We start from the raw sequence: 57,671 nt of genomic DNA, 5'->3' as shown, positions 1-57,671 counted from the left end.
TGACGGTGGCTTTTCCGTGGGCCTTAGGTGAGCGCTCGATTCAGCCGTATCCGTTTATTTGGTGGTTCGCGGTGGACCCGGATTTCAAGCGACAAGGGGTTGGGACGGCGCTTCTGGATTATGTCGAGGAACAGGTTTTAGTGGCGCAGATTAAGGCGCCGGCGGTTTACTTGGCGACGGCGACGCGGCATCCTTGGCTCGTTTCGATTTATGAACATCGCGGGTATGTTGGGTTTTATGAGCATGAATATGAAGGGGACAATATTATCTTTTTACGCAAGGTTTTGGATGAATCGCTGTTTGCAGAACTTGGAAATCTGGACGTGCTAGTAAATTCGAATTAAGGGGAGATTGGATGAAAAAATGGATTTTTGGGACGTTGTTGGTAGTGGCAAGTAGTGTTTTGCTCGCGGGTTGTGGGCTTGGAACGGATACGGGGGCGTCTAGTGATGCGCTTACGAAAGACGGCAAGGATGTTAAGACGATTGTAGTTGGGACTGGTACGCAATTTCCAAATATCTGCTTTATCGATGATAAGGGAAATTTGACGGGATATGATGTGGAGCTTGTAAAGGCGCTGGATAAGAAATTACCGCAGTATAAGTTTGAGTTTAAAACGATGGACTTTTCGAATTTATTACTGAGTTTGCAAACTAATAAAATCGACTTCGTGGCGCATCAAATGGAAGTGAACGATGAGCGTAAGGAGAAGTTTTTATTTAATAAGGAGCCATATAATGTTTTTCCGTTGCAGGTGGCGGTGAACAAGGCCAATACGGATATTAAGTCGGTCGCGGATCTCGCTGGCAAAACGGCAATCGTGAGTGCGACGAGTAATTCGGCGGTGTATTTGGAGAAATATAATAAAGAGCATGGAAACAAAATTAATATCGTGTATTCGGGAACGGGAAATAATGATGCGACCAATCAAATCAGGACGGGACGCGCGGACGCTACGATTACAACGCCTTTCGCGGTAAAATTACTAAACGAGCAGGCGGATGCACAGCAAAAAGTTGTCGGAGATCCTGTGTTGAACTCAAAGGTTTTCTTCTTGTTACGCAAAAATGAGTCGCAGTTATCGGATGACTTGGACGGGGCGCTCAAAGAATTGAAAGAAGAAGGTGTGGTCAGTAAATTGAGTAAAAAATGGCTTGGCGCGGATTACACGGTTGATTTCTAAAAAAATAGGGGTGAAACGCGAATGGGGAAGGCATTTGATTGGCATTTGATTTTTGACTTTATTCCGACGTTGCTGGAATATTTGATGATAACGTTACAGGTTTTGTTGTACGCAACGATAATTGGGCTTGTTTTGGGCTTACTTTTGGCGGTGATTCGGTTGTTCCGAGTCCCAGTTTTGAGTCAGTTGGTAGTCGTGTTTCTTTCCTTTATTCGCGGGACGCCGATGTTGATTCAGTTGTTCTTGGTGTTTTACGGAATGCCTGCGCTATTGCTTGTGTTTGGCGTCGATATTTCGCGGATGGCACCGGCGTATTTTGTGATTGTGACTTACGCGCTACGTGATGGGGCGATTTTCTCGGAAATTTTCCGAAGTGCGATCAAGGGTGTCGATTATGGGCAAACAGAAGCGGCGATGTCGGTCGGCATGAGCCCGTCGCAGAGTTTTTTCAGAATCGTGTTGCCGCAGAGCGCGAGCATCGCATTTCCAAACGTGGCGAATTCGGTCATTAGTTCGCTGAAAGATACATCGCTTGCCTTCACGATTGGGCTGATGGACATGATGGGGCGCGGTGAAACACTCATTGCAGCAACGGCTCACGCGCTGGAAGTTTATATCGCGATGTCGATCATTTATTATGCGGTCGTCCTAGTCCTAGAACAACTCGCAAAAGCATTTGAAAAACGTGCGAATCGGCATAAAAAGCCAATCATGGCATTAGACTAAGAAAAGGAGGCGAAACAAACGATGCAACTGGATTATCCGTTTATCTGGGAGGCTTTTAAAGAAATTTTAACGGCGCTTCCTTTGACATTGCTGCTTACATTTGTACCCCTGATTATTGGTTTTTTAATCGGGCTTGGCGTCGCGCTAGCACGTATTTATCACGTCAAGGGCGTGTATCATTTGGCAAATGGTTATGTATCCTTCGTTCGTGGAACACCAATCGTGATGCACATCATGCTGATTTATTTTGGCTTGCCACTCTTACTTGACAGTTTAGCGAAGCGCTACGACTGGTCCTTCCATATCAACAGCGTCCCCATCACGGTTTTCGTACTTATCGCGCTGTCACTTAGCGCAGGAGCCTATCTTTCTGAAATTATCCGTTCAGGCATCGTCGCCGTTCCAAGCGGTCAAATGGAGGCCGGTTACTCCGTTGGAATGACGAAGTTTCAAGTGATGACGCGCATCATTTTACCACAAGCACTCGCGCAATCGATTCCTAATTTGACGAACATTGCGGTTGGTTTTTTGCAAGCATCCTCAATCGCCTTTCTCGTCTCTGTTAAAGAAATCACGGGCACGGCTCAAATCGTGGCCTCAAGCAACCTCAAGTTTCTCGAAGCATTTATCGCAGCAGGTCTGCTCTATTGGGGCGTCACGATTGTGATGGAGCTGATCGCGTCCATCGTTGACCGCAAAGCCACGGCCTATAATAAAGGAGGGATTGGATGATTCGTTTACAAGGAATAAAAAAACAATTCGGCGACCAAGAAGTCTTAAAAGGCATTGATTTAACGATTAATAAAGGCGAAGTAATCACGATTTTAGGCCCCAGCGGCTCCGGAAAAACGACCTTACTACGCTGCCTGAATTACTTAGAAAAACCAAATGGCGGTCATATCGACATTGGTCATGTGAGCGTCGCAACCGAAAAAGCAACGAAAAAAGATATCATCGCTTTGCGTAAACAAACCGCGATGGTTTTCCAACATTACAACCTGTTCGCCCATAAAACCGTGATCGAAAACGTGATGGAAGGTCTTATCATCGCCCAAAAAGTAAAGAAATCCGAAGCCCGCATGCGCAGTGAAGCCATCCTCGCAAAAGTCGGACTCGGAGATAAGCTCGATTTTTATCCAAGTCAGCTTTCAGGTGGACAGCAGCAACGCGTTGGAATTGCTCGAGCTCTCGTCTTGAACCCTGAAGTCATCCTATTTGACGAGCCGACCTCCGCGCTTGATCCGGAACTAGTTGGGGAAGTTTTGGCAGTGATCAAAGCCATTGCCGAAGAAGGCATGACGATGGTTGTTGTGACACATGAGATGCAGTTTGCTAAAGAAGTATCCGATCATGTCCTGTTCATGGCAGATGGCGTTGTTGTTGAAGAAGGGAGTCCCGCAGAACTGTTCGGCGCACCAAAACAAGAACGAACTCGCCAGTTTTTGAAGCGGATATCAGGCGATGTAATAGTTCCGCCAGTTGTTGTACCGCTTAAAGAAGAGTGGCAAAGAGATGCGTCGAGGGCGTATTGATGGAGAAATTTTCTAGAGCAAGAAAGAATGTCTAGAAGAATCCTCTTGAACGGAGGTTCTAAAATCAGTATTTATTGCATTAGTTAAATATTATGGCAGACTCATTCTTCTTTATCAATGGATGAGTCTTTTCCATGTTGTGTAATTAAACGTATCAAAATCTTTATCGATGAATAGGGTGTATTTCGGATAGAGTTTGTTTATAATGAGAAGATAAGGAGTGAAAAAATGCCACCAGTTGGAATTGGCGATGGTAATGAGCAACCCGGCATGGCTTGACACGATTCGGGATAGCGTACATAGTTTCATTCTTTTAGAAATGAGGAACCTTAATGGATAAACAAAAACAACAACTCAGCATTGAAGTTGCGCGACTTTACTATCAATCGGACTACAGTCAGCAAGAAATTGCTAGTCAACTTGGGATTTCACGCCCCACAGTATCTAGGCTTTTGCAATTTGCGAAAGAGAGCGGGTATGTGGAAATCAAAGTCACGGACCCATTCGCCGATTTAGACGCACTCGAAACCGCGCTCAAAGAAAAATATAACTTGAGAGAAGCGCACGTCGTATTCTCCCCAACTACGGAATATACAACGATAACGGATTTCCTTAGCAAAAAGGGCGCTGAATACCTTGAAGAAACCGTCACAAATGGCGATATTTTAGGTGTCAGCTGGGGAACGACGATGTATGAAGTCGCCAAAAAAATTCGCCCACAAGATGTGCGAGGCGTCGAAGTGATTCAACTAAAAGGCGGGATTAGCCATTCTAACGTCAATACGTATGCATCAGAAACAATCTCTTTGTTCGCTGAAAATTTCCAGACGATGCCGCGTCACTTGCCACTTCCTGTCATTTTTGACAACGCAACCGTGAAGGAAATGGTAGAACAAGATCGCCATATTCATCATATTATTGAAATGGGGAAACAAGCCAATATCGCTGTATTCACAGTAGGAACTGTTCGCGACGAGGCACTCCTTTTCCGATTAGGTTATTTCAATGATGCCCAGAAAAAATTACTACAAACGATTGGCGTCGGCGATATCTGTTCTCGTTTTTACGATAAAGACGGTCAGATTTGCAGTGCGGAAATTGACGCTCGCACAATCGGCATCGAGTTGGAGTCACTTAAACAAAAAGAACGTTCTATCCTTATTGCAGGTGGCGCAAGGAAAGTTGACGCAATTCATGGCGCGCTTCAAGGCGAGTATGCCAATGTATTAATCACGGATCAGTTCACGGCGAAAGAACTACTTCTTTGAACATAATTTCATATATAACTTTACAAACGTTCATGCATGTATTATGATAAAGACAAATAAACGAAAAGCGAGGAGATTAATCATGACGAATATCGCCAAAATGATCGACCACACAGCTTTAAAACCAGATACAACAAAGGAAATGATTTTAAAATTAACCGCTGAGGCTAAACAATATAATTTTGCATCTGTCTGTGTTAATCCAACTTGGATCGAGTTAGCACACGAACAATTAGCGGGGACAGGTGTAGATGTTTGTACCGTTATTGGTTTCCCACTCGGCGCCAACACAAGCGTGACAAAAGCATTCGAAGCAGCAGACGCTATCCAAAAAGGTGCAACAGAAGTCGATATGGTCATCAATATCGGTGCTCTGAAAGATAAGAACGACGCATTAGTCGAGTCTGATATCAAAGCCGTTGTCGATGCCGCGAAAGGCAAAGCATTGGTTAAAGTTATCATCGAAACATGCCTACTAACCGACGAAGAAAAAGAACGCGCATGCCGTTTAGCGGTAGCAGCAGGAACTGATTTCGTCAAAACATCGACAGGGTTTTCCACGGGCGGTGCAACAGCAGAAGATATCGCATTGATGCGCAAAACAGTTGGGCCAGATATTGGCGTGAAAGCATCCGGTGGAATCCGTACGAAAGAAGACGTGGACAAAATGATCGAAGCAGGCGCATCTCGTATCGGAGCAAGCGCAGGCGTATCGATTGTTTCAGGAAATGACGCAAATCCAAAAGATAACTATTAACAAAATCATCAAAATGTGGCATGATGGAGGAGAAGTAATTTTTCCTGTGAAAGAGGCGAGCCACATTGGGTGTAACGATTCGAGATATTGCAGAAAAAACGGGCGTTTCGATAACGACGATTTCCCAGATTCTAAATGGAAAAGGGAGTCGTTTTAGTGAAGCGACACGAAATAAAGTGTTTCAAACCGCGAAAGATTTAGCTTATAAACCGAACTTTTTTGCGAAAAATATGGTGACGAATCAGACGAATACGATCGGCATGATTGTACCGGAAGTGACGGACCCATTTTTTTCGCAGATGGTGAAGGGCGCGGAAGACTATTTGAATGCGCATGATTATATGATTTTATTGTGTAACTCTTCGCAGGACAGCACGCGCGAGGATTTGTACGTCGAGGAACTTTTGCATCGGGCTGTGGATGGGTTGATTATTGCGAGCCCGAATATTCTGGCGTCGAATGTGTTTACGCAATTGGAGACACTGCATAAACCGTATATTTTGCTCGATCGTAAACGGCATCACCGGGAAGAAGGCAATATTTTTATCGATGATTATGAAGGCGGATACATGGCGACGGAACATCTCGTTGCGCTAGGGCACACGAAGATTGGTATCATTACATCGGATGACTCGTTTTACTCTGTGGAGGAGCGATTGCAAGGCTATCAAGGTTGCCTTAGGAAACATGGAATCTCGGCTTCAGCCACGTGGATTATGGAAGGCGATCAAACCATGTCTGGCGGCTACATCGCAACGAAAAAATTACTCGAAACGACAGATATCACGGCGCTGTTCGTAACGAATGATCAAATGGTGGTCGGAGCTTACCGCGCGGCGCTGGAGCTAGGTATCACGATTCCAGAAGATCTCTCGATTGTGGGGTTTGACGACATTGAACTCGCCGAATACATGGCGCCAACGCTAACCACCGTTCGCCAACCGATCTACGACATCGGCAAAACCGCGGCAGAATACTTGCTCAGAGCGATTCAAAACCCGACTGAAAAAATGGCAAACAAAAAAATGCCGCTCAAACTTATTGTCCGCGAAAGCGCTAAGAGACTTGAGGCAGAATAGAAATCAAAACGAGAGAGGGATATCATTTCCCATCTCTTGTTAATGATGATATACTTACTTTTGGTAAACAGGTTTACTTTTTGATAATGAATGTAAACGTTTGCGGAATAGGTATACAAACGATCAGTAAACCGTTTTACCAAAATAATATTACTCATTCTATAATTTGATTAATTGGGGGATTCATAATGAAGTATCTAATTGGTATTATTGGTTTGTTTGTTGTTCTAGGCATTGCTTGGATCGCGAGTAACGACCGCAGGAAAGTGAAATTTAGACCGATTATCGTCATGATTGTTTTACAGTTCATCTTAGGCTTTATCCTTCTTAACACGAGCGCAGGAAACTGGCTTATTAGTGGGATTGCAGATGGTTTTGGCAAACTGTTATCCTACGCTGCAGAAGGTGTGAACTTTGTATTCGGAGGACTTGTCAACACGGGTCAAATGTCTTTTTTCCTAAGTGTGTTACTGCCAATTGTCTTTATTTCTGCGCTTATTGGGATTTTGCAACATTGGCGCATCCTACCGTTTATCATTAAATATATCGGCCTTGCGCTGAGTAAAGTCAACGGAATGGGGAAACTAGAATCATATAACGCCGTCGCATCCGCAATTCTCGGCCAATCTGAAGTTTTCATTTCCGTGAAAAAAGAACTTGGCTTGCTGCCGAAACATCGCTTGTATACGCTTTGTGCTTCCGCGATGTCAACCGTTTCGATGAGCATCGTCGGCTCTTATATGGTACTCTTAAAGCCAGAGTATGTCGTAACTGCGCTGGTTCTTAACCTATTTGGTGGTTTCATTATCGCTTCCATGATTAATCCTTACGAAGTCACCGAGCAAGAAGATATTCTCGAAGTCAAAGAAGAAGCGAAACAGAGCTTTTTCGAAGTGTTGGGCGAATACATTATGGACGGTTTCAAAGTGGCGATTACCGTTGCTGCGATGCTGATCGGATTCGTTGCGATTATCGCGATGATCAACGCCATTTTCAGTGGTATTTTCGGACTTTCGTTCCAAGAATTACTCGGTTACGTTTTTGCACCGTTCGCATTTCTGGTCGGTGTTCCATGGGATGAAGCGGTCAAAGCCGGAAGCATCATGGCAACGAAAATGGTATCCAATGAATTCGTCGCGATGACCGATTTAAAAAATGGTGGATTCAACTTTTCAGGCAGAACAACCGCGATTGTATCCGTATTTCTAGTATCTTTCGCCAATTTTTCATCCATCGGCATTATTGCTGGGGCAGTCAAAAGCTTGAACGACAAACAAGGTATCGTTGTTGCCAGATTCGGCTTGAAACTGTTATTCGGCGCCACGTTAGTTAGTTTCTTAACAGCCACAATCGTTGGCTTAATCTATTAAGGAGGTTTTTTGAAAATGGCATTTAAAAGAATTCACGTTGTAGTTATGGACTCGGTAGGTATTGGGGAAGCGCCAGACGCGGCACAATTTGACGATTTTGACGTCGATACATTAGGACACATTGCCCGCGAAAAAGGAGGGCTAAAAATGCCGAATATGGCGTTGCTTGGTCTATCTAATATTCGCGAAATCGAAGGCGTCCCCGTTGCAGACAAGCCACAAGCTTACTTCACAAAAATGCAAGAAACGTCTGCAGGTAAAGACACGATGACAGGGCATTGGGAGATCATGGGTCTGTACATCGACACGCCATTCCGTGTATTTCCAGACGGATTCCCAGACGAGTTGATTCAAAAAATTGAAGATTTCTCTGGTCGAAAAGTAATCGGAAATAAACCGGCGAGTGGTACGGAAATCATGGAAGAGCTTGGCGAGGAACAATTGGCAACAGGCGCTTTGATCGTTTATACGTCTGCTGATTCCGTACTGCAAATCGCGGCGAACGAAGAATTAATCCCACTCGAAGAATTGTATCGCATTTGTGAGTATTGCCGCGAAATTACGCGCGATGAGCCTTACATGTTAGGTCGCATCATCGCTCGTCCTTTTGTCGGTAAAACTGCGAAAACATTCGAACGGACCTCGAACCGTCATGACTACGCGTTAAAACCATTTGATAAAACGGTGATGGATCACTTGAAAGACGGCGGCCTAGACTCGATCGCAATCGGTAAAATCTCGGATATCTTTGACGATGAAGGCGTAACAAGATCGATTCGCACGAAGTCAAACATGGACGGTATGGATAAATTTATCGATTTGTTGACGGAAGATTTCCATGGCATGAGTTTCTTAAACTTGGTTGATTTTGATGCGTTGTTCGGACATCGTCGCGATCCGATCGGTTATGGTGATGCATTGGAAGCGTTCGATGCAAGACTTCCAGAAGTGTTCGCGAACATGCAAGAAGATGATTTGCTACTTATCACCGCTGACCACGGAAACGACCCAACATACCGCGGCACCGACCACACACGCGAATACGTGCCACTTTTAGCTTATTCCAAACAATTCAAAGACGGCGGCAAAGCACTTGATTTGCGCAAAACATTCTCCGATTTAGGCGCAACCATCGCAGATAATTTTAAAGTAAAAATGCCTGAATACGGCACAAGCTTCCTAAACGATTTAAAATAAAAAAGGATTGGTGAACGAATATGAGAATGGTAGACGTAATTTCGAAAAAGCGTGATGGCAAAGAATTAACGACCGAAGAAATCGGGTTTGTAGTCGATGGTTACACGGCGGGCAAGATTCCTGATTATCAAGTCAGTGCGCTCGCTATGGCGATTTTCTTTCAAGATATGACAGACCGAGAACGCGCCGATTTGACGATGGCGATGGTGAATTCTGGTGAAACGATCGACTTGTCAGCGATTGAGGGCATCAAGGTAGATAAACACTCGACAGGCGGTGTGGGCGATACGACGACACTTGTATTGGCGCCACTTGTTGCAGCGCTTGACGTGCCAGTTGCGAAGATGTCAGGACGCGGATTAGGCCACACAGGAGGCACAATTGATAAGCTAGAAGCGATTGAAGGTTTCCACGTAGAAATCACGAAAGAGCAGTTTATCGACTTGGTAAACCGTGATAAAGTTGCAGTAATTGGTCAATCCGGCAACCTAACCCCTGCTGATAAAAAATTATACGCGTTACGCGATGTAACAGGAACGGTAAACTCGATTCCACTTATCGCAAGCTCGATTATGAGTAAGAAAATTGCAGCTGGCGCGGACGCGATTGTGTTGGATGTTAAAACGGGCGCCGGTGCGTTCATGAAAACGGACAAAGATGCGGAAAATTTGGCGCATGCGATGGTTCGGATTGGGAATAATGTCGGTCGTCAAACGATGGCGGTTATTTCAGACATGTCACAACCACTAGGTTTTGCGATTGGAAACGCTTTGGAAGTACAAGAAGCGATTGATACGCTAAAAGGTGAAGGTCCAGAAGATTTGACGGAATTGGTTTTAATTTTGGGAAGTCAAATGGTTGTGCTTGCTAAGAAAGCGAAGGATTTAGATGAGGCGCGTGCGATGTTGAAAGAGGTTATGGAAAACGGCAAGGCTCTGGCGAAATTCAAGGATTTCTTGGATAACCAAGGCGGGGATGGCTCGATTGTGGATGATCCTAGCAAGTTACCACAAGCGAAATTCAAGATCGATGTACCAGCTAAGGAAAGCGGTGTAGTTGCTGAGATTGTCGCAGATGAAATAGGTATTGCAGCGATGCTTTTAGGTGCCGGACGTGCGACGAAAGAAGACGAGATCGACTTGGCTGTTGGAATTATGTTGCGGAAGAAGGTCGGCGATAAAGTGGAAGCCGGTGAGCCACTTGTAACGATTTATGCGAATAAAGAAGACGTGGAGGCGGTTGAAGCGAAGATTTACGAAAATATTCGGGTGAGCGATAATGCAGAAGTGCCAAAGTTGATTCATACGGTGATTACGGAGTAGATTAAAATGAGAACAGCTCCGTGTATGTTACGCGAACGAAACGCTAAGTGAACAAGAAGTAGAAGAGTTCACTAGAGCTTGATTTAGACAAGTAACTACGCCATGTTTTTTAGAGTGGCGTAGTTACTTGTTTTTTTATAGGGCGATGGTTTCGTCTGGAGATCTTGTTTGCGGGAATGCGTAGTTGTTTGGCGTAGCTCTGTTTCGCGATCTAGCTTCAACGGCCAGATCCTCGAAAATTTCGGTGCCTCCAAAAAAGTCAAAAGAGGACTTTTCCTACGCCCCCTAACAATTTTTGTCGGATCTAACGGGCCGTTTCAGCTTTTCGTCAGATCTAGCTTCAAACGCCAGCCTCTCGGAAATTTCGGTGCCTCCGTAAAAACCAAAAGAGGGTTTTCACTGCGCCTCCTAACAATTTCTGTCGATGCTAAACGGGCGTTTTCAGCTTTTCATCTACACAACATAAAATATAATACAATCATCACTCTGCGATACTTTATTGAAAAAGGTCTGCAGAGCTCGGAAATTTAATAGAAGGTCTTTGTCTAATTTGTCCTTTTTCGTGCGCCAATTTATACCGTAAAGACCGCTCTTTTTTAGTTGCTTGAAATCATACATCGCGACGAATTCTTCTTCGGTAATGCTAAACAGAGCTTCTTTCGCCATACGGACTTGTTCTGGATAGATAAAATAAACAGTCGCCACAGCATCGCGGATCTCGTTTTCAATCCGAAGTGGAACAATATAACCCCACGGCGATGGCCCGTTTCTTGTCTTCTTGCAAAATATATAATGAATAACTTCCCAATATTCATCAAGTGACAGCAACATCGGCATCGTAAAAACGGATTCATCTCCTGCTTTTATTTCTCGCATACCCGGCTCGTCAATGTAATAATAATAACCGCATAATCCCATTTTTATTATTCCCCTTTCAAGTTGTTCCTAGTTGGTTTATTTTGTTTATCGAAAAAGATAAAACCAAATGCTTCACCATGATAAAGTTTATTATGCTCAATTTTAGTTGATTTGTCAACGAAATGCTAAACGGTGTAATTTTCTATATGGACGTGGTAAAATTAAGAACAAATGTTTCTACTTTTGAAAAATAGGGTAAACAGATAAACATGTTTTAATGACAAAATGGAGAGGGAAGTGACTCATGATACGCTTCGAAAATGTAACGAAACAATATCAAAATGGCGAGCATGCCGTCAAAAATATCGATTTGGACATAAAAGATGGTGAGTTTTTCGTTTTTATCGGGCCGAGTGGTTGTGGCAAAACAACGACGCTGAAGATGATTAATCGCCTTATTCCACTGACGACAGGGACTATTTATATCGACGAGAAGCGAATTAGTGATTATAACATTCACGAATTGCGCTGGAATATCGGCTACGTACTGCAACAAATCGCGCTTTTTCCGCATATGACGATCGAGGAAAATATCGCGATTGTGCCGGAACTGAAGAAATGGGAGAAGGAGAAGACGCACGATCGCATTACTGAGCTACTAAATAGTGTTGGTTTGGACGCGGAAAGCTATCGCAACCGGAAACCGGCGGAGCTTTCAGGCGGTGAGCAGCAACGTGTCGGCGTTGTTCGTGCGCTAGCCGCTGACCCCGAAATTATTTTGATGGATGAACCTTTCAGCGCGTTAGACCCGATTAGTCGCCAGAAATTGCAACAAGATATGATTGTCTTGCAACGCAAAATTAAAAAGACAATCGTGTTTGTAACACATGATATGCAGGAGGCGCTCATGCTTGGCGACCGAATTTGTATTATGAAGGATGGCGAAGTCGTACAATGCGATACGCCGAATGAAATTTTGCAAAATCCAGCGAATGAATTTGTGCAAAACTTCTTGGAGTCAGGCAATGTGAACAAGCACGTGCTATCTTCTAAATTTACCGTGCATGATATGTTGGAACAAGGCTATTTCGAGGCGCAGGTTGTTGCTGGAGAGGCTGATTTTGCGGAGTCAATTGCAGTGGAAGTTATCTTGCAACAATTAGCGAGTCAGGCGTCTGTATCTGTTGCCAAGGACGGCAAACCCGTTGGAACGATTACACAGCAACATGTCATCCAGTTCCTAGCTAAACAACTAGAGAGGGAGGCTGCGCATGTATGAGTAAATTAATCGATACGTTTCAGGTGCGTCAGGATGCGTTGTGGGCAGCGTTAGTTCAACACATCGAATTATCTTTCGTCTCCCTTTTTATTGCTGTATTTATCGCTGTGCCGCTTGGAATCTATTTAACGAACCATAAGCGTGCCGCTGAGCCGATTATTCAAGTAACGGCGGTTTTGCAAACAATTCCATCACTTGCCTTGCTAGGTTTGCTGATCCCATTAGTTGGAATTGGGACGGTACCGGCGATTATCGCGCTTGTAATCTATGCCTTGTTACCCATTTTGCGGAATACATATACTGGAATTAAAGAAATTGATCCAGTTTTAATGGAAGCTTCCGAAGCAATGGGAATGAACAGGTGGAAGAAGCTTTATAAAGTGCAACTACCGCTCGCGATGCCCGTTATTATGGCTGGTATCCGAACGGCGATGGTTCTTATTATCGGAACCGCAACGCTTGCGGCTTTAATCGGAGCTGGTGGACTGGGTGATCTCATCCTACTCGGGATTGACCGCAATGACAACAGCCTGATTCTGCTCGGTGCAATTCCAGCAGCTTTACTGGCGATCCTGTTTGATGTCATTTTGCGCTACATGGAAAAAGCGACATTCAAGCGAACACTCATCACGATTACTGGTGCACTCGTCGTGACGGCAAGTATCATCATCGTACCATATTTCACGCAACCGCAAAAAGAACTCGTGATTGCCGGAAAACTTGGTTCGGAGCCAGAAATCTTGATTAATATGTACAAACAGCTAATTGAAAATGATACCGACCTGAGCGTCAAAGTAAAGCCGAATCTCGGAAAAACGAGTTTTGTTTTCAATGCGTTAAAATCAGGCGATGTCGATATTTACCCTGAGTTCACGGGCACTGTTTTGGAAACCTTCCTCAAAGAACCAGCGAAAAATCACAACCCAGAAGCCGTTTATGAGCAAGCACGCGACGGACTTGCAAAAAATGAGAAGATGGCACTACTGAAACCGATGAAATACAATAACACGTACGCCGTCGCAGTTGCACCACAGTTCGCTAAAGCTTACAATCTGAAAACAATTTCTGATTTAAAAGCTGTGCAAGCCTCCGTTAAAGCCGGTTTTACGTTGGAATTTTCCGATCGGGAGGATGGTTATAAGGGGTTGCAGAAACAATATGGATTACAATTCGATTCATTGAAAACAATGGAGCCAAAACTGCGCTATTCCGCTCTGAAAGCTGGCGATATCAACACGCTTGATGCCTATTCAACAGATAGCGAAATCGCCCAATACAAACTCAAAGTACTAAAAGACGACAAGCAACTATTCCCGCCATATCAAGGCGCACCACTCATGCTCGAATCAACATTGAAAAAATATCCAGAGCTAAAAGCCCCGCTAGAAAAACTAGCAGGTAAAATCACCGATCAACAAATGAGCGAAATGAACTATGAAGTCAATGTAAAAGGCAAGTCTGCCGAAGAAGTCGCGAAGAACTACCTACAAAAAGAAGGCCTACTAAACTAAACTAATCAAAAAAGGAAGACGAGGAACTGGTCATAGAACACCAATTCCTGTCTTCCTTTTTGCTATAGCGTTTAGTAGCCTGTTTCGACCGATGCATTCACAATATACATCAAATCATTCTTGTCCGCTTTGTCCGCTAGAAAAATGCCACTTGTCGTAAGCATTCCACCTGACATGGTTTCTACCGTGACTGTGCCATAAGGAATAATCGCCCGAATCGCATCGGAATCAAGTAACTCCGCATCTATCGGTAACGCCAATTTCACATGGACCACCATATTATTCAGGTCTTTACTCGGCAATAAGTCTTCAATTCCCGGCATCGAATTCGTAAAAATCGCATTTCTCACTGCCCGAATCGCAGCTTTCGTAATATCTTGGCCATGTAGATCCACACCGAAACCAGTTTGGATAAACAATATTTTCTCCATCTCATCACGCTCCTATTTAAAAAATGCTAATCCTGGTCGTTCTTTTGCATATTGTTCTAAGACTTGCGTCCAAACCTTGCCATCGGGATCATCACTTGCCGATAGAGCCGCGGCCATCTGACGCCTTTGAGCCTCCCCAAGCTCTGTTTCAATCTCGGCCCCAGCTTCCGTCAAAAACAGGCAACGAATACGCTTGTCCTTAGCAGACGGCTCCATCCTGATATATCCCTTTTCCCTCAATTCTAACAACGGTTGATGCAGTGCTTGTTTCGAAACCTCGAGTAGTGTTAACAGCTCGTTCATTTTAATACCTGGCGAATGCGCTACGAAAAATAAAATTCGGTGATGCGTACGCGTAATGCCATGTTTCCCAATGAGCCTATCAGCGGTTTCAACAAACGTTTTGTAAGCAAAATAAAATAGAGCGATCTGCTGATTTAATCGATCCTCTTTGTCCATAATGTATCCCCTTTTTTAACAAAATATAAATTCAGTATAGCACAGATTGAGAAAAGTAGGAATGTGGCATTTGATCAATTTTGCAGTACCACTTAAGCATTTAGTAACTATAAATGCTAGCGAAGAAGGCGTCACAGCCAGCGTTTGAGAAAAGGAAATAATAGCCCAAATTTGAAACTCTTTCTCAAAAGTAGGTATCAAAAATAGAATATAAGGGTAAGGTCTAATAAAGGAGTTGATGATGATGGGAAATAAATATCAACGCATTTTAGTAGCTTTAGATGGATCAACACAAGCTGAAATCGCCTTTTTGAAAGCGGTAGAACTTGCCAAAGCAACGGGGGCGGAACTCGGGCTTGCAAGCATTGTGGACATCCGGTCATTCTCGCCGAATATTTCTTATGATGGAGGCTTGGAAAAAGCAGCTTATGAAGAATCGGCGGCTAGGCTGGCTGAATACAAGAAGTTGGCCGGAGAAGCAGGCATCAAACAAGTACACACGCTCCTCGAAATTGGAAATCCTAAAACCTTACTTGCTCGTGATCTCCCCGCCAAATTCGACGCAGATGTTCTGATTTGTGGTGCAACGGGCCTCAATCGTATTGAGAAAATCGTTCTAGGAAGTGTCTCCGCACATGTTTTACAACACGCGATTTGTGATGTATTAGTAGTCCGGGAGAAATAAGACAACGCATGATATTCGTAGCTCGAAAATGGGAGCTAGCTAATATCATGCGTTTTTGATTAATGTGTAATCTCTAAATCTTTCATTTTCTCAGGCTCATGTTTATAGTGGAAAGTAAACTGGAAGACAATCGCCAAGATAAGCGTGTAGGCCGCGAAAATAAGCCAGATCGTTTGCCAATCTTTGACGCCATCGATCGTATAGTAGTCGACAACCATACCGCTTAAAATCGCCCCAACATAAGCACCCACGCCATTTACCATTGTCATGAACAAGCCCTGGGCGCTTGCTCGGATGTCCTTACTAACTTCCTGTTCCACGAAAATGGCGCCGGAAATGTTGAAGAAATCAAACGCACAGCCATAAACAATCATCGAAAGCAGTAGAAGTACCGTACCAAGTGGTGACGGATCGCCGAATGCAAATAGGCCAAAACGTAGCGTCCATGCAACCATGCTGACCAACATCACCGTTTTAATGCCATAGCGTTTCAGAAAGAAAGGAATTGCTAAGATAAATACAACCTCAGCCATTTGTGACACGGACAGTAAGATCGAAGGATACTTCACCACGAGGCTGTCTGCAAACGCTGGATTTAAGCCAAAGTCATGCAGGAACGGGTTACCGAACGTATTCGTAATTTGCAACACGGCTCCAAGTAACATTGCAAAAAGGAAAAACACGGCCATTTTCGGCTTTTTAAAAAGGACGAAAGCATTTAAACCGAGCATGCTGACCCAGCCTTGCTTTTTCTTTTTGTTCGCCGTCGGAATGGCTGGCATCGTTAGCGAATAAAGCGAGAGTAAGAGCGATGCGCCCGCCGCAATGTAAAGCTGTACGTTGCTAAGTTCAAGACCTGCAAAGCTGATTGTCCACATCGCGATAATGAAACCAACTGTCCCAAACACACGAATTGGTGGGAAGTTAGATACCGTATCCAGACCAGCTTTTTCTAAGCAATAGTAGGAAACCGTATTAGATAGCGCGAGCGTGGGCATGAAGAACATCGCGTTTACCAACATCACCCAGAACATCACGGTTGGATCCGACACAGTTGCCGCATAAAACAATGCCCCAGCACAAATCAAATGACATGCGGTATACAAGTAGTTTGCCTTGATCCATTTATCTGCAACAATCCCCATCAAAGTCGGCATAATCACAGCGGCGATCCCCTTTGAGCTATAAACTATCCCAACCTCGACGCCCGAAAAACCAAGCGTGTTAATCATATAAGAACCGAGCGTAATCAGCCAGCTCCCCCAAATAAAGTACTGCAAAAATGACATAAAGCGAAGACGCGTTTTAATCCCCATGATGTTCTCCCTTCCAAATTAGCTAGACTTATTTCCGATATGATAAAAAGTATCCACGATTAGAATCTAGAAATGATTTCCGCCACAAGTTTCAAGAAAGTAGCTTTCACACGTTCTGCTGTCTCAATAACCTCATCATGGCTAAGTGGTTGGTCCAAAATGCCACATGCCATATTAGTCAGGCACGAGATACCAACCGTTTCAATCCCCGCATGGCGCGCAATCAGTGCTTCGGGAACTGTCGACATACCAACCGCGTCCGCTCCGAAACCGCGAATCATGCGAATCTCCGCTGGTGTTTCGTACGTTGGACCAGTCCACCAAGCGTAAACACCCTCACGTAGCGTCACGTTTTGGTCTGTTGCTACGTTTTTAACGATACCACGCAAGCGCTTACTATAGACTTCTGAAACATCCAAGAATCGCACACCAAGCTCCGGATTGTTCGGTCCCATTAATGGATTATTTGCTGTCAAATTAATATGATCTGTAATCAACATCAAATCACCAGGATTAAAGTCTGTATTGACAGCGCCACAAGCGTTCGTAATAATCAATTTTTCCACACCAAGCGCTTTCATAACACGGACTGGGAAGGTGACTTCATCTAGCGGAAACCCTTCATAGTAGTGGAAACGCCCCTTCATCGCAACAATGTTTTTATCGCCTATACGACCAATAACAAGCTCATTCGCATGCCCAACAGCCGAAGATTTTGCAAAATGCGGAATATCATTGTACGGAATATGAATCGCATCATCAATCGTATCCGCAAAAGGCCCAAGCCCCGATCCTAAAATAATACCAATCGTTGGTTTCACCGCTGTTAATTGCTCAATATAGCTGAGAGCCTCATTAATTTGTTCTGTTTTATGCATCGTTATTTCCTCCTCGACATCATTAGCCTTTTACAAAAAAACTGTAAAGCGCTTTCAACGTAATCTTAACATGAATGAATCGGAATGTAAATAACTTTTTTTCATTTTGATAAAAAGTGCTCGAAATTGCTTTTTAGTTTGGTATTTGATACATTTTTACTATACAAGAGGGGGGCGTTACGGTGGTTAGCAATATGTTGGAGACGTTTCGAACAACGCAGAGTTCTAAAATAAAGAAGTTAAAAATTTTATATAACCTAATCCGTAAGCATGCATCGATTACGGTGGAAGAGTTGTTAGCAGCGACTGGAATGAAGCCTGCCACATGCGCCAGACTGCTCGATGAACTGAGTAAAAATGATCTGATTACAAGTAACGAATTAGGTGTTTCAACAGGCGGACGAAAACCGATTTTATATCGTATTAATCCAGAGAAAGCTTATTTAATCGGCATCGAGGTCACTAATATTTATTCCACGATTGTCCTCACTGACATTAATTTAAAAGAGTTGGGACATAAGAAAATTCAGATGAGGAAGCAAGTTTCCATATATGAAACACTCGATATGTTCACGGTACAGTTGCTTGATTTGCTTGCTGAGCAAGGAAAAGCAATCGCCGACATTCTGGGTATCGGAATCTCAATTGACGATGCACTTGATCAAATAAGTGAGAACAGTGACGTAACGTCGCATGATATTGAGCACTATTTGGCGAGTAAAATCCCGACGTATATCATGGTTGGTAGCGGGGTAAATTTTGCGGCTCTCGCAGAGTATCGCTTGCATTATTGGCAGACGAGCGAGCGTTTTTTGCTAACGACGGTGGATGTGGAGATCCGCAGCGCTGAAATTGTAGGTGGTATTGTAGCGTCAGGACAAAGCCGGATGACCAACGCATTTGGGCACACGATTATTGATACGAATGGTTCGCGCTGCTATTGCGGTTCTCATGGTTGCCTGCATACTTACAGTTCTTTATCCGCGATTAAAGCGAAGATTGGTCACGAATTAAAGCAAGGCAAACCATCGATCCTATCAGAGCTTGTGATTAATCCCGATGATATCGATTATTTCACGATTTTTCAGGCGCTGGAGAAGGGCGACCCAATGTGCCATGATACTTTGAAAAACGCGGCCTATTACTACGGTATCGCGCTTTCTAATCTAATTTTGATGACGCAACCCGATACGGTGGTCTGCGGCGGAACCCTCGTTCCAAAAGGTACTTTTTTCGAGGATGCCAAAAGAATCACCGAAGAACGACTAAAAGCCTTCCCAAAAATAAAAACAACCATTTATCCTGCAAAAGAGTCTTACGAAATCGTGGCTCAGGGGGCAGGAGGCATGGTTCTCGAACAATTCTTGAGATAGAAGATAAGCCAAGTAAATCAGCCCCCATATACATGCAATCCTTACTGGGGGACAATGATTTATTCATTCTTGGCGAGTTGGATTTCCTTTTTGTTGCCGGGGTAGTCGTATAAGAACCAAGCGACTTTTTTTTGAATATCGGGATTAGCGAACATTGTGCGGTGGTCGTACTCTTCCCCTTTGTAGTAGCTTTCTAGGTACACTTTCGAATGGCCTTTAAAAATGAGACGTGATCCTAAAGCGCTGAGAACGGGGACGATATCATCGGAAAAGCTGTCGTCGTCTACGTCACCTGCAATAGATAATACGAGTAAATCAGGGCTTATTTTTGAGCTATTGTCCTCATACGTGCGGAGTAGCGGCGTTGTCTTTGGAACGTCGTCAAATGTTAGGTCGCCAGCGTTATCATCGCTTTCGAGATCGTTAAATGGCGAGCCAATAGCTACTAAGCGCTTTAATTCAGGCGTGGCTTTAGCATATTTTTGTGCGTAGGTTGATAAAACAAGACCGCCGTTGGAATGTCCAACACCATCGAATTTAGTGAAGCCATAGCGGTTCGCGACGTCTTTTAGTGCGATCCGTAACCAGTCAGCTTGTTGTGTGATTGTTGCATCTATACTATCCTCAAAGCCGATCTGAATGATTGGATGTTGGGCATTTTTGGTGAGGGTTCCGTAGTAGTTTAATTTCCCATCGGTGCTGATTTTAAGAGAAATACGCTGATTGGAAACTTTATATTTATCGATGAAAGTGCTGCTAAAACCATCAAAAGTGCCAGTGCCGCCCCCAGTACCGTGAACGAGAACGAGTGCTGTTTGGGAGGAAAGGTTTGGTAGATTTTGTAGCTCTTTTTCGCTCGCTTTCGAAGGGCCACAGCCAGCAAGAATGAGCGATAGCATAAGAAGGCTTACTAGTATTTTTTTCATGAGGAAAACCCTTTCTTTGGGGTGTTATTTTGCTTCATTATCGAGTTTACGTCTAATTTCGCGAGCGATGCACTCGACGGTGTAAAGTGCTGGAAGCTGCGAGGTGATGTCTGCGCCTTGATAGGTTTCACGATGGATATAATATGGAATATTAACGTCGGAAAGTCTTGCCACCGTGGACTTTTCGCTATTTGTGATGGAGAGAATTTTACATTGGTGGGCGTTGATGTGTTGGATATATTTAATCACTTCGCTCGTTTCGCCAGACACGGAGATAGCGATGATACATAGCTTTCCGGAAAGCCCTTTAGAGAGGTGATTGAACGGGTGATTCAGTGGGTCTTCGATGTGAAGTGCCAGCGTGAATAACGAAGAAAAGTAAAGCGCGCCATATTCTGCGACAATGCCCGAGGAGCCAACGCCGACGAACAAGACTAATTCCGCGTCTTTTAATAATTCTGTTGCCTGCCCAATGCGGCCTTTAAATTCGGATTGTGAGGTCCTTTTTAAAAAATCAATATACGTTGTTTCATCCGCTAAGTCCACTTGTGTCGCTCCAGCGCGTTCTGTATACATCCGTAAACGTACCCGAAACTCCGAGAAACCACTGCAGTCAAATTTTCGGCAAAACCGTAAAATCGTCGCGGTACTAACGTGTGTCGCATCCGCTAAATCGCGAATTCGCATCAAACAAACTTTGTCCAAATGGGCGGTGATGAACTTGTAAATCATCATATCCACATCGCTTAATTCAGGCGTTTTATCTAAAAACAGCACAATGCTTCGACCTCCTATTTTTCATACCCTTATTCAAAAGTCTAGCATATAACATCTAGGGTTACAACTTGTTACTTCCCTGACACAAATTTCATCTTTGCAAACGCTTTTCTAAATAGACGGGTGCTATATCAATTAGCTATCTAGCATACTATAATGAAAATAAGAAAGCGCTATCTTTTATGATTTTAAAAAGGTGAGGAGAAAAGATAATGAATAAGTTCTATGCATTTCTTGAAAATCGGTTGGCGCCAGTCGCAGCTAAATTATCAGCGCAAAGACATTTAGCCTCAGTTCGCGACGGCATCATGCTAGCAATGCCATTTTTAATTATAGGTTCTGTCTTTATGATTATTCAATATTTACCGATTCCGGGTTATGAGGGTTTCATGGCTAATATTTTCGGCGCGCAGTGGCAAGTGAAACTAGGCTATCCAGTAGAGGCGTCCTATAATATTATGGCAATTTTGGCCTGTTTCGGTGTCGCCTATAGGCTCGCTGAGAAATATAAAACTGCCGATCCGTTGATGAGTGGCGCGGTAGCTTTAGTTAGTTTCATCCTAACCATTCCACAAATCACATCATTTACACCTGAAGGAAGTAAAACGGCGTACGATGTTGGTGGAGTTATCCCAACGATTCTTACAGGAAGCCAAGGCCTGTTCGTGGCTATCGTTATTGCCTTGCTTGCCACAGAAATTTTCCGCATTATTTTTGAGAAAAACTGGGTGATAAAAATGCCTGCTGGAGTTCCAGAAGCGGTCGGCAAGTCGTTTATGGCCCTGATTCCAGGATTTATAACCATTACGACAATCTGGATTTTGCGTCTACTCATTGAATTAACACCGTTTTCGAGTATCAACGAAATTATTTCGACGGTTATCGGGATTCCAATGCATTATATCGGTAGCACACTTCCTGGCATGATCGTAACAGTCATCATTATCGCGCTACTTTGGAGCATTGGCTTACACGGTGACGCCATTATCGGCGCATTCACAAATCCGGTTTGGCTCGCCAATATGGACGCCAACCGCGCAGCATTCCAAGCAGGAAAAGAATTACCGAACATCATTACGCAACAATTTTACGAATTATGGATCGTGCCAGGTGGGACAGGAGCTTTGCTCGGCTTCGTCATCCTACTATTCTGGCGAGCTAAAAGTAAGCAAATGAAACAACTCGCTAAAATTTCCGGACCAGCTAGTGTATTCAACATCAGTGAACCCATGGTTTTCGGTGTACCGATCGTGTTAAATCCATATTTCATCATTCCATTTGTTTTAACGCCAGTCATTCTCGTAATTGTGACTTATTTTGGGATGGACTCAGGTTTAGTCGCGAAACCGGCGGGGATCGCCTTGCCATGGACAACACCGCCAATCATCAGCGGCTTCTTAGCAACCGGTGGCAAAATTTCAGGATCTATCATGCAAATCATTAACATCTTGATCGCAATGCTAATCTACTGGCCGTTCTTCAAAGTCTGGGATGCCCAAAAATATAAAGAAGAGCAAGTATTCATAAATAAAGAAGTTGGGAGTCCTGAAAAATGAAGAGAACATTAAAAATCGCTACAATTGGCGGTGGATCAAGCTATACACCCGAACTGATCGAAGGATTTATCAATCGTTATGAGGTGTTACCGATCCGTGAATTATGGCTTGTTGATGTGGAAGAAGGCCGGGAAAAACTAGAGATTGTCGGCGCATTAGCTAAACGCATGGTCGAAAAAGCAGGTATTCCAATGGAGATTCATTTAAGTATGGATCGGGAGGAAGCGCTCAAAGATGCTGATTTTGTAACAACACAGTTCCGAGTAGGGCGCCTAGAAGCCCGGATACTAGACGAAAGTATCCCGCTAAAATATAATGTTATCGGTCAAGAAACAAATGGTCCCGGCGGACTTTTCAAAGGTTTACGAACAATTCCCGTCATTCTCGACATTTGCCGCGATATCGAGCGACTTTGTCCCGATGCTTGGCTTGTTAATTTTACCAATCCAGCTGGTATGGTCACCGAAGCTGTTTTGCGCTACAGTAACATCACAAAAGTAGTCGGACTTTGCAACGGCCCGATCGGTATCCAAAAAGGTATTGCCAAAGAACTGGATGTGGATATGTCTCGTATCTACGTCGAATTTGTTGGACTCAACCACATGGTCTTTGCCAAAAATGTCTATCTTGACGGCAAGAATGTCACGCCAACCGTCATGGCAAGAATGACAAAAAAGGAAGATGGCATTTCCTTGAAAAATATCGCAGACATCGGCTGGGACCCGCTTTTCTTGAGCACACTTGGCATGATTCCGATTGGTTATTTACGTTACTATTACCAGACTGCAACGATGCTTGCCGAACAACAGGCGTCTGTTGCGAAAGAGGGAACAAGAGCAGAAGTCGTGAAACGTGTCGAGACCGAACTTTTTGAATTGTATAAGGATCTAGATCTCGCCGAAAAACCGCAACAACTCGAACAACGTGGTGGCGCTTATTACAGTGAAGCCGCTTGCAATTTGATTCATTCCATTTATAATGATAGACGAGACATCCAAACGGTGAACACGCGAAATAATGGTGCCGTTGTTGGCATTGATCCAGATTCAGCGGTGGAAGTGAACTGTGTGATTACGAGCCATGGCCCGATTCCGTTGACGACAGGGGCGCTACCAATCGCGGTAAACGGTCTCGTGCAGTCGATTAAAACCTTTGAACGCTTAGCGGCAGAAGCTGCGGTGACAGGAGATTACAATACGGCACTGCTTGCAATGACGGTTAATCCACTTGTGCCAAGCGATAAAATAGCGCATCAGCTGTTAGATGAATTACTCGAGGCGCACCAACAATATTTACCGCAATTTAATACATGATGAGAGGAAGATGGAGACAGAATGAACGGACTTAATTTGACAGTATCAGCAGACTATGAGGCGATGAGTGACGCCGCAACAGCACTCGTGATTGAAAAATTCAAACAGGCACCAACAGGACTATACTGTTTTGCTGGTGGAGACACGCCGGTGGGTACATTACGCCGACTCGTTGCCGCACATAAATCCGGTGAAATTGACCTTCAAAAAGCCTATTTTGTAGAGCTTGACGAATGGGTAGGGTTGGACGGAGGCGACGAAGGAAGTTGTCTCTATTATTTAGAAAAAGAGCTCTTCGGTCCTGCTCAGATTGACGCATCCCATTACCATTACTTCAACGCCAAATCTGCTGATCTAGAAGGAGAATGCCGAGCAGCCGATAAATTTATAGAAGATCATGGCGGACTAGCGCTTATTTTACTAGGCGTTGGCGTGAACGGTCATCTTGGCTTTAATGAACCAGGTGTCAGCTTTGAAAATTATGCCCATATTATTGATCTCGATAGTACTACCCAAAGCGTCGGTCAAAAGTACTTTACACAAGAAGTTGACCGTACAAAGGGGATCACGCTAGGAGTGAAGCATATTTTAGAGGCCAAAACCGCTGTACTAGTTGCAAATGGCGAAAAAAAAACAGCGGCTATCGCTCATCTTCTCGAAGAAAAAGTAACGAACGACTGGCCGGTAACTGTACTCAGAAATCATAACAGTGCATTTATTTTTGTAGATCAAAAAGCACTTTTATAAGCCATAAAGAGTCTTGCCCAGAGAAAGTTTCGGAGCAAGACTTTTTATTCTATGGAGTATTATTTCATTATGTAGTATCCTTAGAAAGAAAACTTACATACTTAAGCGTTGCCAAATAAAGCATTTCTAAAGGGAGAAAAGCCCGAATGGAGAGAAAAGATAATCTAGATTTGCTCAGATGTTTATCGATTTTGATGGTTATTGTTATTCATGTATCTGCGACGCATTTTTTAGGGAATGCCACCCAAATGAACACGAATTTTGCGATCGCGAACTTCTATGATTCGATATCACGCACAGCAGTTCCACTGTTTATTTTACTAAGTGGTTACTTTACTTTGTGCAAGAGCAAAAATTTAGCAATGTATTTTAAAAAACTTACATTAGGTCTCATTATCCCGACAATTGTTTGGATGGTACTTTACGAAATGTTCGAGTTTCTCGATCAAGGTGGTTGGGATGGTTTCGTCCAGTTTGTTATGCAAGGCGGATTATGGGGCTCATTCGATAATTTATTTTTCAATAATTTAGGACGCCATTTATGGTTTATGCCGATGTTCATCGGACTGCAACTCCTTGCTCCGCTGCTCGTTTTTATTAGAAAAAAAATCGGTGAAGTGGGATTCTTTATTTTAGGTCTATTTTTCCTAGCGGTCGGCTTACTGGAAGCTGTTTTTGCGTTTAGAGGGACCGATATGATTGTCGCAAACCTGTTCAGTTGTTTGCTTTACCTAGGTTATTTTATCCTCGGCTACAGCTTACCGAAAACGATACTGTCTCGCTTGAAAAAATTTATCTGGTTTGCGATATTTGCACTGAGTACTGTAGCTATCTATTTCTTTACGGACTGGGCGCTAGAGAATCGCATGGAGATCGGCTTTAAACCGCTATATTTCTATGATTACCTATCTATATTTGTAGTTATCGCAGCGATTGCCCTGTTCATGATGTTTACCAGAATTCAAATTAAAAACCATGGCTTGCAAAAAATTTCACGCGCTATCACACCGCACATCTTCTTCATCTATTTTGTGCATCTGATCGTGTTGCGCTATGTGACAGAAATATTTGCAGATATGATTCCGATTGAAGATCACTTATCGTGGGCGATTCCCGTTATGAGTATCATCATTTTCATCCTATCTTATATCATTAGTTTCCTAATTCAGTGCCCTAAAATCGATTTTCATCAAAAAAAAACAACCGAAGAAACCAGATTATAAATTAGGTAACGCCCCGATCGGAAAAGTATAATAAAAAAGAGTTTGAGCGACGTCGAAATACATCTGGACGAATGCTCAAACTCTTTGCTATTTTACGGTTACAGTAATTGTTTTTTCCGTCGTTAAGCCATAAAAGTTCGAAGCTATATACGTGACGAAATATTTTCCTGCTACATCTGTATTTAAATCACTGGCTTTCACATGCAAGAAAATTCGAATATCACCAGCTAACTCATCAAAAGCTGAGACGTCTTTCAAATAATCAAAGTATGTTCCACGGGGAACCGTTGCATTTTGAGCTTCGATAATCGGGCTTGAAACGACGTTCACTTCAACGCGGCGTTCTTTCCAACGACCATCAGCAGCAATCGCACGATATGTCACGTGATAGCTACCAACTTTGCTTGTATCGACATCATTTTCTGTAACAAAGATGGAATTTGTCAAATCAACATGATTGTCATCGTCATAAGCGGTTAACGAAATCGGTGGCATCATTGGATCGAAAATCGTATTCTTTTTAATAAAATAGCGATGGGCATGCAAAGAAACACCTTTAATACGATCACTGCCAGAAATCGCAAGTTTGTTTTTTAGTGGAAGTGTTTTGGCTTTTGCCGTGTGGTGGGCAAGGCTTGCAGGAAGGACAAGCATAATAGCGGATGTAACGAGGGCAGTTGTGGTTAATTTTTTGTACATGTGTGTTCACTCCTAAATTATCTTATAATCATAAGTATACATTAAATGTCAGAGTTATATTGTTAAAAATTTAACTTTTTTCAAATGTTTTTGTGTACTTTTCGACATAAATAAAGACGGCAAACTTTGAAAAATACAATTTTGCCGTCCAGCTATTTTATTTATTTTTAAAGAATAGTGGCAAATGTTCTTTGTGAGCTTCAAGCAACTCATCGAGCAAGATACGAGCGTCTGTATCGCTTGGAACCAGAGGATTTACGGTCATCGCAAGCAATGCTTTATCATAATCACCAGTAACCGCAGCATCTACTGTTAAGCGTTCTACTGTCTTGATTTGTTGGATAATACCATTGATCGCAACAGGAAGATGTCCGCTTGCCAAAGGAATCGGGCCTTGACGGGTAATCACGCAGTTCGTTTCAATCGCGGATGCAGGATCGATATCCAAAATCGCACCATTGTTACGCGTATTCACAATTTGAATATCCCGTTTGTCGTTGTAAATCGAGTTGATCAAGTTACAAGCCGCCTCACTATAGTAAGCACCACCGCGCTGTTCTAATTGTTTTGGCTTCTCCGCTAAATCGACATCTTTATACAACTCGAAAAGTTCTGCTTCGACACGTTTCACGACTTCTGCACGTGTACCATGTTTTTCATACGCTACTTGTTGATCTTCTAGCTGCGTACGTGTTTGCCAGTAGTAGCGCAAGTAATCGATTGGAATCATATTCAATGTACGCAGGAATGTTGCATCCCAGCCAGTCGCGTTAATGTTTTTCAAAGTGGATCCAGATTCGCCTTCTGTCATTTTAGTAACAACTTCAGCGGTTACATCTTCGCCATCTTTATAAACAGTTTTTGCAAAAACCATATGATTTAAGCCAACAAATTCAACGTAGATATCTGTGTGATCTACACCTAAAATGTCCGCGATGTTCTTCTCAATGCCGATTGGGCCATTACATAAGCCGACTACTTTATTGATATTACTATAACGAAGAACGGCTTCTGTTACCATTCCCGCAGGATTCGCAAAGTTGATCAGCCATGCATTCGGACATAAGCGTTCCATATCTTTACAAATGTCAAGAATGACAGGAACGGTACGGAAAGCTTTAAACATCCCACCAGGGCCATTCGTTTCTTGCCCAACAACACCATGAGAGTTCGGAATACGTTCATCCTTCACACGCGCATCCAATTGGCCAACACGCAATTGTGTCGTTACGAAATCAGCACCTTTCAACGCTTCTTCACGGTCCATTGTTAAATGAATTTCCATGTCCACGCCAGCTTTTTCAACCATCCGTTTTGCTAAATTACCAACGATTTCGAGTTTTTCCTTACCAGCTGGTACATCAACAAGCCAAAGTTCACGTACGGGGAGTTCCTTTTGACGTTTGATGAAACCTTCAATTAATTCAGGAGTGTAGCTTGATCCACCGCCGATTGTAGCGATTTTGATACCTTTAGACATCGATTTTTCCTCCAATATAATCAGATTTGAGCACGCGTTGTGCCCGCAATGTGTATAACGCTTTCTACCTCCATAGTATAGGCTGAAAATGAAAAAATAGCTATTATTTGCTAGCCTTTTGTTAAGCATTTTTGAAGTTGGAAATTGTTCCTTTTATGTAACGAGTTGTCACATAGTGGTGAATCGTGATAAAATAGCGCTATAAACATGATCGGAGGCATGAAAATGCTGTTTTTAGATAAGACGATTGAATTGAATGATACAGAAATGGATATTTACAATTACATCGCGACGAATTTGGATACGGTAACATATATGAGGATTCGTGATTTAGCGGATGCGACACACGTTAGTACAACTACGATTTTGCGATTTTGTCGCAAATTTGGCTGTAGCGGTTTTTCTGAGTTTCGAGTAAAGCTACAAATGTATGCGCAAGAACGGACGAAGATTAATGTGGACATGTCGGATGAAACAACCTATATTGATTTTTTGAAACGGACGGCGCAACCTGAGTTTAAGGCGAATATTGAGGCGTCAGCGAAAATTTTACGCGATGCGGAGCTCGTATTATTTGTTGGAATCGGCTCATCGGGTATTATCGCGGAGTATGGCGCCCTTTATTTTTCCTCGTTATTCACGTTGGCGCTCCACATCGAAGACCCACTAAATCATCCTTTTTACCATCTATCCAGCAAATTATCCGATAAAATTTGCATGATCGCTATCTCGGTTTCAGGTGAGAATGAAGATATAATCAAGTATATTCACCAACTAAAAATGCAAAAATGCAAAATTATTACGATCACAAATAGCGCGAAATCGACCATGGCAAAATTATCAGATGCTAATATTTCCTACTATATAAATAAAGAAATGTATCAAGAAGCGGATATTACTTCCCAACTTCCCGCCATTTATACTGTGGAATGTATTGCTCGTGAAATTCGTACTCAGCTGGATCGTGAAGAAAAATAGGGAAAACCCTGAGCGTTATAGCTGTTCGAATGTGGTAGTATAATTATTGTATACTATTTTTTAGGAGGAATGAAACATGACGAAGATAACCGAGGAACAGAAACAAATCGTTAAGTCAACAGCGCCGATTTTAAAGGAACATGGCAAAGAAATTACAGCCATTTTTTATAAGAAGATGTTTGCGGCACACCCAGAGTTACTCAATTATTTCAACATGACCAATCAAGAAATAGGGACACAACCGCTTGCTTTAGCTAATACGGTGTACCTAGCCGCTGAAAATATTGAACAGTTAAAGATTCTTTTACCACAAGTAAAAACAATTGCACATAAGCACCGCAGTTTGACGATTAAAGCGGAACATTATCCAATTGTTGGTGAATATTTGTTGAAAGGAATCGCAGAATATTTAGGTGATGCTGCAACGCCTGAAATTTTAGATGCGTGGGGCGCCGCTTATGGCATTATTGCCGACATCTTTATCGAGGTGGAGCAAGAAATGTACGATGCGTTAGGCGACGTGCGCAATCGTGACTTCATTGCGTTTAAAATCGCGGCGAAACAGGACGTAGCACCGAATGTGTTCACGTTAGATTTAACCCGCAACGATGGCGGTGAGTTACTAGACTTTGCACCGGGACAATACATATCCTTGCGTGTGAAGTTGGGCGAACTATTCCATAATCGGCAGTATAGCTTGACAAAAGCATTTGATGGAAAAACGTATCAAGTTGCGATCAAGCGAGAAAATGAAAAGGAACCTACGGGTGTAGTTTCCAATCATATTTACAACAACTATCAAGTCGGTGATACTCTTTTAGCAACACTTCCAGCAGGAGATTTTGAACTGGATGCTGATGCAACGAGCCATGTCTTCATTGCAGGCGGAATAGGGATTACACCGATTGCCTCAATGGTAAGCAGCTTCCAGAATCATGATCATGTGACGCTCATTCACTGTGTGCGGTCTGAAGAATATGCCGTATTTTCGCAAAATTTCCAATCCAAACTAGGCGAATCTTACCACCAGTTCGCAGGGAAAAATATCACAAAATCGGATTTAGAACAACTTGTAACGAGTGGAGCAGCGATTTATTTATGCGGTCCAGTTCCGTTTATGCAGGCAGTGGAAGTCATGTTGCGGGAGCTTGGTCACGATCAGGATGATATTCACTTCGAAGCTTTCCAACCAGCACTTAGCTTAGTTTAATAAAAAGGCGCTTCCTTACCCAGTTTATTTTAGGGGAGGAAGCGTTTTTTGAATAAATAAGCAGATTTTTCTATGGATTTATTTTTTTCTAAATAATTAGTGAAATATTGGTGGATTAGACGTATAATAGAAACTATCAACAAAAGGAGCTGAAGCAGTTTGAAAGCAATTTTAACAGTAATAGGAAAAGACAATGTCGGCATTATTGCGGGAGTGAGTCAGGAGCTTAGCGAGCTTGAAATCAATATTTTGGACGTATCACAAACGATAATGGACGGCTATTTTACCATGATGATGATGCTTGATATAAGCACGACTACGAAAGCTTTTGACGAAATAAAGCGTCGGCTAGCCAAAAAAGGTGAAGCACTAAATGTAAAGATTAATATCCAGCGTGAAGAAATTTTTAATTCCATGCATAAATTATAAAAGGAGGTGACTGTCCGTATGGAGACTAAGCAAATACTCGAAACAATTCGTATGATTGAAGAAGAAAAACTAGATATTCGAACAATCACAATGGGAATCTCGTTGCTTGATTGTATCGACAGTGACGGTGAGAAAGCGCGCGCTAAGATCTATCAAAAAATTACTACATATGCCGAAAAATTAGTTCAGACCGGAGAAGATATCGAATCAGAATATGGCATTCCGATTATCAATAAGCGCATTTCTGTGACACCAATCGCGATAATTGCTGGTGCCTCCGATGATAAAGATTATATTGCATTTGCCAAAACATTAGACGACGCCGCAAGAAAAGTTGGTGTCAATTTCATCGGTGGTTTTTCCGCACTTGTCGAAAAAGGATATACAAAAGGTGATGCCATCTTGATCCAATCCATTCCCGAAGCGCTAGCACAAACCGAACGTGTATGTTCCTCCGTTAATATTGGTTCCACACGTACAGGTATCAATATGGACGCTGTTCGGGATATGGGGGAAGTTATCAAAAAAACCGCAGAGCTAACAGCAGATACACAAGGTTTAGGCTGTGCAAAATTAGTAGTTTTCGCCAATGCAGTAGAGGATAATCCCTTCATGGCCGGCGCTTTTCATGGAGTTGGTGAAGCAGATTGTGTGATTAATGTCGGTGTCAGTGGACCAGGTGTTGTCAAACGCGCCATCGAAAAAGTAAAAGGAGCAAGCTTTGATAAAGTAGCTGAGATGGTAAAACAAACCGCTTTTAAAATTACACGAATGGGTGAACTAGTAGGCCAAGTGGCATCCGAGCGGCTTGGCGTCCCATTTGGCATCGTCGATCTATCACTGGCTCCAACCCCAGCAGTCGGTGATTCCGTTGCGCATATACTAGAAGAAATGGGTCTAGAAATGGTTGGTACACACGGCACAACCGCGGCACTCGCGCTCCTCAATGATGCTGTCAAAAAAGGTGGCGTCATGGCATGCGGTCACGTTGGTGGATTAAGTGGCGCATTTATTCCTGTTTCCGAAGACATTGGCATGATCGAGGCAGTAAATGATGGCTCTTTAAATCTAGAAAAACTGGAAGCAATGACAGCGATATGTTCCGTCGGGCTCGACATGATTGCTATACCTGGTGATACACCTGCTTCTACGATTGCCGCAATGATCGCAGACGAAGCCGCAATTGGAGTTATTAACAATAAAACAACGGCCGTGCGCATCATTCCCGCAGTAGGAACAAAAGTCGGCGATATGGTCGCATTCGGTGGACTTCTAGGGACCGCACCAGTTATGAAAGTGAATAAAAAATCATCCGCAGAATTTATCGCAAGAGGTGGAAGGATACCAGCTCCAATTCACTCCTTCAAAAACTAAATGACGAGCGAAGTGAGGAACAATACACATCTACGTGTGATCCGAGGCCTGGCATTAAACATTCCTCGCTTTGCTCTATTTTAGCAATACTTTCATTTGGAGTGGTCATTCTAAGCATTAGGGGGCATGAAGATTGCATTATGTTTTAATATAGTTCATAATGGAACTATTCGAATAAGGACTAAATAGACAAGGAGTGAGTAAATGTCGGATTTTCAGCAGGCGGGGGATGTTATTAAAGCAGTTGTTGGCATCCACAATACGTTGGTGCAGATTACTCGGAAGTATGAGTCTGAGCTTGGCTTGACCTTTTTGCAGTTGGCGATTGTGAATACTATTCGCTTTCATGCAGGCGGGACGCTCAAGCAGGTTACTGAGCAGCTTTCTTTGTCTAAAAGTACGGCTAGCACACAAGTTGATTTGCTCGTCGGAAAGGGGCATGTTCACCGGGAAGTATCCAAAACGGATCGTCGGGAAACAATGCTTACCTTGACGAAACAAGGAGACCTAGTCGCTCAAAAAAGCATCCTGATTTTGCCGTTCTATCAAGCCACAGCAGAACAGCTTGCAATAAAATCACCAGAAGACACGCGTATCCTCATGGAAACACTCGAGCAATTACTGGAACAACTACAAAACCTGAAAGGAGAGAAGAAATAATGGCTATTTTAACAACGATATTTATTTTAATTGTTGCAGTACTGCATTTTTATATCATGTATTTTGAAATGTTTGCCTTTACAAAACCTCGGACTCTAAAAACCTTTAATATGACAAAAGAGAAGGCGGAAAGCGGGAAAGAACTTGCGGCAAATCAAGGTCTTTACAACGGCTTTCTAGCGGCTGGTCTCGTATGGAGTGTGCTTTATCCTGATTCCACTATCGGTCTTCAAATCGCTTTGTTTTTCCTAAGCTGTATCGTAATCGCAGCGCTTTATGGCGCGGCAACCGTCTCCAAACGGATCTTTTTTGCACAAGGTATCCCAGCGATCATCGCACTTATTTTAACAATTATTAGCTTGTAATCACATCAAAAAACGGCATGCAGTCACTAAGGACTCATGTCGTTTTTCGTTCCACCAATGTAAATTCCAGTTCTAGTAGCGGCTCCTCCTTCACGTCTAGCTGGTTCAAAATAATCCGAAACGCATTCTCAGCCTGCAAATCAATCGGATAATGAATCGTCGTCATATCAAACAATCGCGCCACATTATTCGTATCATCAAAGCCAACGACCGCGACATCCTCAGGAACCCGAATCCCAATCCGCCGTGCTTCTGCGATGAATCCCGACGCCAAGTAGTCCGTCGGGCAAAGAATTGCATCCGCCTTCACATCCTGCGCCAGCCACCAATGTGCAATCTCTTCCCCATGCGTAATCCGTCCCTTATTATAGAAATGCTCCATCTCATTTGGATCAAGCTCATACTTCTCACAAAAATCGGCAAAGGCCCGCATCCGACCACGCGTATTTTTCCCAGACATCCGACCATAAATATTCACAATCCGCCGGTATCCGCGCGCGTATAGATGTTCCAAGCCGAGCATATAGCCATCATACTGATCCATGAAAACCGAAGCAACACTTTGTAACTGTACCCGTTCCCACGTCACGATTGGCCCATATTTAGCGTATTTCTCAATGTCCTCCCAAGGGCTCGCCCGCAACACAAAAACAAGCGCATCAAGCTGTTTATGGCGCAACATTTCCAGTGCTTCTTGTTCCCGCGCCTTATCGCCACTCGTCACAAACACCGTCACATTATACCCCTTACGCTGCGCCGCCATCGAAAAACTACGTAAAAAAACACCCATCGAATTATCAAACGTCAACGCCACAATTCCGATCATCATCGTTTTTCCTTTTAATAGAGAAACCGCGTTCCGATTCGGTGCATAATCGAGCTGGTCGACAATCTCCTGTACACGTGCGCGCGTCTCGTCACTCACATAGCCACGACCACTCACGACCCGCGAAACAGTCGCTGCTGAAACCTCAGCCAATTTTGCGATATCTTGAATATTCGCCATTTTATCCAACTCCTCAAGCTTCTTCCATCTATAGTATACCGCAATCCGAAAATTTTATCCCCAATAAAAAAGTTTGGAATTAATCCTTGACCTGTAATGCATTACATAAACTACAATAAAGAAGAGCAGAACAAGCAACCGCTTTATAAAAATTTTTGGAGGTATGTAAAAATGAGTAAAGGCGTAAAAATTGTTACCATTGGTGGAGGATCAAGCTACACTCCAGAGCTAGTAGAAGGGTTTATTAAACGCTTCGATGAACTACCAATCAGAGAATTATGGCTTGTTGATATTGAAGCTGGCCGTGAAAAATTAGAAATCGTTGGCACGATGGCAAAACGCATGGTAAAAGCAGCTGGGATTGATTGCGAAGTACATTTGACTCTCGATCGCCGCGAAGCTTTAAAAGATGCCGACTTCGTCACAACACAATTCCGTGTGGGCTTACTGGAAGCACGTATCAAAGATGAAAGCATTCCATTAAGCCATGGAATCATCGGTCAAGAAACAAATGGAGCAGGTGGGATGCTTAAAGCCTTCCGTACGATCCCTGTTATATTAGGTATTGTAGAAGACATGAAAGAATTATGTCCAGACGCATGGCTGATCAACTTTACAAATCCAGCTGGTATGGTCACCGAAGCCGTTCTTCGTTATGGGAAATGGGATAAAGTCATCGGTCTATGTAATGTACCGATTGGTGCCATTAAAAGTGCATCGGATGTCCTGAAAAAACCAGAAGAAGACCTATTTTTCAAATTTGCCGGTATCAACCACTTACACTGGCACCGCATTTTTGACAAAGACGGCACTGAATTGACCGAACAAGTTATCGAAGGCCTTTACGCACCAGATGCAAACCCAGAGAAAATCGTCGAAAACATCAAAAACATGCGTTTTCTATATGAACAAGTTCGCAATCTGAAAATGCTACCATGTCCATACCACCGCTATTACTACATGACAGACAACATGCTAGAAGAAGAACTGGAAGCTTTCAAAACAGAAGGAAGCCGTGGCCAAGTCGTAAAACGCTTAGAAGAAAGCCTATTTGAGCTTTACAAAGACCCAAATCTTGATCACAAACCAGAAGAACTATCTAAACGTGGTGGCGCGCATTATAGTGACGCAGCTTGCGAAATCATCAATTCGATCTACAATAATAAAGGCACAATGATGGTCGTATCTACACGTAACAACGGAGCAATTGACGACGTCCCTTACGATAGCGCTATTGAAATCACAAGTGTTATCCGCGCGCACGGTGCAGAACCAGTCAATTTTGGTAAGTTCCCGCCAGCACAACGCGGTCTACTCCAAGTGATGAAAGCAATGGAAGAACTAACAATCGAAGCAGCCGTAACAGGAGACTACGATACAGCCCTCCAAGCATTCACATTAAACCCATTAGTTCCAAGTGGGGACATCGCTCAAACGGTACTCGATGAACTACTAGAAGCGCACAAAGAACACCTACCACAATTCTTCGCAAAAGTGAACGCTTAAAATAAAAAGAGTGCGCGCCAAATCTTCATTTTCAAGGTGCGCATTTTCTTGTAAAATAATTTCGTCTTTCAAATGAAATTGTGAAATAAAATTACCAACTAGTTACATCTATAGAAATTAAAAGTCTATACATACCAAGTGTGTACAGGCTTTTTTCTGATTACACGGATATGTTCAATGTGTGTAAACGCTTCGTTTTCACAAGCAAACCTTGTCGTATGAAGCGCTTTCAGATCGTGAAGACTTGTAAAAAAACTTGGCACGCTTTTTGCAATATAATTAAATGAATCCATAAAACCTTAATACGAATAGGAGAGGAGGACATCCCTAGCAATTCACAGGTCGAATGGAGGTTGAACGCATTCTAAACAAGAGGAAACAGACATAATGCAGTAAACGCTAACAAAAAGGGTATCCATTCAAAGCGTTTAACTTACAGAATGCTGAGTAACCACAAATCGTTTCAAAATAGGGAGGATAATTATGAACGGACTAACTAATTTTTTAGAAAAGTATTTCGTGCCAGTTGCAGCTAAAATCGGCTCGCAAAAACATTTAGTCGCGTTACGTGATGCATTCATTTCAACAATGCCTATCACAATGGCCGGCTCAATCGCAGTTCTTTTAAATGCATTTTTCAGGGATTTCCCAACGTCATGGGGTTGGACAGGATTTGTCGAAGCCATGCAACCACTTATCGGTGTCAATGGATATGTTTGGGCAGCGACACTTGCCATCGTTTCCTTAGTATTCGCGGTCTCATTAGGTTATAACTTATCGAAAGTGTATGAAGTTGACCGCCTAGCCGGTGCACTTGTTTCACTTGCAGCATTCGTTATGAACTTGTCACAAACAGTAGCTGTCGATCCAATCAAAAATGCGATCTTAGCTGCTAATCCAAAAGCAGACGTTTCGATGATTCAACCAGTTTGGGGATTCCTTGATCTAAACCAAGTGAACGGTACTGGTTTGTTTACAGCCATGTTATTCGGTTTTATTTCTACTATTATCTATGCAAAATTAATGCGTGCCAATATCACTATCAAAATGCCAGATTCCGTACCGCCAGCAGTAAGTAAAGCATTCGCAGCGATCATTCCTGCATTAGTAGCTCTTTATGTCTGCGCGATCATTGACTGGTCATTCGTTAAAATTACAGGCCTTGACGTTATCACATGGATTTCTAAAACAATTCAAGAACCGCTACTTGCCTTGTCACAAGGTTATGGCGCAGTGTTACTCGTAACATTCCTAGTTCAACTACTATGGTTCTTCGGTATTCACGGGCCAAACGTATTGGCTCCAGTTCTAGAATCACTTTGGGGTACAGCACAACTTAACAACATTAACGAAGCAGCAAAAGGTGTTGCAGGATCTGATCTTCCATACCAATGGGTTCGTGGTTCCTTTGATGCTTACGTATGGATGGGTGGTTCAGGTGGTACACTTGTACTTATCATCGCCCTACTCATGTTCTCTAAACGAGCGGACTCAAGAACCGTGGCCAAACTGTCACTCGGGCCTGGTATATTCAATATCAACGAACCGATCATGTTCGGTTTACCAATTGTATTAAACTCTATTTACCTGATTCCATTTATCATTGCACCAATGGTTATGGTAACAGTCGCTTACTTTGCAACAACACTCGGACTCGTTGCACCAGTTAAAATTGCTGTGGTATGGGTAATGCCACCGCTGATAAATTCATTCCTTGCAACCGGAGGAGATTGGATGGCGCCAGTCATATCACTCATAAATATGGTGATCGCCTTCCTAATCTGGGTACCGTTCGTTATTACAGCGAATAAGGTAGGCGTGCCCGAAGAAGAAATGAAATCTTAATGTTCAGCGGAGTTTTTGCTTAGGAGCTAAGCAGCTGTCGTTCCGCTGAGATTTGGTGACACGAACTGGTTTTGGCAGGAGGCCAAGATCGGGATGTGTCACCTGAAATTTTTAGTCTGATGTCGTCCGAGTTGGCGATGTCAGACCATTATGTGAAATCGTGTTTAGTTGATTCTTTACACTCCACACACCGAAAAAGTATAATAGAGGTAATACGTAGAAGGAGGTAATGAAAATGATCGTAATTAGTAGTCCTATGAAACGAGATTTTTTTGTTGAAACGTTGGAGAAATATAATGAAAATGGTGTCACTTTTAAAAAGGTGGACGAAAAAGGAATTAAGTTATATTTCGAAACGACTGCTGAGGATGAAGAAGCTGCGGTTAGAATCGCGAAGGATGTTATGAAGGCAACGGATATTGGCGCCGTTCTTTACTTCCAGGTTACTGTGGAGTAATTATGAAGAGTGCTGCAAACGGACTATTTATAATGAGTATTGGCTTAATTATTATCGTGTTCAGTCCATCAGCGGGCGGAAATTCGACTAATTTGCCAATGATGCTTACAGGAATTTTAGTAGTTATTCTAGGAGCCCTCATGGTGTTCCTTAAGAAGAAAAAAGATAAGAAATCCTAAAGGGAGATGGTATTATGAACGTTTCCAAGAAATTATACATCTCACAAAAAGAGTGTTTTCATACGATTGCGAAATCCGTAATCTACGATGTCAAACAAGCAACCGGCAAAAATCTACCGATGCAAAAGCTAAAGGGGTTCAAGTATCGTCGAACAATGTCAAATGGTGCTGCTGTTGAGACGAAGATTACCGAGTTTCAATTTCCTAATGTGTACCAATTCGAAACAACGAGTCGCGTAAACCTTCACCGGACAACCTATACGGTCACCGAAATTAGTGATCATGTCTGTGAAGTCACATATAAAGAAGAAATTGAAGCTGAGAAGTGGATGCAGAAAATGAATAATATGTTGGTAGGTACCATTTTCGCATTTTTAAGGAAAAAAAGGGTAACACGTTTGCTAAAAGCCATGGAGGATTCGGTGGTTACAGCAAGCAAATAAAAGGGGATCATTAGGCGGTATTACCCCAATAATGGTGGTATCCCAAGTGCCATCAATAAGAAATATCGCTTTTTGATATAGAGGAAGAGCAGTGAGGCATGTCTCACTGCTCTTGCTCGTGGTGTTTGTACTCTATTTTTCACTATAGTATAATACCAAGGGAAGACAAAAAGGGAAAAACAGGCTACAGAGGAGATTTTTATTATGACTGCACCAGAAAAGAGGAAACAACTCAAGCACCCATATCTAGTTAGGTCGCTCAGAGCCGTTTTATTTGGGCTTGTATTATCTGTCGTGTTACATATTTTACTGGATGCATCGCTCAGCGGTTTTAATTTATCAGACACACTACAAATGATTCAGACATACCCCATTCCGTTCCTACTCGGAATTTTAGTCTTAATGCTCGTCTACTTATTTTTAATCTCGCTTATCGGTAATTTATGGGCTAGTACGACGATCTTGGTTGGTACATCTCTCATCGTTGCCTTCGCGAATAATCAGAAATTTCTAGAACGAGGAGAACCTCTATATCCGCAAGAATTCGAAATGATCACACAATGGCGATTCATGCTCTCGATGCTGTCGACGTGGCTTGTTATTCTACTATTTATCGGTATCGCTGTTATTGTTGCGATTGCATGGATACTTGACCGCTATTCACGTAAAATTTCCGCTAAGTACTACGGGCGTGATTTCAAATATTGGGATCGTAAAACACTCATTATTCGTGCTGTGGGACTTGTTTTTAGCGGTGCACTCTTATTCTCGCTCACGAACTTCCAAAATACCGACAACTGGTTGAGAAAGGCGTACAATATCGATGCACAGTGGAAAGACGTGGACCCGAAAGAAAGCTATCAGCAATACGGTTTTGTAGGAGGGCTCATTTACAGCGCGACGGCTAATATCATGGAGGCACCAACAGGTTACAGCGAATCAAAAATGAAAGCAATTACTAAAAAATATCAGGAACTAGCGGATGAAATCAATACCACACGTAATAACAAACCAATGGACGGTGTGAATATTGTCTATGTTATGAGTGAAAGCTTCAGTGACCCAACAAGGCTGAATGGTGTCACAACATCCTCAGACCCTATTCCTGAAACACGCAAAATCATGGAAAAATACCCATCAGGATACAGTTTGTCCCAAGGTTACGGCGGTGGAACAGCTAATATTGAATTTGAAGCCTTGACTGGTTTATCGATGTATAACATTAACCCACAGATTACCTCACCATATCAAATGTTTCTATATCAAAAAGAAAACTTCCCATCTCTGGTCAGCTCATTAAAGCAAAGCGACTATGAAACAATCGCTATTCATCCGTTCAAACCATCTTTTTATCGGCGAACAGACGTATATAATGCACTAGAATTTAACAAATTTATCAGTCGAGATGAAATGAAGCATACAGAATCCCTGGATGACAGCGAATATATCTCAGATGCATCAGCATACCAAGAAACACTAGATCAGCTAAAAGCGAACAAAGCGTCGACATTCATTCATCTTGTTACAATGCAAAATCATATGACATATTGGGATAAATATATTAACACAATCGGTGTAGAAGGCGTACCAGAAAACAATAAAGAGACTGTCGAAACATATCTTCAAGGTATCAAATATTCCGATGACGCTTTAAAAGACTTTGTAGCTGAGTTGGATAACATGAAAGAAAAAACAATGGTCGTTTTCTGGGGAGATCACCTGCCGAGCGTGTTCCCAGAAGAAATCGTCAATCAAAACACAGAACGAACGATGCACGAGACACCGCTCTTCATGTATGCTAACTTCGACTTACCAAAAGAAGACTACGGTACGATTAGCCCCATCTATTTCGCGCCCAAAATGCTAGAACTAACGGATAGCAAGGTCTCTCCATACTATGCTTTACTTACAGAAATGAGTAAGGAAGTCCAAGGGTTGGAGAAAAACGTCCTCATTAATGGCAAGAACAAAACGATTATTGAAGACCAATTATCCACAAAAGCCAAAGAATATCTAGCGGACTATAAGCTAATAGAATATGATCTAGTAAGCGGCAAGGGGTATACTAAGTCAAGATTATTTAAAAATAAATAATAAAAAGGACATTTTCGATTTTTTTCGAAATGTCTTTTTTATTTATGTAGACAAAAAAAGAAACCCACAAAAGTGAGTTTCTTTTATCAGCTAAAATTACGCTTTTTCAACGTTAGCAGCTTGAGGTCCACGTTGACCTTCTTCTACGTCAAAAGTAACTTTTTGGCCTTCGTCTAAAGATTTGAAGCCTTCGCCTTGGATAGCGCTGAAATGTACGAATACATCGTCACCGTTTTCGCGTTCGATAAAACCAAAACCTTTTTCGCCGTTAAACCATTTTACTGTACCTGTTTCCATATCAAAATTCCTCCTCGTGCACACTGGCACATAATATTACTATTCCTGCTTAGCGGTACGAAGTGGAAAGTTATTCACTAATCATTTCTTCACCAACAAAAATAAGTCTAGTTAAATATACCATGCTTTTCTCAATAAAGCAAACAAATACCCTTAAATCTATTAATGATTGTTAAAATACCCTTTCTTCGCGTTTTAAAACAAGTTGGGGAGGCTATCTGCATCTAGCAAATTTTTCAATTTTTTCACATCAGTAATAACCCAGGGTTTCTTATTAGAGATTAAAATTTCATTTTCGCGTAGTTCTAATAATGCTTTTGAGGTATAACCTTTCGATGTGTTGGATAATTCGGCCAAACGATCATACGTTAGGAAAATCGGAAGTTCTACTGTATTAGAATCTTTCCGAAAGCCCAAATCGATGAGGGAAATGAGACTAAAATAAATGCGTTTCTTTGAGCTTAGACGATCCTGTACAGCTATGGCATACAATTCTCGTCGGGTACGAGCCATAAAGCTCATTAAAATATAATTTCTAGGATCTTCAAGTTGCAACATTTTTTTTAGAAATGCGAAATCAATACGCCACCAGATCACATCGGTCAGCGCCTCAATTCTGGAATTATGAGGGATGTCTTCTTGGTATATTGGAAGGAAGGGAAAATTGCCAGGACGAACAAGAAAATGAAAATTTTGTCCAGAACTCCCTTCATACCTGTACTGTACGTACCCACTTTGAACGAGATAAAAGTAATCACGCCGCTTATCAAAAAACAGTTCAGTTCCTTGGGAAATACGTTCTTCTATACAGTGATGGTTAAATTGAGCGTCTTTTTTTAATATTTTTATGATATTAGATAGAGTTGCAAAATTATCAATGGTTTCTTTTAAATACAAGGGGAACGCCTCCTTAATATATTCTTCTATATGAATAAATACCCTAAATATATATATTTGAAAGATCATTTGATGAAAAAAAGTATTAATTTAGTTGTTAACAAAATGTTCATGAATGGCTTGAAAAATAGTGAAATGTAACAATATAGATATTTTCGTATACATCTAGAAGCATATTTAATAAATCAATATGCTTCTAGATGTATATTTAGCGGGAAAAGTAATTAACAAAGGAAGGATATACTAAAACAAGCAAAATAATAAATCAATGAGCGGTGTAGCTGTAGAGATAGGATAGCACAGAATTTTGTACAATACACTCGAAGTCAACTAATACGCAAAAGATGCCAAAAGTAAAAGCAAGAAAACCGGAGGAGTGATGTAATGACAATAGAAGAAATATGCTTTTTTTGAAATAACGTAACAAAATGTACAATATTAAGGCTCGTAAACCAGAAGTATTGTATTTTTTTCAGCACATTTCAATGATACTATACACATATGGCGCTGATCCATAAGAAAAAAATCAAGCGGGGTGAACATTAATGACTACAATAACAAAAGATATTGACTTGCAACAAATTTTGATGCAATATCACGAGAATAATAAGTATTCAAGTAGTATGCACGTAGTCAATGTTAAGAAGGGAGATTGCATATGGGATTTCTCAAGTAAATCAGACATGTGTTTGTTCAATTTAGAAGGTATTGTTTATTTTGAAGAAAGAATAGCTGTGCCTGCGAAAGAAAAGAGCATGCTGAACGCCTTTCTACTATTTAAGAATCAATCATGTGATCTGGATTGGTTATCCATTGACGAGAATGCAGAAAAAAAATTAATTGCACTATCAGAGAGCAAGATCATGCTTGTGAATAAAACGTTTCTAAATAGGCAACTTGAAAACATGTCCAGATCATCAGAGAAATATCATATTAAGTCGCAACAAGAAATGTTTAAGCAACTGTATCAAATCAAATCATACTGGATGTTGCTTCCAGCAGAACAAAGAGTATTTGAGGTCATAGCTTGGTGCATAACATCGAGTAATACGGGAATCTTGCCCAATTGTATTACCCAAGAGATCCTAGCGAAATTAAGTAATTCTAGTAGAGAATATGTCAATTTAATTTTGAGCAAGTTCAAGAAACAAGGCATTATATCATTGAAACCAATCGTTATTACGAAGGTAATTTAAATGATAGTGTAGTGCAAGTTGGAAGGAAGTCGTACTAAAATGAGCACACTATTTATTGAGTTGTACAATAGAGATACAATCGAGGATAAATTTGGTTCAAAATATTTATTAGAACTTCTGAAAGATGATCCGACCTATCGAGTTCCATACACCAAAACAGTGCTACCGAAGGATACAATGCTTTGTAGTGAATTCACACCAAACGATAATATCTATTTCTTAGAATCGGGTGTAGTTGCGTATGAATACAAAGAGCAAATTATATCATTTTCAAGTCAAGGCGATATCATTGGGATGGATGATATCTTCTCATTAAGGAAGAATAGAGATAGTGTCAGGACAATAAGTAGTGCTACAGTATATATATTTCCGAAACAAGATGTGATGGAAAAACTACTTCGCATGCAAGAAGGGTGGCTTTTCCTATATTTAAATAATCATAATCATAATATTTTGATTGCCCATAAATATATATTGATGAGGCAAGTAGGAAAGTTAAGATTAAAAAAGATATTAAGAGATTTTGCAGATAAATATGGCTATAAAGATGGCAAAAATACAAAAATACCAGGATACTTTACTCGAAAAGATCTTGCTAACTACGCTAATCTCAGCACAAACTCCATGTCACAAATATGTAAACATCTTGAAGAAGAAGGTTTTTGTTCTATTAAGGCAAAACAATTTATTTTACTTGACTACACGATGAACGAATAACAAATATATTGATCTAAGAAAGGAAAAGGAACAACTAAAACATGAGTAAAGCATCTAAATTAATAATAATGGCAACGACACTTTTCGTTTCCTCAACGTTACTAGTTGGCTGTGGAGATACTTCCGCGAAGAAAGTAGAAACGAGCAAGGTGAATGAAACAAAGAAACAAGAGCAGACGCAAGGAGATATTAATAAAGCAAAAGAAACGAAACAGCTAATCATTACACCCGTTTCAGTGAGCAATGAAGTTTCACCGGAAGAGAATAAGAAGGGCAACAAACTTATAAAGATTCACTACAAAATCAAAAACAAGTCAACAACAGATTTCACTGTGGCTGCGAATGACTTCATTATCAACATTGGTGAGAATTACTATTACATGGGTAGCGGGATTAATTTTGCAGATACGATTAAACCTGGTCAAACCTCCGAAGGCGATGGCTACTATGAGATTCCGAAGGGTTTCGATACGTACAAACTGATGTATCAACCTTTGGATAGCGATGAAAAAGCTGCTTGGAATATTATTGCTGAAATGAAGAAGTGAGAGGTGTCTAATCGTTGAAAATTTTATATCTCCATCAATATTTTGCAACGCGTAACTCTTATACATCTACTAGATCCTATGAGTTTGCAAAGAAGTTAATCGAGCACGGACATGAAGTTACTATGCTGACAACAGATACTTTTTTAACTGGGGATACACCCTATAAAGAAGTCAAAAATATGAAGTATTATCATGTGGATGGTATCGAGGTTATTGCGGTCAAGAATGATTATTCCAACTATATGGGGCTAGTCCAAAGAAGTAAGTCATTTCTATCTTACATGCACCATGCTTACAAAATTGGTAAAGAACTAAAGGGTATGGATATTATGTTTTCGACATCTACACCCCTAACTATTGCGATACCGACATTAAGATTACAAAGAAAATTAAAGATTCCGTTTGTTTTTGAAGTAAGAGACCTTTGGCCAGAGGCACCGAAACAAATGAAGGCCATTAAGTCCCAGTTTGTTATTAAAATGCTGCAACATCTTGAAAAAAGGGTGTACAAAAAGGCAGAACATATTATCAGCCTATCGCCAGGCATGACTGAGGGTATCGTGGCTACAGGCATTCAAGCAGAAAAAATAACGATGATTCCTAACCTCTCAGACTTAGCCTTGTTTGATCTAGAGCAGGACTACAAAATGGAAAAAAGGACATTAGCGGAAAGATTTAGCTTGAAAGATGCATTCATTATGTTGCATTTAGGTGCGATGGGAGAAGCGAACGGTCTCGATTATATCGTTGAAGCCGCTAAAATATTACAAGATAGGAAACAAGACGAAATTAAGATCATTATTGGCGGCGATGGAAAAAGCAAGCCTAGATTAGAAAAATTCTGCGCGAAGCACCGCCTTACAAATGTCATTTTTAGTGGTCATGTTTCAAGGAAAGATGTCCCGATTTTTACAAGTTTAGCTGATATTACTATGACGTGTTTCAAACCGCTACCGATTTTAGCAACTAATTCACCTAATAAGTTTTTTGATTCGTTAGCAGCAGGAAGACCAATCATCGTGAATTCTGATGGTTGGACAAAAGACATCGTGCAGAAATATGATATTGGCTACTATGTTGATCCGGCAGAACCTGAAGAATTAGCAGAGAAATTGATAGAATTACAGAATCAGCGAACAGAATTAAGAGCACAGCAATCCAAAATCAGAAATATTGCCGAGGAACATTACAGCGCTGAAAAGTTAGCAGATAAAGTAGAAATGATTTTATTAAGATCGCTTGAGAGGAGCAATTTAAATTGAATATAGTAGTTATTGGAACGGGTTATGTTGGGTTAGTTACAGGTGTTGCTTTAGCGGAAATTGGGCATCAAGTTTGTTGCGTAGATATTGATGCGTACAAAATCGAACAACTTCAAAAATCGATTTCACCAATCTATGAACCGGGTATTGAAGAACTAATGGAACAGAATATAAATAATGGCAGACTATCATTTAAAACGGATTTACAACGAGCTATGCATGAATGCGACATCATTTATTTAGCTGTGGGAACGCCACAAAAAGAAGACGGTTCTGCCAATCTGGAGTATATAAAAGCGGCTGCAACCGATGTAGCTAAGACAATGACAAAAGAAATGATTATTGTTGTTAAAAGTACGGTCCCAGTCGGAACAAACCGATATCTACAAACATTTATTCAAGAGCAGACGCCTCATAAAGTAAGTATTGTATCCAACCCCGAGTTTTTAAGGGAAGGTGTTGCGATCCGTGATGTGTTTTATGGAGATCGTATTGTGCTAGGAGCCGATAATAAAGTGGCGCTTCGCACGATGGCAGAAGTAAATGGAAACTTTAACATACCAATATACACAACAGCTTTAGAAAGTGCAGAAATGATCAAGTATGCATCCAATGCTTTTTTAGCAACAAAGATCAGTTTTATTAATGAAATTGCTAATATTTGTGAAAAAACGGGTGCGGATATTCGTGAGGTTAGCGCGGGTATGGGGATGGATAAACGAATTGGTAGCGCATTTTTACAAGCCGGTATTGGTTACGGCGGTTCATGTTTCCCGAAAGATACAGCAGCTTTGCTTCAAATCGCTGGGGATGTGGATTATGATTTTCATTTATTGAAATCGGTCATCTGGGTTAATACAATGCAGCATCAGAAGTTAGTGAACCGAGCCAGAGCTTATTATGGAGATTTGAAGAATTTAACGTTCGCTGTGTTGGGTCTCGCTTTTAAACCGAATACGGATGATATTCGAGAAGCTGCGGCGCTTTCTATCATCGAAATGCTATTGGACGAAGGGGCGACAGTGAAGACATACGACCCAGTAGCCATGGAAAATGCACAACGAGTTTTAGGAGATCGCGTTATTTTCTGTAATACAGCTGAGGAAGCAGTCGCGCAAACGGATGGTGCCTTTGTAGTTACGGAATGGCAAGAAATCACACAAATGGATCTGAATGAATGTGTAGCGCGTATGAAGCAAGCAGTTATTTTTGATGGCCGTCTATGTTTTGACACAGAAAAAATGTTGGATGCAGGGATAGAATATTATGCTATAGGAGACGGAACGTATGAGAAGAACAAAAATTACGAAACGGTGTATTGATTTCAGTTTGTCTTTAGTACTCCTTGTTTTATTACTTTTGCCGATGTGTTTCCTTTATCTCATACTGGCACTATATTTCCGAGGAAATCCAATTTATGCATCCATTCGAGCGGGCATTCATGGTAAGCCATTTGTCATCTATAAATTTAAAACGATGCGAGAAATCTACGATGAAGATAATTGCTTATTACCAGATAACGAGCGCATTACTAAGTTTGGCAACATTATCCGCGGACTTAGCTTAGATGAACTGCCGCAACTATTAAATGTTTTAAAGGGCAACATGAGTTTGATTGGGCCACGTCCATTGACTGTGGAATATATTCCGCTCTATTCCAAAGCACAACGAAAGCGCTTGGACGTGAAACCGGGAATCAGTGGCTTAGCGCAAGTAAATGGTAGAAATTCGATTACATGGAATGAGAAATTCAGATTAGATGTTCAGTATGTCGAAAACCAATCGCTTAAGTTGGATATAAAAATACTGTTTTTAACGGTATATAAAGTCTTGATACATGAGGGTGTGAAACAGGATGGATTTATTAATTCAGAAAGATTTACTGGGAATAACACTAGGTAGTAAAAAGAAGTTAGTAATCATTGGTGCAGGTGGACTTGGACAGGTCATAAGTCAGGCTGCTGTACATCACGGGGAGTACCAAGTGATCGGCTTTTGTGACGATAAGTATCACAAGGTGAATTTAGAACATGACATTTTTTGTGCCCCCCTTTCATTTATAAAAGAATTAGTACATCTTGAGCAAGTTTATTACTTTATTGCGATTGGCAATGGTGAAATACGTCAAGATATTTCAAAACGGTTAGGTTTAATCGCATGCCGATACGCTACGATTATTCACCCAACTGCCTTTGTTGATAATAATGTGATACTAGGAGCCGGAGTAGCGGTATTACCCCACGCCACCATTCATAGTGCTGCACAGATCAGAAATCACGTCATCATTAATTCAGCTAGTATTATTGAACATAAAAACAGTCTGGAAGATTTTGTTTCGATATCGCCGAACACCACGTTATGTGGCGCTGTTACGGTAGAAAGAGGAGCATTTGTTGGAGCTGGAACTACAGTTGTACAAGGTGTCACGATAGGTGAGGGTACCACAATTGGAGCTGGATCTTTGGTTCTTAAGGATATACCATCCAATTGCATTGCATATGGTTCCCCAGCGAAAGTTATGCGTTATACGAGGGAACGAACGGCAGTCAGATAATGAAAGAAGGCGAATGGGAAATGAAGAAAAGTGCCCCAGTAGAAATTATTGAAACGCATTAAATTTTACCAAACATTTTCCGTGATCATTATTTTAACGATGGTAGTGCAGGTTATTTCTCTATTAAGAACCACTGCACTGGCAACCCATTTTGGCATAAGTAATGAAATGGATGCTTTTAATTTTGCTAATACGGCAATGGTTTGTCTGATAAACATTATGGGGCCATCCGTTGCCACAGTACTTATCCCTTTTTTAGCGAAGATGAAGAACAATCATGAACATAGAAATGTACTGAATTCGTATATCACGGCGGTTTTAGGAATTACGTATGTTGTATTGCTTCTTTATTTTCTGGGTGGCAGTATCTACTTCTACGGTTTTGGTCAAGGCGATGGATTTAACTTTCAGACTTTGACATTCTTACTGACCTTTATTCTAGGAATTGCGCAGTATACCCGATTAATTTCTGCGATACAGACAGCATTTTTACAAATGGATGGTAAATTCGTCGTCGTGAAATTAGCTGCTTTAGTTTCGGCGCTATTGAGTTATATTTATATAATTTTCACACCGGATATAAGCATTATCGAAGCGGCGATATGTATCGGACTTTCCTATGTTGTGGAATGCACTCTCCTAATTTTTAGTAACCGAAATGAACAGTACAAATATCAAGCCATGTTTAAATGGAAACATCCGGAATTTCGAAATCTTATGAAACTAACATTACCGGTGACACTCAGTTCTGTTATTTATCAGGTAACAGTTATATTGCCGAATATATTAGCTCGTTTTTTTGGAGAAGGGTATATCTCGACAATGGTGTATGCCAATCAAATAATTAGCATTATGCAAACACTGATCATTATTAACTTGATCTCGATGCTGTATCCGACATTGACAAGAAGTTTCAATAAAAATATCGCAGAGGCGAAAGAAAAGCTAATTTATTTCATCAATGGCTCCAATATACTTGTTATCCCGATGATAAGTGGCATGATCATGCTTGGTGGTATTGTGATTAAATTGCTGTTTGAGCGAGGCAACTTCACACATGAATCTACAATAATTGTTTGGCAGTTTCTAATTTTTCTAAGTCTAGCGTTACCATTTGTTGTGGTTCGAGAGTTTTTGTTTAAAGCATTCTATAGCATGGGTGATACGAAAACCCCCGTTAAAAATTCATTGATTGTGATTGTTATCCAAATTGTCTTCTTAGTTATCGGTTCCTTTACGATCGGTGTGTATGCTATTATGCTGTCCCCTTTACTTGCGGCAATTATTTCTGTCGCTCTGGGCTACCGCGATTTACGAAAAAAAATTGGCTTGAGATTAAGAAGTATGGTGAGGCAACACATGATTATCATTATGAATTCACTTATTATGTGCGCTAGCATTTGGGGAGCGATGAAGCTGATTCACATTAATAATATGTTGATAGATTTGCTGATTTATATCGGTATTGGCGTAATCGTTTATGGGCTATGCGTACTGTTAACGCAAAGAAAATATATCTACTACTTTTTGAATAACAACAAAAATAATTTATAAAGGATGTTATATAGCTTGAAAGTATTGTTTTTCATATCCTCATTTCCAAAACTATCTGAGACATTCATATTAAATCAAATAACTGGCTTTATCGATCGAGGTATTGAAGTAGAAATACTAGCTTGGAACAAAGTCGAGAATAAAGAAAATCATGCTTCGATTGCAGCGTACAACTTGCTTGATAAAACAAGATTTTTAAACTTTCCAAGTAGCCGATGGAAGCGATTGTTTGGTGGAATAGGCTTGTTCTTGACATCCGTTTTTACATCACCAAAAACAACTTTCAGCGCTTTCAATTATAAGAAATACGGTAAGATGATTTTCACATTCCGATTCCTGTATGCCTTGCCTTACTTTTTAGAAAGAGAGGCTGGTGATGCTGTGATCTGCCATTATGGTCCGAATGGTAGCATTGCTTCATTTCTAAAAGACCAAGGTTTATTACCAGAACAAACAATGGTATTTTTTCACGGGCATGATTTAACCTCATTTACGAAACGACAAGGTATAGCGGTCTATGATTCGCTGTTTGCCTCTGATATTACGCTACTTCCAGTCAGCCAACTTTTTTCAAGTAAACTCATCAAAATGGGTGCAGATGCTTCCAATATAAAAGTGCATCATATGGGAATTAACTTAGCTGAATTTAGTCTTATATCACCAGCTCCAATGGAATCCACCATGAAATTCCTCTCAATTGGTCGACTAACGGAGAAAAAAGGTATGGATGTTACGATCGAGGTGATGGAAGCGTTGAAGGCGAGTGGTGTAGACGTATCTCTAGAAATTATTGGAGAGGGTGAACTACGTCAACAATTGGAGAGTCAAATCAAACAAGCTAACCTTTCGAATGAAGTAACTTTACTCGGTTGGCAATCGCAAGTAGAAATAAACAAAGCGATCGAGAAAGCTGATATTATGATGCAGCTGAGTAAAACTGCAGCAAATGGAGATAAAGAAGGTATTCCAGTTGTTCTAATGGAAGCGATGGGTCGAGGTAAATTGATTATTTCAACAGAACATAGTGGCATCCCAGAATTAATCACAAACAATAAAAATGGTTGGCTTGTACCCGAGGGCGCTGTCCAAGAGACTATCCAAAAAGTCTTAGAAATTAGAGATAACCCAGAACAATGGCTACCAGTCTCATTACAAGCAAGAGAGAAAATTGATGCTGAATTTAATATTGACCGTTTGAACGACCAACTAGCACTACGATGTATGAAAAAATAATAACAGTGTGTACGCTCTACATTTGTATACTTTAGGAGGATTAGATTTTTTTGCACAATAGAAACCCCAAAAAAATAATGATGGCTAGCTCTGTACATGTGTGGAGTGACACAAGAATTTATTTTAAAGAAGCACAAACCCTAGCAAACCAAGGCTTCCAAGTGGACTTTTATGCACTAGACCACCCTGGCGAAAAAATAAATATACCGAATTTAACGATGCATTATTTGAAACCGCAAAAACGTTACAAGCGATTTATACATTGGCGCTTCTTGTATAAAGAGATGGTTCAGTCGGATGCGACCTATTTCCACTTTCATGACCCAGAGTTGTTGCTTACTGCAAGAGCTTTGAAAAAGAAATTAAAAAATGAAATAAAAATCACGTATGATATGCATGAGCACCTTCCTGCTGCTATTAGGACGAAGCAATGGCTACCTCGAATTATTCGACCAATATTCTCCCAAGTGGTAGCATATTTCGAGAAAAAATGGATGAAATATTGCGACACCGTTATTTTTGCAGAGCTGTCGTATAAGGATAATTACGAAGAACTCACTCTAAATAAAGTAGACGTATTAAATTACCCGACCTTCCCAAATTTGAATGAACTTGTTGTGAAAGATAATGTGTTTACGATGATTTATGTAGGTGTGTTAACAGAGCAGCGTGGGTTGTTTAACATGTTGCAGTTAGCCAAGAAGGTAAAAGATAGGGGCATTCAAGCGTTTCAATTAAAACTCATAGGGCCTATTTTTACAGATGAAGTGAGGGTTCAGCAATTTATCGTAGAAAACCATTTGAGCGACAATATCGAACTACATGGCAGAATGCAGTACAAAGACATTTGGGCGCATTATCAAGCTGCTCACGTAGGTTTATGTTTACTACACCCGACACCGAATAATCTTAATTCGCATTCCACGAAGCTTTTTGAATATATGGCGGCAGGGTTACCAATTGTCGCATCAGATTTTCCGGATTTCACGAAGATGTTAACGGAGCATGATTGCGGAAAGACAAGTGATCCAGAGGACTATGACGCATTATACGATATCATTGATTTTTATATGGCTAACCCGGAAAAAAATAAACAATTTGGAGAAAACGGTAAGGAAGCTTTTAATCGATTTTATAATTGGGAACGTGAAGGAGAGAAATTATCATCAATTTATTCGAGCGAAGGTTAGTAGCCCATCTTACTAATGACAAGGAGAACCTACAATGAAAATTAAGAATCTCACGGTAAGTAATTTATGGAAAACATTTAAGGGGAATTTTATCTGGATGCTCTTGATTATTTGTTTATCGGTAGCCAGTGTATATACGTATAACAATTATATTGCGAAGCCACAGTATACCTCTTCCTTTCAAGTGCTTTTCAATATTGAGCAGACGGACACCAAAACACAAACATCAGACGGCGTTCGGAACAATATTCAATTAATTAACACGTTCACCTCCGTTTTACAAAGTGGAAAGATCATGGATTTGGTGAAAGATAAAGTAAAGACAACGGATTCTTCTAGCACATTAGCCAGCGATACAAAAATAGTATCCAATGAGAATTCGCTAGTTATGACGATAAACTATACAAATCTGGATAAAGATCAAGTCATAAAAGTTTCGTCTGCTATGGTCGATGTGGTGAGCAAAGAAATTCCGAAAATTTTTAAAGGAACGACAGTGACTGTTCTAGAAAAAGCATCTGAGCCAAGTGCACCTAGCAATAACTCTACGTATATATTAGCTGTAATGGTTGGTCTGATGCTAAGTTGCACCTTATTATTCATACTATGTGCTTTAGATACAACGATTCAAAATAAAGATCAGTTAGAAAGTATGGGCTTACCATTTCTCGGAGATGTACCTAAATTTAAGAGCACAGAGCTCTAAGCGAAAGGACTGGCTAAATGTTTACTAAACGAAGAGCAGCAGAAACGATTATCACGACTGGCAATGAAATGACTATGCAAAAAAATTCAGTAGCATACGAAAAATTTAGTTCTATTCAAACGAATATTCAATTCATGGAAAAAAGAGCTGGGCGTATTCAAACCATCGCAGTTACATCTGCAAATAAAGGAGAAGGAAAATCTTTTTTCATTACAAATTATGCGAATACATCTGCATTATATAAGCAAAAAACATTATTGATTGACGTGGATTTCTACAACCCAAAAATCACAAAACAATTTAAAACAAAATTAATGCCAGGTTTATCGAATATTTTAGTAGACATGGTGACTTTTGAAGAAGCTGTTATTCCATTAGAGAATAAATACTTGTCTTTTCTACCGATTGGAACTTTGCCACCGAACCCGCTAGAGTTACTTCGCTCCGAGGAGTTTAAACAATTGTTAGAGGATCTGAAAGAAGAGTTTGACCTGATTTTATTAGATTGTCCTCCAGTTAATTTGTTTACAGACGCAAGAGTTGTAGCGGCGGAAAGTGATGGTGCCATTTTGTTGATTAATAGTTTAGCAACAACGGAACAAGATGTACTGAAATCCAAAGAATTACTAGAGCAAGTGGATGCTAATATTCTAGGAGCGGTACTAAACAACAAGCGCTACAATAATAAACAATTAGCGTCATATAATTATTATTAATAAATTTAGGAAGTAGTGTATATGATAGAAAACATGAGAAATATATCATCTAAATTAGTCAGTGTGCCAAGGATAATAATATTTTTAATAATTATTTTAAGTATTCTAAGCCCATTTTATCCGATATTACTCATTGTACCTATCATCATTGTTGGGATAATATACATTAATAAGGTGTCTGTTAATAAATGGATGTACGGTCTGTTTTTAGCAGTGTTGATGTCGGGTTTTTGGGGACCATATGCATCTTTCCCTCAAATGCCTAATATATTTTTGTTCAGAATTTTGCTAGCTGTCCATATCGTTGGATTTATTTGCTCAAAAAAAGATTTCACTACGATCAAGTTTCTTAAGATACCACTTCTTTGTTTGATTGGTTGGTTTTTGTATGCAGCTATAGCAATGATTTGGTCAGCAGACGTTATGCTGAGTTTAAATGCGCTTTATTTTCAATTTGAAATCAGCTATTTAATTTTTATATGTGCTTATTACATCACCTCATGGGCAAAATTGCGCCAAGTACTTATGTGGGTGACTTGGAATTATATTATTTCAATAGGCATTGGCTTATATGAAGCTTTATCTGGGAAACATCTGCGCTTCTCAGCGGGGAGCTTGCTGAATTACGCAGATTCGAGACCTACTGGATGGTTAATCAATACGAATGACTATGCCTCATATCTCGTTATTTATTTTGGACTAGCATCGCTATATCTCCTGACTTCCAAGAAAAAAAGCCATCAACTCATTTGGTTAATTATGCTCGTAGCTGTCACTTTCCTAGTTATCGAATCACATTCTAGAACGGGCTTTTTAGGGTGGGCATGTATCGTTTTTCTTGTTCTTTTCAAAGTTTTGCGAATTCAATATTTCCTGATCGCTATATTTGGAGGAATTACTGCATTGTTTTGTAAAGTGATTTACTCAAGTTTTGCGAGTTCAGGGGAGACCTCTCAACTAGTGGAATCATTCACGGGAAAAGGGGAGTCGACGCAAGACCGGATGTTCATTTATAAATTTGTTATCCAGCTATGTCAAGATCATCATTTCCTAGGTGTTGGGCTTGGAATGACGCCTCGCTATGTTTTCGATGCTCTATATGGAACTGCTAATATTGATTTGTCAGGCTCACAAACAATGGCGGCGCACAACTTTTGGTTGACAATCATATCGGATATCGGTTTGCTAGGTTTTATTCCTGTTCTTATATTCTTCCTATATTTTGTTTATTGGGCGGTACGAGGCTATTTGAAAAACCGGTCTTTAAAGGCCGCTATGCCAATGGTAATCCTAGTAGGGTTTATTGGAATTTCTGTTGGGAGCAGTAGTATTTTTGAAATGCGCGTCATTTGGATTGCGCTCGGAGTGGGCTTGGCGATTATCAATTTGCTACAGCGGGAGAAAAATGGAGAGGTGGAATTGATAAAGTGACACAAGTGAAAAAAATAGCCGTGTTTGGCAGTTGTTTTAGTCGTAATTTTTTAAGTTCGGCTCCATATTTTAATCCGACATATAAGTCTCATTTTGCATGTGTTATGACACAATTTCATTCGTCTATTATAGCTACCATGACCGATGTAGTGACAATGGATATAAGCGAGTACGAGGATATACCTAATGAAAAGAAACGATTTGTCCGCGAAGATTTTGAGAAAAGGTTTTTTGAAAGAATAGCAGAAACGAATCCAGACTACCTATTAATTGACCTCTATTCGGATGCATTGAAAAATATCGGATTTATTTCAGAAAAACAGGCGATCACCATTTCACCTATACTTGAGCAGAGCAGAATTCTGAATGATATTCGCTTCGTCAAGATGCTGGATCATAAAAATAAACAGCATTTCAAGAACGTTTGGCTTACTTCCTTACATCGATATCGAAAACAACTGCTTTGCTACATCCGTGAAGAACAGATCATATTGAATGTATGCGAACTAACAAGTTTTTACTATGATGCGCAAAAAAAGAAGGTCCCATATAACACACCAGAGACGCTTGATGAATACAATCGATTTTGGAATGAATTAAATACGTTGTTTATGCAAGTTTTTCCGAAAGCAAAAGTTTTAGATATGAGAAATAGTGGTTATATCGGCGACACGAGCTATCCATTTGGTCATTCCGTATCCCATTACGAGAGCGGTTATTATCGAAGTATGCTGGATAAAATACGAGAACTAACAAAATAATTGGAGGATCGTTAATGAAGAAACTAATTGTAAAAATATATTTCAAATGGAGGAGCCGCACATACAAGGCGCCAAATGGGCAAAAATTAAATTATATTTTAGAAAAAAGTACGCAAAAAGATGTACCTCTCATCATCATTTTTAGCGCATTTCCTCGAACCGGAATGAAGGCGACCTATAATTATTTAAGAACGCTAAAAGATATCCGCGCCAATAAGCTTTTTATATTGGATAATTTCGGATTTGATAAACGAGGAGCCTATTATTTAGCCGAAAATGGCGATTTCAAAATTATGGAAGCAGTCGAGAGTATCATTGATACGTTTAAAACTAAGCTACAGTCAGAAAAAATGATTTTTGTAGGCACAAGTAAAGGTGGTTTTGCCAGCTTATATTTCGGGATGAAAAAGGGTGCGGATTACATTATTAGTGGTGCACCACAGTATAAACTAGGAAATTATTTAAGCGATATCCCCGAAAAAGCACCAGTTTTAAAAAGCATCATGGGTAGCACGGATCAGAGGCAAATCGATATTCTAAATGAATTGCTAACAAGGCAATTAAAGGATACGCAAGGAATGTTACCAAAAGTATATTTACATTTTTCTAATAAAGAGCATACTTATGAAGAGCATATTGAAATGTTAGTTGAAGACTTAATGAACGAAGGATATCCGATAGTTTTAGATATATGTGAATATAAAATTCACCAAGAAGTAAGCCTATTTTTCCCCCCATTCCTAACAAAAACGCTAGCTGAAATTTTACTAGAAACTACAAAAAAAGCGTAAATTACTCGGGATTTTGCCAGCTTCATTATTTTAATTGGGCAAATGTTTCGCGAAATCTACCGGCCTCATGTTATAATTAAGAAAGCGCTTAAAAAGAGGGCGCGGGATATACAGGGGGTTCTATTTTTATGTTAAACGAACAGCAGATTACCAAACTATTACATCGCGTGTCTGATCCAGTTTTGGAGGCGACGTTGCTTGAAACAGATGGAATAATTGGAGTGGATGTTACTAATAATAGTGTGGATATTCAGATTGCACTAGCTGATCCAGAGCAACAAACAGATGTATTTACTGCCAATATACAGGAACTACTAGGGCAATTTGGCTGTGAAGAAATCCAAATAGAACTAAGCTACCTACCAACGCAAACAGTAGCTAAATTATTGGAAGCACGAAATAATATCCTGTCTCCAGAAAGCAAAACACAGTTCATTGCTGTGGCGAGTGGAAAGGGTGGAGTAGGAAAGTCTACAGTAGCGGCAAATCTAGCTGTGTCATTGAAGCGCTTAGGCAAGAAGGTAGGACTACTGGATGCAGATATCTATGGTTTTAGCTTACCAGCATTGTTAGGAACATCTGAGAGTCCTCAAACCAAGAATGACCGAATTATCCCTGTTACAACATATGGAGTGCAGTTGGTCTCGATGGAGTCATTTGTGGACGAGGGTGAACCAGTTATATGGCGTGGACCAATGCTTGGAAAAATGATTAAGATGTTCTTAGAAGATGTAGACTGGAATTCTCCAGATTATTTAATCATAGACCTTCCACCAGGAACAGGCGACGTGGCTTTAGACATACACACATTATTGCCCACATGTAATGAATTGATTATTACAACACCGCATCAAGCAGCAGCAACTGTAGCGGCGAGAGCTGGAATTATGGCAAAGAAAAACGAACACCACATTTTAGGTGTAATTGAGAACTTATCTTATTATCAAGATGCAGATGGCCGAGAAGTGTATTTATTTGGTCGAGGTGGTGGAGAAAAAGTAGCGAATGAGCTGAAAGTTGAGTTACTTGAGAAATTCCCTATTGAGCAACCAATTCAAAATGAAAATGGCTATCTATCAGGCATTTACGATGAAAGTACAAGGCAAGGAAAACGCTTTTTAACACTGGCTGAAAAAATAAATCACTATTTATAATGAAAAATATGCAAAAAAGTATTGACGAATGGATAAATAGTTGGTATATTTATAAACGTTGCTGATGCGCATAACGCAAAACGCAGCATGAGAGATTGACCTTTGAAAACTGAACAGAAACAAAGATAAAACCAAGAAGACAGCAATGTTTTCGGGTAAGAATCACAGGACGG

Annotated in this window: 59 protein-coding genes (1 of these 59 running past the window's edge); 47 read left to right on the top strand and 12 right to left on the bottom strand. The window is 41.0% G+C overall.

What is annotated here, in order from left to right:
- The 11 genes from HCJ54_RS10550 to HCJ54_RS10500 all read left to right on the top strand — a co-directional run.
- A protein-coding gene (locus tag HCJ54_RS10550; protein WP_187137602.1) for a GNAT family N-acetyltransferase crosses the window boundary here: on the top strand, positions 1 to 344 show its 3' portion. Its footprint begins 196 nt before the window's first position; only the last 344 of its 540 coding nucleotides appear in the window; its start codon lies beyond the left edge, outside the window; its stop codon occupies positions 342 to 344.
- Positions 345 to 355: 11 nt separating this feature from the next.
- Positions 356 to 1,183: an amino acid ABC transporter substrate-binding protein gene (locus HCJ54_RS10545; RefSeq protein ID WP_187137601.1), complete on the top strand. Its 828-nt coding sequence runs from the start codon at positions 356 to 358 to the stop codon at positions 1,181 to 1,183.
- 21 nt (positions 1,184 to 1,204) lie between these two features.
- Positions 1,205 to 1,909, top strand: coding sequence for an amino acid ABC transporter permease (locus HCJ54_RS10540; RefSeq protein WP_185409351.1), 705 nt, complete (start codon positions 1,205 to 1,207; stop codon positions 1,907 to 1,909).
- Between the two features lie 21 nt (positions 1,910 to 1,930).
- Entirely contained in the window at positions 1,931 to 2,641 is a 711-nt protein-coding gene (locus HCJ54_RS10535) for an amino acid ABC transporter permease (protein WP_185409350.1), read from the top strand.
- Entirely contained in the window at positions 2,638 to 3,441 is an 804-nt protein-coding gene (locus tag HCJ54_RS10530) for an amino acid ABC transporter ATP-binding protein (RefSeq protein ID WP_187137600.1), read from the top strand. The genes HCJ54_RS10535 and HCJ54_RS10530 overlap by 4 nt, the downstream gene beginning before the upstream one ends.
- 332 nt (positions 3,442 to 3,773) lie before the next feature.
- The gene (locus HCJ54_RS10525) at positions 3,774 to 4,709 is read left to right on the top strand and encodes a DNA-binding transcriptional repressor DeoR (RefSeq protein WP_036068201.1); all 936 of its coding nucleotides are present in this window, start codon (positions 3,774 to 3,776) and stop codon (positions 4,707 to 4,709) included.
- A gap of 82 nt (positions 4,710 to 4,791) precedes the next feature.
- On the top strand, positions 4,792 to 5,466 hold the full coding sequence (deoC, locus tag HCJ54_RS10520) for a deoxyribose-phosphate aldolase (protein ID WP_185409343.1): 675 nt from the start codon (positions 4,792 to 4,794) through the stop codon (positions 5,464 to 5,466).
- 65 nt (positions 5,467 to 5,531) lie between these two features.
- The gene (locus HCJ54_RS10515; RefSeq protein ID WP_187137599.1) at positions 5,532 to 6,545 is read left to right on the top strand and encodes a LacI family DNA-binding transcriptional regulator; all 1,014 of its coding nucleotides are present in this window, start codon (positions 5,532 to 5,534) and stop codon (positions 6,543 to 6,545) included.
- Between the two features lie 188 nt (positions 6,546 to 6,733).
- Positions 6,734 to 7,915 (top strand): NupC/NupG family nucleoside CNT transporter, encoded by a 1,182-nt coding sequence (locus tag HCJ54_RS10510; RefSeq protein WP_187137598.1) that lies wholly within the window; start codon positions 6,734 to 6,736, stop codon positions 7,913 to 7,915.
- Positions 7,916 to 7,930: 15 nt separating this feature from the next.
- Entirely contained in the window at positions 7,931 to 9,112 is a 1,182-nt protein-coding gene (gene deoB / locus HCJ54_RS10505; RefSeq protein ID WP_425324805.1) for a phosphopentomutase, read from the top strand.
- A 20-nt stretch (positions 9,113 to 9,132) separates the two neighbouring features.
- The gene (locus HCJ54_RS10500; protein ID WP_187137596.1) at positions 9,133 to 10,434 is read left to right on the top strand and encodes a pyrimidine-nucleoside phosphorylase; all 1,302 of its coding nucleotides are present in this window, start codon (positions 9,133 to 9,135) and stop codon (positions 10,432 to 10,434) included.
- A 453-nt stretch (positions 10,435 to 10,887) separates the two neighbouring features.
- On the opposite strand, the gene HCJ54_RS10495 is transcribed toward HCJ54_RS10500, so the two are convergent.
- Positions 10,888 to 11,352, bottom strand: coding sequence for a DUF1877 family protein (locus HCJ54_RS10495; RefSeq protein WP_187137595.1), 465 nt, complete (start codon positions 11,350 to 11,352; stop codon positions 10,888 to 10,890).
- Between the two features lie 244 nt (positions 11,353 to 11,596).
- Between HCJ54_RS10495 and HCJ54_RS10490 the strand changes: the two genes are divergently transcribed.
- Complete coding sequence (locus HCJ54_RS10490) at positions 11,597 to 12,571, top strand: ABC transporter ATP-binding protein (RefSeq protein ID WP_187137594.1); 975 nt, start codon at positions 11,597 to 11,599, stop codon at positions 12,569 to 12,571.
- On the top strand, positions 12,568 to 14,082 hold the full coding sequence (locus HCJ54_RS10485; RefSeq protein WP_187137593.1) for an ABC transporter permease/substrate-binding protein: 1,515 nt from the start codon (positions 12,568 to 12,570) through the stop codon (positions 14,080 to 14,082). Before HCJ54_RS10490 ends, HCJ54_RS10485 begins: the two co-directional genes overlap by 4 nt.
- 71 nt (positions 14,083 to 14,153) lie before the next feature.
- Here the strand turns inward: HCJ54_RS10485 and HCJ54_RS10480 are convergent, their stop codons facing one another.
- Positions 14,154 to 14,513, bottom strand: coding sequence for a Lin0512 family protein (locus HCJ54_RS10480; protein WP_187137592.1), 360 nt, complete (start codon positions 14,511 to 14,513; stop codon positions 14,154 to 14,156).
- A gap of 12 nt (positions 14,514 to 14,525) precedes the next feature.
- Entirely contained in the window at positions 14,526 to 14,972 is a 447-nt protein-coding gene (locus HCJ54_RS10475; protein WP_187137591.1) for a MarR family winged helix-turn-helix transcriptional regulator, read from the bottom strand.
- A gap of 244 nt (positions 14,973 to 15,216) precedes the next feature.
- Between HCJ54_RS10475 and HCJ54_RS10470 the strand changes: the two genes are divergently transcribed.
- Positions 15,217 to 15,657, top strand: a complete 441-nt coding sequence (locus tag HCJ54_RS10470) for a universal stress protein (RefSeq protein ID WP_036068171.1) — start codon at positions 15,217 to 15,219, stop codon at positions 15,655 to 15,657.
- A gap of 59 nt (positions 15,658 to 15,716) precedes the next feature.
- On the opposite strand, the gene HCJ54_RS10465 is transcribed toward HCJ54_RS10470, so the two are convergent.
- Both HCJ54_RS10465 and HCJ54_RS10460 read right to left on the bottom strand, forming a co-directional pair.
- Positions 15,717 to 16,973: a nucleoside permease gene (locus HCJ54_RS10465; protein ID WP_185409333.1), complete on the bottom strand. Its 1,257-nt coding sequence runs from the start codon at positions 16,971 to 16,973 to the stop codon at positions 15,717 to 15,719.
- 59 nt (positions 16,974 to 17,032) lie between these two features.
- Positions 17,033 to 17,851 carry a purine-nucleoside phosphorylase gene (locus HCJ54_RS10460; RefSeq protein WP_036068166.1) on the bottom strand — a complete coding sequence of 273 codons (819 nt, stop codon included), beginning with the start codon at positions 17,849 to 17,851 and terminating at the stop codon, positions 17,033 to 17,035.
- Between the two features lie 182 nt (positions 17,852 to 18,033).
- Between HCJ54_RS10460 and HCJ54_RS10455 the strand changes: the two genes are divergently transcribed.
- Positions 18,034 to 19,224, top strand: a complete 1,191-nt coding sequence (locus HCJ54_RS10455; RefSeq protein ID WP_222713016.1) for an ROK family protein — start codon at positions 18,034 to 18,036, stop codon at positions 19,222 to 19,224.
- Between the two features lie 59 nt (positions 19,225 to 19,283).
- On the opposite strand, the gene HCJ54_RS10450 is transcribed toward HCJ54_RS10455, so the two are convergent.
- Both HCJ54_RS10450 and HCJ54_RS10445 read right to left on the bottom strand, forming a co-directional pair.
- The gene (locus HCJ54_RS10450) at positions 19,284 to 20,150 is read right to left on the bottom strand and encodes an alpha/beta hydrolase (RefSeq protein ID WP_187137590.1); all 867 of its coding nucleotides are present in this window, start codon (positions 20,148 to 20,150) and stop codon (positions 19,284 to 19,286) included.
- Positions 20,151 to 20,174: 24 nt separating this feature from the next.
- Positions 20,175 to 20,927 (bottom strand): SIS domain-containing protein, encoded by a 753-nt coding sequence (locus HCJ54_RS10445; RefSeq protein ID WP_187137589.1) that lies wholly within the window; start codon positions 20,925 to 20,927, stop codon positions 20,175 to 20,177.
- A 212-nt stretch (positions 20,928 to 21,139) separates the two neighbouring features.
- On the opposite strand from HCJ54_RS10445, the gene celB reads away from it, so the two are divergent.
- The 4 genes from celB (at position 21,140) to HCJ54_RS10425 (ending at position 25,766) form a co-directional block, all read left to right on the top strand.
- Positions 21,140 to 22,483, top strand: a complete 1,344-nt coding sequence (gene celB, locus HCJ54_RS10440) for a PTS cellobiose transporter subunit IIC (RefSeq protein ID WP_187137588.1) — start codon at positions 21,140 to 21,142, stop codon at positions 22,481 to 22,483.
- Positions 22,480 to 23,796, top strand: a complete 1,317-nt coding sequence (locus HCJ54_RS10435; protein WP_187137587.1) for a 6-phospho-beta-glucosidase — start codon at positions 22,480 to 22,482, stop codon at positions 23,794 to 23,796. Before celB ends, HCJ54_RS10435 begins: the two co-directional genes overlap by 4 nt.
- 21 nt (positions 23,797 to 23,817) lie before the next feature.
- Positions 23,818 to 24,543, top strand: coding sequence for a glucosamine-6-phosphate deaminase (locus HCJ54_RS10430; protein WP_187137586.1), 726 nt, complete (start codon positions 23,818 to 23,820; stop codon positions 24,541 to 24,543).
- Positions 24,544 to 24,689: 146 nt separating this feature from the next.
- A complete protein-coding gene (locus HCJ54_RS10425) occupies positions 24,690 to 25,766 on the top strand; it encodes an acyltransferase (protein ID WP_187137585.1) in 1,077 nt (358 codons plus the stop codon).
- An 87-nt stretch (positions 25,767 to 25,853) separates the two neighbouring features.
- Here HCJ54_RS10425 and HCJ54_RS10420 read toward each other — a convergent pair whose 3' ends face one another.
- Both HCJ54_RS10420 and HCJ54_RS10415 read right to left on the bottom strand, forming a co-directional pair.
- Positions 25,854 to 26,465: an immunoglobulin-like domain-containing protein gene (locus HCJ54_RS10420; RefSeq protein WP_187137584.1), complete on the bottom strand. Its 612-nt coding sequence runs from the start codon at positions 26,463 to 26,465 to the stop codon at positions 25,854 to 25,856.
- Between the two features lie 157 nt (positions 26,466 to 26,622).
- On the bottom strand, positions 26,623 to 27,945 hold the full coding sequence (locus tag HCJ54_RS10415; RefSeq protein ID WP_187137583.1) for a 6-phospho-beta-glucosidase: 1,323 nt from the start codon (positions 27,943 to 27,945) through the stop codon (positions 26,623 to 26,625).
- A gap of 225 nt (positions 27,946 to 28,170) precedes the next feature.
- On the opposite strand from HCJ54_RS10415, the gene HCJ54_RS10410 reads away from it, so the two are divergent.
- The 6 genes from HCJ54_RS10410 (at position 28,171) to HCJ54_RS10385 (ending at position 32,961) form a co-directional block, all read left to right on the top strand.
- The gene (locus HCJ54_RS10410) at positions 28,171 to 28,923 is read left to right on the top strand and encodes a MurR/RpiR family transcriptional regulator (protein ID WP_185525898.1); all 753 of its coding nucleotides are present in this window, start codon (positions 28,171 to 28,173) and stop codon (positions 28,921 to 28,923) included.
- Between the two features lie 76 nt (positions 28,924 to 28,999).
- The gene (locus HCJ54_RS10405; RefSeq protein WP_187137582.1) at positions 29,000 to 30,133 is read left to right on the top strand and encodes a globin domain-containing protein; all 1,134 of its coding nucleotides are present in this window, start codon (positions 29,000 to 29,002) and stop codon (positions 30,131 to 30,133) included.
- A 159-nt stretch (positions 30,134 to 30,292) separates the two neighbouring features.
- Complete coding sequence (locus tag HCJ54_RS10400) at positions 30,293 to 30,562, top strand: ACT domain-containing protein (RefSeq protein WP_185409323.1); 270 nt, start codon at positions 30,293 to 30,295, stop codon at positions 30,560 to 30,562.
- 18 nt (positions 30,563 to 30,580) lie between these two features.
- Positions 30,581 to 31,936, top strand: a complete 1,356-nt coding sequence (locus tag HCJ54_RS10395; RefSeq protein ID WP_185409322.1) for a PFL family protein — start codon at positions 30,581 to 30,583, stop codon at positions 31,934 to 31,936.
- Positions 31,937 to 32,140: 204 nt separating this feature from the next.
- Positions 32,141 to 32,596, top strand: a complete 456-nt coding sequence (locus HCJ54_RS10390) for a MarR family winged helix-turn-helix transcriptional regulator (RefSeq protein ID WP_187137581.1) — start codon at positions 32,141 to 32,143, stop codon at positions 32,594 to 32,596.
- Entirely contained in the window at positions 32,596 to 32,961 is a 366-nt protein-coding gene (locus tag HCJ54_RS10385) for a DUF1304 domain-containing protein (RefSeq protein WP_187137580.1), read from the top strand. Before HCJ54_RS10390 ends, HCJ54_RS10385 begins: the two co-directional genes overlap by 1 nt.
- Before the next feature lie 34 nt (positions 32,962 to 32,995).
- Here the strand turns inward: HCJ54_RS10385 and HCJ54_RS10380 are convergent, their stop codons facing one another.
- The gene (locus HCJ54_RS10380) at positions 32,996 to 33,967 is read right to left on the bottom strand and encodes a LacI family DNA-binding transcriptional regulator (RefSeq protein WP_187137579.1); all 972 of its coding nucleotides are present in this window, start codon (positions 33,965 to 33,967) and stop codon (positions 32,996 to 32,998) included.
- A gap of 171 nt (positions 33,968 to 34,138) precedes the next feature.
- Here HCJ54_RS10380 and HCJ54_RS10375 point away from each other — a divergent pair, with 171 nt between their 5' ends.
- The 6 genes from HCJ54_RS10375 (at position 34,139) to HCJ54_RS10350 (ending at position 40,491) form a co-directional block, all read left to right on the top strand.
- A complete protein-coding gene (locus HCJ54_RS10375) occupies positions 34,139 to 35,473 on the top strand; it encodes a 6-phospho-beta-glucosidase (RefSeq protein ID WP_187137578.1) in 1,335 nt (444 codons plus the stop codon).
- A 483-nt stretch (positions 35,474 to 35,956) separates the two neighbouring features.
- On the top strand, positions 35,957 to 37,318 hold the full coding sequence (locus HCJ54_RS10370) for a PTS sugar transporter subunit IIC (RefSeq protein ID WP_185409317.1): 1,362 nt from the start codon (positions 35,957 to 35,959) through the stop codon (positions 37,316 to 37,318).
- A 235-nt stretch (positions 37,319 to 37,553) separates the two neighbouring features.
- Positions 37,554 to 37,775, top strand: a complete 222-nt coding sequence (locus HCJ54_RS10365; protein ID WP_036067252.1) for a hypothetical protein — start codon at positions 37,554 to 37,556, stop codon at positions 37,773 to 37,775.
- Positions 37,776 to 37,777: 2 nt separating this feature from the next.
- The gene (locus tag HCJ54_RS10360) at positions 37,778 to 37,954 is read left to right on the top strand and encodes a DUF3188 domain-containing protein (protein ID WP_065427921.1); all 177 of its coding nucleotides are present in this window, start codon (positions 37,778 to 37,780) and stop codon (positions 37,952 to 37,954) included.
- A 14-nt stretch (positions 37,955 to 37,968) separates the two neighbouring features.
- The gene (locus tag HCJ54_RS10355) at positions 37,969 to 38,397 is read left to right on the top strand and encodes a DUF3284 domain-containing protein (RefSeq protein WP_185409316.1); all 429 of its coding nucleotides are present in this window, start codon (positions 37,969 to 37,971) and stop codon (positions 38,395 to 38,397) included.
- A gap of 204 nt (positions 38,398 to 38,601) precedes the next feature.
- Complete coding sequence (locus HCJ54_RS10350) at positions 38,602 to 40,491, top strand: LTA synthase family protein (protein WP_187137577.1); 1,890 nt, start codon at positions 38,602 to 38,604, stop codon at positions 40,489 to 40,491.
- Between the two features lie 96 nt (positions 40,492 to 40,587).
- Here HCJ54_RS10350 and HCJ54_RS10345 read toward each other — a convergent pair whose 3' ends face one another.
- Together HCJ54_RS10345 and HCJ54_RS10340 are read right to left on the bottom strand one after the other, a co-directional pair.
- On the bottom strand, positions 40,588 to 40,788 hold the full coding sequence (locus HCJ54_RS10345) for a cold-shock protein (RefSeq protein WP_036061193.1): 201 nt from the start codon (positions 40,786 to 40,788) through the stop codon (positions 40,588 to 40,590).
- 195 nt (positions 40,789 to 40,983) lie between these two features.
- A complete protein-coding gene (locus tag HCJ54_RS10340) occupies positions 40,984 to 41,685 on the bottom strand; it encodes a Crp/Fnr family transcriptional regulator (protein WP_185409314.1) in 702 nt (233 codons plus the stop codon).
- Positions 41,686 to 42,230: 545 nt separating this feature from the next.
- Here HCJ54_RS10340 and HCJ54_RS10335 point away from each other — a divergent pair.
- The 16 genes from HCJ54_RS10335 to HCJ54_RS10260 all read left to right on the top strand — a co-directional run bounded on the left by HCJ54_RS10335 (position 42,231) and on the right by HCJ54_RS10260 (position 57,498).
- Positions 42,231 to 42,881, top strand: a complete 651-nt coding sequence (locus HCJ54_RS10335) for a helix-turn-helix domain-containing protein (protein ID WP_036067250.1) — start codon at positions 42,231 to 42,233, stop codon at positions 42,879 to 42,881.
- A gap of 39 nt (positions 42,882 to 42,920) precedes the next feature.
- The gene (locus HCJ54_RS10330; RefSeq protein WP_187137576.1) at positions 42,921 to 43,598 is read left to right on the top strand and encodes a Crp/Fnr family transcriptional regulator; all 678 of its coding nucleotides are present in this window, start codon (positions 42,921 to 42,923) and stop codon (positions 43,596 to 43,598) included.
- Between the two features lie 41 nt (positions 43,599 to 43,639).
- Positions 43,640 to 44,146, top strand: coding sequence for a DUF4352 domain-containing protein (locus HCJ54_RS10325; RefSeq protein ID WP_185409312.1), 507 nt, complete (start codon positions 43,640 to 43,642; stop codon positions 44,144 to 44,146).
- Between the two features lie 14 nt (positions 44,147 to 44,160).
- Complete coding sequence (locus tag HCJ54_RS10320; protein WP_187137575.1) at positions 44,161 to 45,408, top strand: glycosyltransferase family 4 protein; 1,248 nt, start codon at positions 44,161 to 44,163, stop codon at positions 45,406 to 45,408.
- Entirely contained in the window at positions 45,405 to 46,730 is a 1,326-nt protein-coding gene (locus HCJ54_RS10315) for a UDP-glucose dehydrogenase family protein (protein ID WP_187137574.1), read from the top strand. Before HCJ54_RS10320 ends, HCJ54_RS10315 begins: the two co-directional genes overlap by 4 nt.
- On the top strand, positions 46,696 to 47,310 hold the full coding sequence (locus HCJ54_RS10310) for a sugar transferase (RefSeq protein ID WP_187137573.1): 615 nt from the start codon (positions 46,696 to 46,698) through the stop codon (positions 47,308 to 47,310). The genes HCJ54_RS10315 and HCJ54_RS10310 overlap by 35 nt, the downstream gene beginning before the upstream one ends.
- Positions 47,264 to 47,962, top strand: coding sequence for an acetyltransferase (locus HCJ54_RS10305; protein WP_187137572.1), 699 nt, complete (start codon positions 47,264 to 47,266; stop codon positions 47,960 to 47,962). The genes HCJ54_RS10310 and HCJ54_RS10305 overlap by 47 nt, the downstream gene beginning before the upstream one ends.
- Before the next feature lie 48 nt (positions 47,963 to 48,010).
- Entirely contained in the window at positions 48,011 to 49,516 is a 1,506-nt protein-coding gene (gene murJ, locus HCJ54_RS10300) for a murein biosynthesis integral membrane protein MurJ (protein ID WP_187137571.1), read from the top strand.
- Between the two features lie 15 nt (positions 49,517 to 49,531).
- Positions 49,532 to 50,749 carry a glycosyltransferase gene (locus HCJ54_RS10295; protein WP_187137570.1) on the top strand — a complete coding sequence of 406 codons (1,218 nt, stop codon included), beginning with the start codon at positions 49,532 to 49,534 and terminating at the stop codon, positions 50,747 to 50,749.
- A 50-nt stretch (positions 50,750 to 50,799) separates the two neighbouring features.
- The gene (locus HCJ54_RS10290; protein ID WP_187137569.1) at positions 50,800 to 51,939 is read left to right on the top strand and encodes a glycosyltransferase family 4 protein; all 1,140 of its coding nucleotides are present in this window, start codon (positions 50,800 to 50,802) and stop codon (positions 51,937 to 51,939) included.
- A gap of 34 nt (positions 51,940 to 51,973) precedes the next feature.
- Positions 51,974 to 52,645 (top strand): YveK family protein, encoded by a 672-nt coding sequence (locus HCJ54_RS10285; RefSeq protein WP_187137568.1) that lies wholly within the window; start codon positions 51,974 to 51,976, stop codon positions 52,643 to 52,645.
- A 17-nt stretch (positions 52,646 to 52,662) separates the two neighbouring features.
- Positions 52,663 to 53,361, top strand: a complete 699-nt coding sequence (locus tag HCJ54_RS10280) for a CpsD/CapB family tyrosine-protein kinase (RefSeq protein ID WP_187137567.1) — start codon at positions 52,663 to 52,665, stop codon at positions 53,359 to 53,361.
- Positions 53,362 to 53,763: 402 nt separating this feature from the next.
- Positions 53,764 to 54,792, top strand: a complete 1,029-nt coding sequence (locus HCJ54_RS10275) for an O-antigen ligase family protein (RefSeq protein WP_187137566.1) — start codon at positions 53,764 to 53,766, stop codon at positions 54,790 to 54,792.
- Positions 54,789 to 55,553 (top strand): DUF6270 domain-containing protein, encoded by a 765-nt coding sequence (locus HCJ54_RS10270; protein ID WP_342354463.1) that lies wholly within the window; start codon positions 54,789 to 54,791, stop codon positions 55,551 to 55,553. The genes HCJ54_RS10275 and HCJ54_RS10270 overlap by 4 nt, the downstream gene beginning before the upstream one ends.
- Before the next feature lie 14 nt (positions 55,554 to 55,567).
- On the top strand, positions 55,568 to 56,344 hold the full coding sequence (locus HCJ54_RS10265; protein ID WP_187137565.1) for a Two component regulator three Y domain-containing protein: 777 nt from the start codon (positions 55,568 to 55,570) through the stop codon (positions 56,342 to 56,344).
- A 128-nt stretch (positions 56,345 to 56,472) separates the two neighbouring features.
- A complete protein-coding gene (locus HCJ54_RS10260) occupies positions 56,473 to 57,498 on the top strand; it encodes an Mrp/NBP35 family ATP-binding protein (protein ID WP_187137564.1) in 1,026 nt (341 codons plus the stop codon).
- The last annotated feature ends 173 nt before the right edge of the window (positions 57,499 to 57,671 follow it).

The sequence above is a fragment of the Listeria grandensis genome, from assembly GCF_014322885.1.
Taxonomy (GTDB): domain Bacteria; phylum Bacillota; class Bacilli; order Lactobacillales; family Listeriaceae; genus Listeria_A; species Listeria_A grandensis.
This window is presented reverse-complemented; position numbering and strand designations above follow the sequence as displayed.

What these genes read in the sequence shown, in the direction of transcription:
- HCJ54_RS10310 (WP_187137573.1), top strand. Translation starts at nt 46,696, where the DNA reads ATGAGAAGAACAAAAATTACGAAACGGTGTATTGATTTCAGTTTGTCT.
- HCJ54_RS10425 (WP_187137585.1), top strand. Translation starts at nt 24,690, where the DNA reads ATGGAGAGAAAAGATAATCTAGATTTGCTCAGATGTTTATCGATTTTG.
- HCJ54_RS10360 (WP_065427921.1), top strand. Translation starts at nt 37,778, where the DNA reads ATGAAGAGTGCTGCAAACGGACTATTTATAATGAGTATTGGCTTAATT.
- HCJ54_RS10375 (WP_187137578.1), top strand. Translation starts at nt 34,139, where the DNA reads ATGAGTAAAGGCGTAAAAATTGTTACCATTGGTGGAGGATCAAGCTAC.
- HCJ54_RS10410 (WP_185525898.1), top strand. Translation starts at nt 28,171, where the DNA reads ATGCTGTTTTTAGATAAGACGATTGAATTGAATGATACAGAAATGGAT.
- HCJ54_RS10525 (WP_036068201.1), top strand. Translation starts at nt 3,774, where the DNA reads ATGGATAAACAAAAACAACAACTCAGCATTGAAGTTGCGCGACTTTAC.
- celB (WP_187137588.1), top strand. Translation starts at nt 21,140, where the DNA reads ATGAATAAGTTCTATGCATTTCTTGAAAATCGGTTGGCGCCAGTCGCA.
- HCJ54_RS10390 (WP_187137581.1), top strand. Translation starts at nt 32,141, where the DNA reads ATGTCGGATTTTCAGCAGGCGGGGGATGTTATTAAAGCAGTTGTTGGC.
- HCJ54_RS10325 (WP_185409312.1), top strand. Translation starts at nt 43,640, where the DNA reads ATGAGTAAAGCATCTAAATTAATAATAATGGCAACGACACTTTTCGTT.
- HCJ54_RS10415 (WP_187137583.1), bottom strand. Translation starts at nt 27,945, where the DNA reads ATGTCTAAAGGTATCAAAATCGCTACAATCGGCGGTGGATCAAGCTAC.
- HCJ54_RS10420 (WP_187137584.1), bottom strand. Translation starts at nt 26,465, where the DNA reads ATGTACAAAAAATTAACCACAACTGCCCTCGTTACATCCGCTATTATG.
- HCJ54_RS10385 (WP_187137580.1), top strand. Translation starts at nt 32,596, where the DNA reads ATGGCTATTTTAACAACGATATTTATTTTAATTGTTGCAGTACTGCAT.
- HCJ54_RS10485 (WP_187137593.1), top strand. Translation starts at nt 12,568, where the DNA reads ATGAGTAAATTAATCGATACGTTTCAGGTGCGTCAGGATGCGTTGTGG.
- HCJ54_RS10335 (WP_036067250.1), top strand. Translation starts at nt 42,231, where the DNA reads ATGACTACAATAACAAAAGATATTGACTTGCAACAAATTTTGATGCAA.
- deoC (WP_185409343.1), top strand. Translation starts at nt 4,792, where the DNA reads ATGACGAATATCGCCAAAATGATCGACCACACAGCTTTAAAACCAGAT.
- HCJ54_RS10395 (WP_185409322.1), top strand. Translation starts at nt 30,581, where the DNA reads ATGGAGACTAAGCAAATACTCGAAACAATTCGTATGATTGAAGAAGAA.
- deoB (WP_425324805.1), top strand. Translation starts at nt 7,931, where the DNA reads ATGGCATTTAAAAGAATTCACGTTGTAGTTATGGACTCGGTAGGTATT.
- HCJ54_RS10405 (WP_187137582.1), top strand. Translation starts at nt 29,000, where the DNA reads ATGACGAAGATAACCGAGGAACAGAAACAAATCGTTAAGTCAACAGCG.
- HCJ54_RS10280 (WP_187137567.1), top strand. Translation starts at nt 52,663, where the DNA reads ATGTTTACTAAACGAAGAGCAGCAGAAACGATTATCACGACTGGCAAT.
- HCJ54_RS10545 (WP_187137601.1), top strand. Translation starts at nt 356, where the DNA reads ATGAAAAAATGGATTTTTGGGACGTTGTTGGTAGTGGCAAGTAGTGTT.
- HCJ54_RS10480 (WP_187137592.1), bottom strand. Translation starts at nt 14,513, where the DNA reads ATGGAGAAAATATTGTTTATCCAAACTGGTTTCGGTGTGGATCTACAT.
- HCJ54_RS10460 (WP_036068166.1), bottom strand. Translation starts at nt 17,851, where the DNA reads ATGCATAAAACAGAACAAATTAATGAGGCTCTCAGCTATATTGAGCAA.
- HCJ54_RS10350 (WP_187137577.1), top strand. Translation starts at nt 38,602, where the DNA reads ATGACTGCACCAGAAAAGAGGAAACAACTCAAGCACCCATATCTAGTT.
- HCJ54_RS10330 (WP_187137576.1), top strand. Translation starts at nt 42,921, where the DNA reads ATGAGCACACTATTTATTGAGTTGTACAATAGAGATACAATCGAGGAT.
- HCJ54_RS10430 (WP_187137586.1), top strand. Translation starts at nt 23,818, where the DNA reads ATGAACGGACTTAATTTGACAGTATCAGCAGACTATGAGGCGATGAGT.
- HCJ54_RS10500 (WP_187137596.1), top strand. Translation starts at nt 9,133, where the DNA reads ATGAGAATGGTAGACGTAATTTCGAAAAAGCGTGATGGCAAAGAATTA.
- HCJ54_RS10355 (WP_185409316.1), top strand. Translation starts at nt 37,969, where the DNA reads ATGAACGTTTCCAAGAAATTATACATCTCACAAAAAGAGTGTTTTCAT.
- HCJ54_RS10535 (WP_185409350.1), top strand. Translation starts at nt 1,931, where the DNA reads ATGCAACTGGATTATCCGTTTATCTGGGAGGCTTTTAAAGAAATTTTA.
- HCJ54_RS10370 (WP_185409317.1), top strand. Translation starts at nt 35,957, where the DNA reads ATGAACGGACTAACTAATTTTTTAGAAAAGTATTTCGTGCCAGTTGCA.
- HCJ54_RS10305 (WP_187137572.1), top strand. Translation starts at nt 47,264, where the DNA reads ATGGATTTATTAATTCAGAAAGATTTACTGGGAATAACACTAGGTAGT.
- HCJ54_RS10510 (WP_187137598.1), top strand. Translation starts at nt 6,734, where the DNA reads ATGAAGTATCTAATTGGTATTATTGGTTTGTTTGTTGTTCTAGGCATT.
- HCJ54_RS10275 (WP_187137566.1), top strand. Translation starts at nt 53,764, where the DNA reads ATGATTTGGTCAGCAGACGTTATGCTGAGTTTAAATGCGCTTTATTTT.
- HCJ54_RS10435 (WP_187137587.1), top strand. Translation starts at nt 22,480, where the DNA reads ATGAAGAGAACATTAAAAATCGCTACAATTGGCGGTGGATCAAGCTAT.
- HCJ54_RS10450 (WP_187137590.1), bottom strand. Translation starts at nt 20,150, where the DNA reads ATGAAAAAAATACTAGTAAGCCTTCTTATGCTATCGCTCATTCTTGCT.
- HCJ54_RS10265 (WP_187137565.1), top strand. Translation starts at nt 55,568, where the DNA reads ATGAAGAAACTAATTGTAAAAATATATTTCAAATGGAGGAGCCGCACA.
- HCJ54_RS10475 (WP_187137591.1), bottom strand. Translation starts at nt 14,972, where the DNA reads ATGGACAAAGAGGATCGATTAAATCAGCAGATCGCTCTATTTTATTTT.
- HCJ54_RS10260 (WP_187137564.1), top strand. Translation starts at nt 56,473, where the DNA reads ATGTTAAACGAACAGCAGATTACCAAACTATTACATCGCGTGTCTGAT.
- HCJ54_RS10380 (WP_187137579.1), bottom strand. Translation starts at nt 33,967, where the DNA reads ATGGCGAATATTCAAGATATCGCAAAATTGGCTGAGGTTTCAGCAGCG.
- HCJ54_RS10495 (WP_187137595.1), bottom strand. Translation starts at nt 11,352, where the DNA reads ATGGGATTATGCGGTTATTATTATTACATTGACGAGCCGGGTATGCGA.
- HCJ54_RS10530 (WP_187137600.1), top strand. Translation starts at nt 2,638, where the DNA reads ATGATTCGTTTACAAGGAATAAAAAAACAATTCGGCGACCAAGAAGTC.
- HCJ54_RS10345 (WP_036061193.1), bottom strand. Translation starts at nt 40,788, where the DNA reads ATGGAAACAGGTACAGTAAAATGGTTTAACGGCGAAAAAGGTTTTGGT.
- HCJ54_RS10540 (WP_185409351.1), top strand. Translation starts at nt 1,205, where the DNA reads ATGGGGAAGGCATTTGATTGGCATTTGATTTTTGACTTTATTCCGACG.
- HCJ54_RS10365 (WP_036067252.1), top strand. Translation starts at nt 37,554, where the DNA reads ATGATCGTAATTAGTAGTCCTATGAAACGAGATTTTTTTGTTGAAACG.
- HCJ54_RS10285 (WP_187137568.1), top strand. Translation starts at nt 51,974, where the DNA reads ATGAAAATTAAGAATCTCACGGTAAGTAATTTATGGAAAACATTTAAG.
- HCJ54_RS10465 (WP_185409333.1), bottom strand. Translation starts at nt 16,973, where the DNA reads ATGGGGATTAAAACGCGTCTTCGCTTTATGTCATTTTTGCAGTACTTT.
- HCJ54_RS10490 (WP_187137594.1), top strand. Translation starts at nt 11,597, where the DNA reads ATGATACGCTTCGAAAATGTAACGAAACAATATCAAAATGGCGAGCAT.
- HCJ54_RS10470 (WP_036068171.1), top strand. Translation starts at nt 15,217, where the DNA reads ATGGGAAATAAATATCAACGCATTTTAGTAGCTTTAGATGGATCAACA.